This is a genomic window from Pinisolibacter sp. DMC100 (genome assembly GCF_056313705.1).
This window is the reverse complement of record NZ_JBQUZT010000002.1, coordinates 279,445-334,309: the sequence shown is the minus strand read 5'-3', so window position 1 is coordinate 334,309 and position 54,865 is coordinate 279,445. Positions and strand designations below refer to the sequence as shown.

Genomic DNA, 54,865 nt, shown 5'->3' with positions numbered 1-54,865 from the left:
CGCGTTGGCGACCGGAACCAGAGAATCGGCGGCGATCCGGTAGGAGATCGCGGCGAAGTCTGCCGCCTCCTGCGGGTCGGCACCGAACAGGATGGTGTAGCCCGCCGGCAGCAGGGCATAGACGTCGTCGTGGCCGGCCATGACGTTGAGCGAATGCTTGGTGACGACGCGCGCCGCCACGTGCAGCACGAAGCCGCCGACCTTCTTGCCGACCGTCACGTAGTGCGACTCGAGGGCGTAGAGGATGCCCTGCGAGGACGAGGCGTTGGAGATGTACTTGCCGCCGGTCAGCGCCGCCGCCAGCGCGCCGCTCTGGGCCGAATGCTCGCCTTCCGGCTCATAGAAGAACGGATGCCGGCCCCAGACGTTGACGCCGCCCGCCGCCCGGAAGCGCTCGTAGTTCTCGGAGATCTCGGTAGAAGGCGTGATCGGATAGCCGATGACGCCACCACAGACGTGGCTCGCCACGTAGGCTACCGCGCCGTTGCCGTTGATGACGGTCGGCACACCGGGGAATTCACGAGCCATGGTTCCATCTCCGCTGATCGGACGCACGTCGACAAGGGCAGCCTGCGCGGAAACGACGGCGCGGGATCGTGTTTGTCACGTACGTGATAGGTCGAATACGTAGACGTTGTTTGTCTTATGCTTGCGCATTAGACTAACGTATGGCTCGCCGCTGTCGAGGGACATTACTGCTGAACTTGTGACAATCCTGTCGGCTACCCGACATTTCAATCGACGCAGATCCGACGGAGTGATTTCAGGACCGTCCCGCGCATTCTTGATCGATGTCTAATATTTCAATTCATACAATGTGTTGATGCGGTATCTCGAAGCCGATTTCGGATAGCGTTCGCGGCGGCGTGCGACGAAACAACGCAAGCAATCGATTAGTATTCGTGCTTGTACGCATGGATCATGCGCGCGTGCCCCGTGCCGCGATGGCATCGACGGCCGCCGAAAGGTCGTCGCCGAGCCGGTCGACGTCGGCCGAAGTCGCGGCCCGGCCGTCGCCGCGCGCCGCCCTTTCGATGTCCGCCGCCCGCTCCGCGACACGCCGCGCACCGACGTTGAAGCTCATCGACTTCAGCGCGTGCGCCGCCGCCCCGAGCCGGTCGAGATCGCCGCCGCGCGCCGCCTCGTGCAGCTCGCGCAACTTTTCCACCGCCTGGGTCTGGTAGAGCCGGACGACCCGGTCGACGACCGCCGTCGCCCCGCCGGCCATCGCCGCGAGATCGTCGAGCACGCTGTCGTCGAGCACCGGCGCCTCGTCCGAGGCATTCGCCGCGGCCGGGATCGATTCGACCTCGACCGTCGGCGCCTCTGCCGGTCCTTCGATCAGATTGATCGCATGGGCGCGGATCGTCGCCTCGAGGGCAGCGAGGGTGAAGGGCTTGTGCAGCACGCCGTCCATGCCCGCCGCGCGCCAGGCGTCCGCCGCGGTGCCGACCACATGGGCGGTGAGTGCGACGATCGGCGTGCGTCCCCGCCCCTCCCGCGCCTCGAAGGCGCGGATCTCGCGCGCCGCGTCGAAACCGTCGAGCACCGGCATGGAGCCGTCCATCAGCACGAGGTCGAAGGTCTCGCGCATCACCGCATCGACCGCCTGCCGTCCGTCGACGACGAAGACCGGCGCGATGCCGAGGCGACCCAGCGCCGCGCCGGCGACCTCGCGATTGACCTCGACGTCGTCGGCGACCAGCACGCGCAGACCGGGGAAGCGCGCGTGCTCGACCACGCGATGCGCCGCTCGCTCCTCGAGGGTCGCGAGCGGCCGTCCGGCGGCGAGACAGGCGACGACGGCGTCGATCTCCTCGCGCGTCGCCGGCCAGGCGACGGATGCGTCGGCGAGACCCTGCGCGAGCAGGGCCGAGACGTCGTCGCCGGCCTCCGCCAGCACGACCACCCCGCCCTCTTCCCCGAGCGCCGGTCGGCCGTCGGCGCGCAGCCGCGCGGCATCGACGATCGCCAGCCGCGCGCCCTCCGCCGCGATCGGTCCGTCGCCGGCCGCGATCGCCCGGAAGCCGGCATCGCCGAGATGACCGGTGAGCGCCGCCGCCGTCTGCCGCCCGCCGACGGCGACGATCGCCACCGACGGCAGCCCATCGTCGAGTCGTGCCCAGGGGGCGACGTCGGTCGCCGGCCCGGTCACCGGCAGTGTGAAGAAGAAGCAGGTGCCGCGTCCCTCGACGCTGGTCGCCTCCAGCGTCCCGCCCATCGCCGCGACCAGTCGCCGGGCGATGGCGAGGCCGAGACCGGTGCCGCCGAAGCGTCGGGTCGTCGTCTGGTCGGCCTGCGAGAAGGCCTCGAAGATGGTGGCGAGCTTGTCCTCGGGAATGCCGATGCCGGTATCGACGACGGCGAAGAGGACGCGGTCGGCGCCGAAGGCCTCGACCTCGATGGTCACGCCGCCGGCTTGCGTGAACTTCAGCGCGTTGTTGACGAGATTGGCCAGAACCTGACCGAGCCGCGTCGGATCGGCGTCGAGCCGCGCGGCGCGCGGCAGCGCCACCCGGGCGGCGAGATCGAGCCCCTTGGTGCGCGCCCGATCGGCGAAGAGCTTGGTCACCGTGTCGACCGCCTCGTGCGGATCGACCGCGACATGCTCGACCTCGAGCTTGCCGGCCTCGATCTTCGAGAGGTCGAGAATGTCGTTGATGATGGCGAGCAGGCTCGCGCCCGAGCGCGCCACCACCTCGGCCTGCCGCCGCGACCGGTTGGGCAGGTCGGAGGCGGCGAGGAGCTCGGCCATCACCAGGATGCCGTTCATCGGCGTGCGGATCTCGTGGCTCATGGTCGCGAGGAAGTCCGACTTGGCGCGGTTCGCCTCCTCCGCCTCGCGGGCGGCACGGGCGAAGTCGGCGGTGCGGTCGGCGACGTCCTGTTCCAGGCGTTCGCGGTGCCGGGCCAGCCGGTCATCACGTTCCCTGATGTCGCCGATCATGCCGTTGAACCCGTCGATCAGCGTGCCGATCTCGTCGCGCCCGCCGGGCTCGAGCGCCACCGAATAGTCGTGCGCGCCGCGCACCCGCGCCATGGCGCCCGACAGCGCCACGATCGGCCCGACGATGCGCCGCTGCAGGCGGAAGGCGACGACGAAGGCGACCGCCAACGCCAGCGCCGCCCCGCTCGCCGCCGCCCGGGCCGAGGCCCAGAGGCGGGGCGCCAGATCCTGCGTGTCGGCGAGGATCCTCAGCACGCCGACCGTCCGCCCCTCGTCGACGATGTCGACGCGGACCTCGACGGTGCGGCTGGCGATCCACCGGCCGATCGACACGTCGGCGTCCGGATCGGTCAGGACGAGATCGCTCGCCAGTTGCTCGGTCGCCCCGACGTCGCCGAGCGGCGTGCCGTCGGCCGCGTCGATGCCGGCGAAGACCAGCCCCTCGATGCGGCCCATCGAGCGGATCGCCCGGTGCACGCCGGAGCGGTCGCCCTCGGCGGTGGCGCGTGCGGCGGCCGCCGCGATCACCTGCGCCGTCGAGAACAGGCCGTCGCGCTTGGCGACGCCCCAACGCAGCGTCTCCTGGCGGAGGGTCAGCGCCAGCATCACCGCGGTGGCGAGCACCACGGCGGCGGCGACGAGCAACAGGAGGCGGGTTCGGATCGACGGCACCGGGAGTTTCATGCCCGGATACTGCCGCGCCATGGTTAAGGCGGCGCAAACGGATACCCGACGATACGCCGGCTCATCGAACGTATCTTTAGGAACTCTCTGTTAGAAACCTTCCAAGGCTTGCGCCGAGACGCGAACGAAGAGCCCGAAACGCCACGTCGAATCCGTTCGAAACGCCGATGACCAACTCAGCCGCGACCACCCGATTCGAGTATGTGCTGACCGAGGACATGGACATCCTCGCCGTCGACGACGACCCGATTCAGCGCGAGTTCTGTTCGGTCTATCTCTCCACCCCGACCGTCCGGGTCGAAACCGCCGACTGCGCCGAGGCCGGTCTCGCGGCCCTGCCGACGCGGCCGTGGGCGGCGCTCCTGGTCGACGTCGACATGCCCGGCATGGACGGCATCGAGATGGTGCGCGTGCTGCGCGCCGATCCGCGCTTCGACCGTCTGCCGGTCATGGTCATCACCGGCCGCGAAGACATGGTGTCGATCGATCGCGCCTACGAGGCCGGTGCCACCGCCTTCATGTGCAAGCCGGTCAACTGGCGCCTGCTCGCCCATCAGATCAAGTTCATGGTGCGCGCCCATCGCGCGCTCGTCGCCGGATCGGAGGGCTCGCCGTGATCACGCCCCTGTTCCGACGTCTCGCCCGCTTCCTGCGCGATCGCCGCGGCAACGTCGGTCTCGCCTTCGCGCTCTCCGCCGGCGCGCTGGTCGTCGTCGGCGGCGGTGCCGTCGACTTCGCCGACCTCTCCGCCCGCCGCGCCCGCATGCAGGCGATCGCCGACGGCGCCGCACTCGCCGGCGCCAAGGAATTCCGCCTCGGCAACTCCGCCGTCGACGTGGTCGGCGGCGTCGCCGCCAATTTCGCGCGCAAGTCGCTCGGCGCCGACGCGACCACGACCGACGTCACGCCCAGCGTCGACAATGTCGCCAAGACGGTGACGGTGACGCTCACGGCCAATGTCCAGACCTGGGTGCTGAGCGCCGTCACCTCGACCCGCGTCCAGGTCGCCGCCACTGCCCGCGTCGTCGGCGGCGCGCCGATCTGCGTCATCGGCCTCAATGCATCCGCACCCTCGACGGTGCTGCTCGAAAAGTCGTCTCGCCTCGAGGCGCCGGGCTGCTCGATCTATTCGAACTCGACCAAGTCGACCGGCCTGATGGCCAAGAACAGCGCGGTGATCAAGGCGGCCTTCATCTGCTCGAGCGGCGGCAAGTCGTCGCCGGGGCCGGGGTCCTTCACCCCCGACCCGCAGACCGACTGTCCGGTGCTCTCCGACCCGCTCGCCGCCCGGCCGCAGCCGACGGCACCGGGATGCACCCAGACCGGGCTGGTGATCTCCGGCGGTTCGGCCATCCTCAATCCGGGCACCTATTGCGGCGGCATCACCATCGACGGCGGCGCCTCGGTGACGATGAACCCCGGCATCTACGCCTTCAAGAACGGCCCGCTGGTCGTCACCGGCGGTGCCTCGCTCTCGGGCAACAACGTCGGCCTCTTCATGACCGGCACCGGTGCGGTGGTCGACTTCGAGGCCGCCTCGACCGTGTCGCTGACCGCGCCGAAGACCGGCGACATGGCCGGCATGCTGGTCTTCGAGGACCGCGCCGCCCCGACCGGTCAGGTCCACACGATCTATTCCGACAATGCCCGCATGCTGCTCGGCACCATCTATCTGCCGCGCAACCGACTGCACGTCGCCGCCAACAGGCCGGTCGCCGACCAGTCGGCCTATACGATCGTCGTCGCCGACCAGTTCACCCTGTCGGAAGGCCCGACCATGGTGCTGAACACCAACTACAGCTCGACCAACATCCCGGTCCCCGCCGGCATCGGCCCGAACGCCAACCAGACCGCGCTCTCCAAGTGAGGCGCGGTCGCGACGGCGACCCGGTCTGGAATGGAAGGGAGACGCCCGGCGCGCGGCCGGGCGCGCGCTCACGCCGCGTCGCGGCGCGGCACGGTGCCGGAGGCGAGCATGGCGTCGAGCGCGTCGGCCGACACCGCCTTGGAGAAGAACCAGCCCTGAATGTAGTGGCAGCCGGCGGCGCGCAGGAAGCGCCACTGGTCCTCGCTCTCGACACCCTCGGCCGTGATCTTCATCCCCAGCGCCCGGGCGAGCGCGACGACCGCATGGACGATCGCCGCCGACTGGACGAGACCGACGCCGTCGACGAAGGACTTGTCGATCTTCACCTTGTCGACGGGAAGCTTCAGGAGATAGGTCAGCGACGAGAAGCCGGTGCCGAAGTCGTCGAGCGCGATCTTGACGCCGGCGGCGCGCAGCACCGTGATGTTGGCGACCGCCCGTTCGAAGTCGCCGATGTAGGCGCCCTCGACGATCTCCACCTCGATCCGCTTCGGATCGACGCCGATCTCGGCCAGCACCTCGAGCGCGCGGCGGGCGAAGCTCGGGTCGCGGAAGCGATCGGCCGTCATGTTGATCGACACGGTGATCGACGGCCAGCGCAGCGCGTCGGTCGCGGCGCGGCGGAACACCCACCAGTCGAGCGCCTCGGCCTCGTCGGGCGCCTCGTACCAGGCGAGCACGTCGGCCGGGGTCGTCAGACGCGGTGTCGGCTTGAGGATGCGCAGCAGCGCCTCCACCGCGACGATGCGCGATCCGTCGGCGGCCACCTGCGGCTGATAGTGGAGCGTCAGGTCGTCGAACGAGACGCCGCGCTCGGAAAGGTCCGTCATGTCGCCCTCGACTCGCAGTTCGGGTTTCGACAATGACAGACCTTGGTTTCGCAATGATTGATGGCGGTCGCGGCGTTTTGCCCTCAGACCACCGGCGCGCCCATGCCGAAGGAATAGGGCACCGGGCCGGAGAAGGCGACGACGTCGCCGTCGTCGAGCACCGCCTCGCGGTTGACCATCCCGCCACCGTAGAGGCCGGGCGACACGTCGCGGCCGTTGCGCAGCACGAGGAAGATGTCGCCGACCGGCAGACGCAGTCGATCGACCACGTCGCCGACGGTCGCTCCTGCCGTCAGTTCCAGCCGCTGCACCGGCCCGAGCCCGCCGCCGTGGCGGGTGAGGCTGTTGAAGAGCCGCACCTCGACGGTGATCGGCATCCCACTGGCGTTGTGGCCGATCATTCCCGTCTCGATCGTCGTGTTCGCGTCTTCCATGGCTTCCTTCCCTCGAGGACCCGTCCGACCGCGACGGTCGCGCACACGGGCCGGCCGCTTCTTGATAGCCGTCAAGATCGTCCTCCTTCCTTGGTATGGGTTCCGGTCCCGGCGGGGGCCTCGCTCTCGCCGGGTGATGGAAAGCCGGCGCGCTCTGTGCCAAGGTCGGCCCCGGGGACGGACCACGGAGCGCGAAGAGCGTGAAACTCGGCAAGAGGACTCGATCACGACCGGCCGCGGCCGACGCCCCCCTCGGCACCACCCTCGCCTCGCTCGACGCGTTCCGCCGGTCGGCCGTCGCCACGCCCGCCCCGGTCGCGCCCTGCCGCCTGCCGCCGCGCACGGCGATCGGCGCCGTGCTGGCCGAAGATCTCGTCTTCGCCTACGACCGCCCCCTGATGCCGCTCGCCCTGCGGGCCGGCTGGGCGGTCGCGTCCACCGACACGATCGGCGCCTCGCCCTATGCCCCGGTGACGCCCGCCGCTCTCGTCGCGGTCGAACCGGGCGAGGCGGTTCTGCCCCCCTTCGACGCCGTCGCGGCGCGTGCGAGCGTTCCGCAGGTCGCCGGCGAACCGCGCTTCCACAAGGTCGTGGCGCCGGGAACCGACCTCCTGCCGCGCGGCTGGTGCGCCCGCGCCGGCAGCACGCTCGCCGTGGCCGGCACGATCGTCGGCGAACGCCTCGCCTTCGTCGCCGAGAGCGCCGGCATCGCCGCCCTCCCCGTCCGCCGGCCGCGCGTCGTCGTCCTCCACGACGGCTCGGATGCGGCGGACGAAGCCGCCCACGCGCTGGCGGTCCTCCTCGGCCGCGGCCCGGCTCTCGTCGAGACCGCCGCCTTCGCCGCGTTCGATCCGGCCGAGGCCGATCTCCTCCTCCTCCTCGGCCGTGGCGACTTCGATGCCGTCGATCCGTCGCGGAACTGGTTCGAGACCGCCGGCACGATCACAGGCGGCGGCCTGGCGCTCGCCGCCTGCGAGGCGACCGCCTGGGGCACGATCGCCGGCCGGCCTGCGCTGCTCCTCTCCGGTCGCCCCGAAGATCTCTTCGTCGCGACCCTCGCGATCCTCGAGCCGACGATCGCCGCGCTCGCCGGATGGACGCCGCCGATCGTCGAGACGACCGGCCGCCTCGCCCGCAAGCTGGTCTCGCAGATCGGCCTCGCCGAGATCGCCCTTCTGGCGCTCGGTCCGGACGGCACCCTGGAGCCGCTCTCGACCGGCCGTCCGCCCTGGACCGCCATCGCCCACGCCGACGCCTGGGTCGAACTCGGCCCCGAATGCGAAGGCTTCGCCGACGGCACGACCCTCGCCGTCCGTGCGCTCGCCCCCACTCTCTGACGACAATCCGGAGCATACCGCCGTGAAACAGGACCAGTTTCTCACCGTTCTCGGGCGCGACGAGGCGCTCGCGCGATTCGAGACGGCGCTCGCCGCCGCGCCGGTCGGGGTCGAGACGGTGCCGCTCGGCGAGAGCCTCGGCCGCATCGTCGCCCGCAGCCTGTCGCCGGCGATCGAGGTGCCGCCCTTCGACCGCTCGACCATGGACGGTTTCGCCGTCCGGGCGAGCGACGTCGCCACGGCCTCCGAGGAGAACCCGATCGCCCTGACGCCGACCGGCGAGCAGATCGCCTGCGGCCGTCTGCCCAAGATCGCGATCGAACCGGGCGCCACCTCGGTCATCGCCACCGGCGGCCCGATCCCGCGCGGCGCCGACGCCGTCGTGCCGGTCGAATGGACCGAACCGGCCGTCGACGGCACCGTCCTCGTCCGCCGCGCCGTGGCGGGCGGACAGAACGTCGCCTTCGCCGGCTCCGACCTCGGCCGCGGCGAGGTCTTCATCCGCCGCGGCACGCCGATCGGCTCGCGCGAGATCGGCATGATGGCCGCCTCCGGCATCGGCGAGGTGCCGGTGTGGCGCCGGCCGAAGGTCGCCGTCGTCTCGACCGGCGACGAGCTGGTCGCCCCCGGCGAGCCGCTGCCGCCCGCCGGCATCTACGACACCAACGGCCCGATCGTCGCGGCGACCGTCGCCGAGAACGGCGGCGAGCCGGTGATCTTCGGCCGCGTCCGCGACGACGAGGCGGCGCTGCGCGAAACCCTCGCCCGGGCGCTCGAGAGCTGCGACATGGTCGTGCTCTCCGGCGGCACATCCAAGGGCGCCGGCGACTACACCTCGCGGCTGGTGGCCGAACTCGGCGAACCCGGCATCGTCGTCCACGGCGTCGCGCTGAAGCCGGGCAAGCCGCTCTGCCTCGCCGTCTGCCGCGGCAAGGCGGTGATCGTGCTGCCGGGCTTCCCGGCCTCGGCGATGTTCACCTTCCACGAGTTCGTCGTGCCGTCGCTGCGCCGTCTCGCCGGCCTCAAGCCGCGCGCCGACGAGAGCGTCGAGGCGACCGTGCCGGTACGCGTGCCCTCGGCCCGCGGCCGCACCGAATACGTCATGGTCTCGCTCGCCGAGGGCGACGAGGGCGAGGTGGTCGCCCATCCGGTGTTCAAGGGCTCGGGCTCGATCTCGGCCTTCGCCCAGGCCGACGGATTCGTCGCCGTCGATGCGCTCGCCGACCATCTGCCGGCGGGCTCGGACCGCGAGGTGACGCTGTTCGACCCCGACATCCGCCTGCCCGATCTGGTGATCGCCGGATCGCACTGCATCGGCCTCGAGCCGATCGTCGACACGCTCTCCGACCGCGGCTTCGACGTCCGCATCCTGGCGCTGGGCTCGACCGGCGGTCTCGAGGCGGCGCGGCGCGGCGAATGCGACGTCGCCCCGATGCATCTGATGGACCCGGCGACCGGCGGCTGGAACCAGCCCTTCCTCGACGACGGCCTCGAACTGCACGAGGGCTGGCGCCGCATGCAGGGCTTCGTCCATCGCCCCGACGACGCGCGATTCGCGGGATTCGCGACGGTCGCCGAGGCGGTCGCTGCGGCCCTAGCCGATCCGTCCGTCGTCATGGTCAACCGCAACCAGGGCGCCGGCACGCGAATCCTCATCGACCGGCTGCTCGCCGGCCGCCGCCCGCCGGGCTGGCAGAATCAGCCGCGCTCGCACGGCGCCGTCGTCGTCGCGGTCGCCCGCGGCGCCGCCGACTGGGGCATGACGATCGAGCCCGCGGCCCGCGCCGAGGGTCTCGCCTTCCTGCCCTATGGGGAAGAGCACTACGACTTCGCGATCCCGCGCTCGCGGTCGGAGCGCCCGGCGGTCCGCGCCTTCCTCGACCTCCTCGCCGATCCCGAGATGCGCGCCCGCCTCGCCGAGGCCGGCTTCCGCCCGGCGTGACGTCGGCTCGGCGACGGCTCAGCAGCCGTCGTCGACCCCGTCCTGCGCGTCGGCGGTCTTCATCAGATCGTCGAGGATCGCGACATGCGGCGCGGCGGCGGCTTCGGTCGCCGCCAGGATCGCGCGATAGCGCACCACCACCTCGCGCCCGAGCTCGGTCAGCCGCGCTCCGCCGCCGCCGGCGCCGCCGGTCTGGCCGGTGACGAGCGGGCGGCCGAAGGCCTTGTTGAGGTGGTCGACCAGTTCCCAGGCCCGACGATAGGTCATCCCCAGCGCCCGACCGGCGCCGGAGATCGAACCCGTCTCCTCGATCGCTTCGAGCAGGGCGACCTTGCCGTGACCGATTCGCGTGTCTGAATCGAGCTTGAGGAACAAACGAACGGCGATCATCGGCGGCTCCCGAACCCGAGGTGACCGGCGACACGACGCGGCGTCGCCCACGCATGAGCAAACTGCCTTTCGTCGACGGAAGCAAGTCGCCGCCACCTCGCGCCGACGTGAAATCGAGTGCTCCAAAATTGCCTTTTGGAACAATTGCAAATCCGAGCGGCCCGATCGATGATCCGCCCAAGCAAAAATACTGACGGCTCAGCGAAATGCTTTGCTGATCATAACGAAAACCGGGGAGTGAAACAAGGCGGTCTCGCCGTTTTGTTTTACCAAACACAACGAAAACTGGACCGTCGCCTCTCCTCGTGGCGTGCGAACGGTTCGTCGACCGCAAGGGAGGAAGAGGCCCATGATGAATTCACTGCACATCGACGCATCGAAGTGCACCGGGTGCCTGCAATGTGAAATGGCGTGCTCCTTCGAGAACCACGGCGTCTTCGCCACCTCGAAGTCGCGCATCAAGGTCTTCGACTTCCATACGACCGGCCGCAAGGTCCCCTACACCTGCACGCAGTGCTCGGAAGCATGGTGCATGCATGCCTGCCCGGTCGGCGCCATCCACGAGGACAAGGTTCTCGGCGCCAAGGTGGTCAACGAGACCACCTGCGTCGGCTGCAAGGTCTGCACGATCGCCTGCCCCTTCGGCACGATCAACTACGTGGCCGACACCGGCAAGGTCCAGAAGTGCGACCTCTGTGCGGGCGCTCCGGCCTGTGCCGACGCCTGCCCGACCGGCGCCATCACCTTCGTCGACGCGAACTGGACCGGCCTCGATCGCATGAGGAACTGGGCCGAGAAGCTCGACACCGCCACGAAGACCGCCTGAGGAAGACGAGGAGAATCCCATGTCCTGGCAACGCAAGATTCTGCGCGTCGATCTGACCGCCGGCACCGTTTCCAACGAGCCGCTCAACATGGAATGGGCGATGGAATACCTCGGCTCCCGCGGCCTCGGCACGAAGTATTTCGTCGACGAGGTCGGCCCGGGCGTCGATCCCCTGTCGCCCGCCAACAAGCTGATCTTCGCCACCGGCCCGCTGACCGGCACCATGGCCTCGACCGGCGGCCGCTACACCGTCATCACCAAGGGCGCGCTGACCGGCGCCATCGCCTGCTCCAACTCGGGCGGCTACTGGGGCGCCGAGCTGAAGCAGGCCGGCTGGGACATGATCATCTTCGAGGGCAAGTCCCCGAAGCCGGTCTACCTGCTGGTGCGTGACGACGAGGTCACCCTCGAGGACGCCGCCGACCTGTGGGGCCACACCGTGTGGCACACCGAGGAAAACCTGAAGGCACGCCATCAGGACCCGCTGATGCGCGTCTCCTCGATCGGCCGTTCGGCCGAGCAGGGCTGCCTCTACGCCGCGGTCGTCAACGACCTCCACCGCGCCGCCGGCCGCTCCGGCGTCGGCACCGTGATGGCGTCGAAGAACCTCAAGGCGATCGCCGTGCGCGGCACCAAGGGCGTCGGCACCGTGCGTGACCCGAAGGCCTTCATGACCGCCACCAAGGCCGCCAAGAAGGTGCTCGCCGACAACGCCGTCACCGGCCAGGGCCTGCCGACCTACGGCACCCAGGTGCTGATGAACGTCATCAACGAGATCGGCGCTCTGCCGACGCGCAACCACAAGGACGTCCAGTTCGAGGGCGCGCGCGACATCTCGGCCGAGGCCATGCGCGAGAAGCGCCCGACCGACGGCAAGGCGAACCTCGTCACCAACCAGGCCTGCTTCGGCTGCACCATCGCCTGCGGCCGCATCTCCCAGCTCGACAACGGCCACTACACGGTCGAGAACCGCCCGCAGTACTGGGGCGCGTCGGGTGGTCTGGAATACGAGGCGGCCTGGGCGCTCGGTGCCGCCAACGGCGTCGACGACCTCGAGGCGCTCACCTACGCCAACTTCCTCTGCAACGAGGACGGCTTCGACCCGATCTCCTTCGGTGCGACCGTCGGCGCGGTGATGGAACTCTACGAGATGGGCGTCCTCACCAAGGAGCAGATCGGCATCGAGGCGCCGTTCGGTTCCGCCCGGGCGCTGACCTTCCTCGCCGAGAAGACCGCCACCGGCGAGGGCTTCGGCAAGGAGATGGGTCTCGGCTCCAAGCGGCTCTGCGAGAAGTACGGCCATCCGGAGCTCTCGATGTCGGTCAAGGGTCAGGAATTCCCGGCCTACGACAGCCGCGGCATCCAGGGCATGGGCCTGACCTACGCCACCTCCAACCGCGGCGCCTGCCATCTGCGCAGCTACACCGTGGCCTCGGAAGTGCTGGGCATCCCGATCAAGACCGATCCGCTGGCGACCGAAGGCAAGGCGGGTCTCGTCAAGGCGTTCCAGGACGCGACCGCGGTGTTCGACTCGGCCGGCGTCTGCCTCTTCACCTCCTTCGCATGGAGCCTCGTGGACGTCGCGCCGCAGCTCCAGGCGGCCTGTGAGGGCGACTGGAGCCTGGAGAACCTGAACGTCGTCGGCGAGCGCATCTGGAACATGGAGCGCATGTTCAACAACGCCGCCGGCTTCACCGCCAAGGACGACTGCCTGCCCAAGCGCCTGACGACGGAACCGGCCAAGACCGGCCCCGCCAAGGGCCTGGTCAACGGCCTCGAGAAGATGTTGCCCGAGTACTACGCCGAACGCGGCTGGACCTCCGACGGCATCCCGACGTCCGAGACGCGCGCCCGCCTCGGCCTGTGATCCGAACCCGGACGGCCGCTCGCGCGGCCGTCCCCTCTCCCGCATCGCCCGCTCGCCTCCGATCCCGCCCGCGCGATCGGCGGCGGGCGCGTGCGGGCCCCGAATTGCCGCGAGGGTTCCCATGAGACACGTCATTCTCGGCAACGGTCCGACCGGTGTGGTCGCCGCCGAAGCCATCCGCAAGGCCCGCCCGCACGACGAGATCGTCGTGGTCGGCGACGAGCACGAGCGCCCCTATTCCCGCATGGCGATCCCCTATCTGCTCGAGGGCAAGATCGCCGAGTCGGGCACCCTGCTGCGGCACGACCGCAATCACTGGATCAATCACCGCATCGAGCTGGCCGAGGCCCGCGCCTCGTCGATCGACACCGACGCCAAGACGGTGACGCTGTCGAACGGCGAGACCATGCCCTACGACAAGCTCCTGCTCGCCACCGGCTCCCGCCCGGTGCGCCCGCCGATCCCCGGCATGAACCTGCCCGACGTCGTGTCGTGCTGGACGCTTCAGGATGCCCGCGCCATCCTCGACCGGCTGCGGCCGGGCGCCAAGGTGCTGCAGATGGGCGCCGGCTTCATCGGCTGCATCATCATGGAGGCGATCGCCAACACCGTCGGCAAGACCGGCGGCTCGCTGACCGTCGTCGAGATGGGCGACCGCATGGTCCCGCGCATGATGACGCCCAAGGCTTCGGCGCTGATCCGCTCGTGGAGCGAGAAGTCGGGCGTCGAGGTGCTGACCTCGACCAAGGTCGCGGCGATCGAGGCGAACGTCCCCCAGGGCGGCCTGCTGTCGCTGGTCTTCAAGGCCAAGAACACCCGCGAGAAGGTCAAGGTGAGCTTCGGCGACGGCACGACGCGCCTGTTCGACTTCGTCATCTGCGCCACCGGCGTCGCCCCGGCGATCGACTATCTGCGCGGCTCCGGCGTCGAGATCGGCAGCCTCGGCGGCATCGTCGTCGACGACCGCATGCAGACGACCGCCCCCGACGTCTACGCCGCCGGCGACTGCACGGAGTCGGTCGACTTCTCGACCGGCGAGCACATGGTCAACGCCATCCAGCCCAACGCCGCCGACCAGGCGCTGGTCGCCGGCGCCAACATGGCCGGCGGCGACGCCCGCACCCTCGGCGGCCTGCGCATGAACGTGCTCGAGACCTTCGGTCTGGTCTCGACCTCCTACGGTCAGTGGTGGGGTGCCGAGGGCGGCGATCACGTCGAGGTGGTCGACGAGGCCGCCCATCACTACATTCGTCTGGAGTTCAAGGGCGACCGCGTCATCGGCGCGACCGTCGTCGGACGCACGCACCACATCGGCGCGCTGCGCGGCCTGATCCAGACCGGCGCGCCGCTCGGAGACGACTGGAAGGCCAAGCTCAAGGCCGACCCGAACAAGTTCATGGACGCCTATCTGGCGCGCGCGCTGTCGCTCGCCTGAGGCGGGCGGAACGAGCGAGAGGAGATCCGCATGATCCACGTGATCGCCCCCAAGGGCACGCCCGCCGGGACCGAGACGATCGAGATCACGCTCAAGCTCTTCGCCATGCTGGAGCGTTGGCTGCCGGAGGGAACCCGGCGCAACGAGGCGCGCGTCGCCGTGCCGGTCGGCACCACGCCGGCCGACATCGTCGCGACTCTCGACCTGCCGGCGGCGCTCTGCGCCATCGTGCTGGTCGACGGCCGCTTCGTCGACCACGAGACGCGTGCGACGCGACCGCTCGCCCCCGGCGAGGTCCTGTCGATCTGGCCGCCGATCGCCGGTGGCTGAGATGGACGGCTCCGCCGCCGCGTCGCCGGCGCGCGTCCACGACTTCGAGATGGCGATCGATGCGGCCGAACTCGCCCGCATGGCCGCCCATCTCGATCCCGCGCAGACGATCCGCGTCTCGGGCACGACGATCGAGGGCCGCTTCGAGACGGCGGCATTTCGCCTCGCCCTCACCGCCCCGCGCGAACGCCGCATCGGGCTCGTCCGCTTTCCGATCGCCGACGTCCGGGTCGAGATCGACGGCGCCGACGATGATCTCGCTCGCCGCTTCCTCGCCCGCTTCCACGCCGTCTTCCGCAAGGGCGGCGGCTGAGGCGCGGCCGAGGAGACGATGGACAAGACCGCGATCCCGGGCCTACCCTCGCCGCGACCCTCCCCGCAGCCGAGCCGAGTATTCCCATGTCGTCCGCCTCCGAAGTCCTGCCTCTCGCCGTCGTCGTCTACGAATCGGGCTTCGACATCGCCCCGACGCTGGCCGAGGTCCGCGCCCGTCTTACCGCCCGCGGCGACCTCTCGCTCGGCGGCGTGCTGCCCGAATGGGGCGGCCTGCATTCCAACGGCCGCCACGAGATGCTGCTGCGCGACCTCGCCTCCGACGGCGTCACCCAGATCTCGCAGGAACTCGGCGCCGAGGCCGACAGCTGCATCCTCGATCCCGACGGTTTCGCCCGCGCCCGCCTGTCGATCTCCCGGGCGATCGAGGCCGGCTGCGACATCGTCTTCGTCGGCAAGTTCGCCAAGCAGGAAGCCGCCGGCCAGGGCGTCCGCTCCGAGATCGGCGACGCCATGGCCGCCGGCATCCCGACGCTCGTCGTGATGCGCGAGGCCCAGCGCGAGGCCTTCGAGGCCTTTGCCGGCGACGACTGGACGAAACTCGCCCCCGACGTCGACGCCATCGTCGGCTGGGCCCTCGCCGCGACCGGCCGCGCCGCCTGACGGTCTTCTACCAAAGGAGGAGGCGGGCCGGACATAACGGTGCTAACATCCTGACTGGTCGTGATGTTTTTAAGAACATAACGCCCTTGCGAGACCGGGAACATCCGGCGGGAATGCGCAGGAGCAGCGAATGGTGATCGTCGACGTTCTCGGCGAATTGGCGCAGGCCTTCGGCGTCGACACGCCCGGATTCTGGCCGATCGTCGGGCTCAGCCTCGGAGTCACGCTGACCGCCGTGTCGCTCGCCGCCCTGATCGGCCTTCCGCTCGGCTCGCTCATCGCGGTCTCGCGCTTTCCCGGCCGGACCGCCGTCGTCGTCACCGTCAACACGCTGATGGGCCTGCCGCCGGTGGTCGCCGGTCTGGCGATCTACCTCCTGCTGTCGCGCTCCGGCCCGCTCGGCGGCCTCGGTTGGCTGTTCACGCCCAAGGCGATGGTCATGGCCCAGGCCGTGCTCGTCCTGCCGATCGTCGTCGCGCTGACGCGCCAGACCATCGAGGACCTGTGGCGCGAATATGCCGAGCATCTCGCCTCGCTCGACCTCGTCGGCCGGCGCGCCGTGCCCACCCTGCTGTGGGACGCCCGCTTCTCGCTGATCACCACCCTTCTCGCCGGCTTCGGCCGCGCCTCGGCCGAGGTCGGCGCCGTGCTGATCGTCGGCGGCAACATCGTCGGCCACACACGCACCATGACCACCACGATCGCCCTCGAGACCTCCAAGGGCGACCTGCCGCTGGCCCTCGGCCTCGGCGCGGCACTGCTCATGCTCACCCTCGTGCTCAACGCGACCGCCTTCGGCATCGGCCGTATCGGCGCCCGGAACGCGGGGTGAACCGATGCGCGACACCGCCTCCATCATGCCGTTGAAGCTCGAAGGTCTGACCTTCGCCATCGACGGCCAGCCGCTCGTCGCCGGCGTCGACCTGACGCTCGAGCCCGGCGGCGTCACCGTGCTGATCGGTCCCAACGGCGCCGGCAAGTCGCTGCTGCTGCGGCTCTGCCACGGCCTCGTCGCCCCGACCGCCGGCACCCTGAACTGGCACGTCGCCGAAGGCCGCCGGGCCGGGGTCAAGGCCCATTCCATGGTGTTCCAGAAGCCGGTGATGCTGCGTCGCTCGGCCCGTGCCAACCTCATCCACGCGCTCGCCGCCGTCGGCCGCGGCCGAGCCGAGCGCAACGCGCGCGCCGACGAGGCGCTGAAGCGCTTCCGGCTCGACCATCTCGCCGACCGTCCCGCCCGCGTGCTCTCGGGCGGTGAGCAACAGCGCCTCGCCATCGCGCGGGCCTGGGCGCTCGACGTCGAGACCCTGTTTCTCGACGAGCCGACCTCGGCGCTCGACCCCGCCGCGACGCGGGCGATCGAGGAGACCATCGCGATGATGGAGACCGAGGGCCGTACCATCGTCATGGCGACCCACGACCTCGGACAGGCCCGCCGTCTCGCCGATCGCGTGCTCTTCGTCATGAGCGGTCGCATCCACGAGGATGCGCCCGCCGAGCAGTTCTTCAAGGAACCCGCGACGCCGGAAGCGAGAGCCTTTCTCGCCGGCGATCTCGTGATCTGATCGCAGAGGAGGAATTCCGATGAACGCCATCACTCGCCGCATCGCTCTCGCCGGTCTCGCGCTCGCCGCCGTGCCGGCGCTCGCCACGGCCCAGACGGCCGCACCGACCGCCTCGATCGTCGTCGCCTCGACCACCTCGACCCAGGATTCCGGCCTCTTCGAGCATCTGCTGCCGCTCTTCACCGCCAAGACCGGCATCGCCGTCAAGGTGGTCGCCCAGGGCACCGGCCAGGCGCTCGACACCGGCCGTCGCGGCGACGCCGACGTGGTCTTCGTCCACGCCCGCGCGGCCGAGGAGAAGTTCCTCTCCGAAGGTTTCGCCAAGGCGCGCAAGCCCGTGATGTACAACGATTTCGTCCTCGTCGGCCCGAAGTCCGACCCGGCCGGCGTCGGCGGCACCAGGGACATCGCCGCCGCCCTGACGACGATCCAGGCCAAGAAGGCGCCCTTCGTGTCGCGCGGCGACAAGTCGGGCACCCACATGGCCGAACTCGCCCTGTGGAAGACCGCCGGCATCGACCTCGCGACCGCGCGCGGCGACTGGTATCGCGAGATCGGCCAGGGCATGGGCGCCACCCTCAACACCGCCTCGGCGATGAACGGCTACGCGCTGGCGGATCGCGGCACCTGGCTCGGCTTCAAGAATCGCGGCGATCTCGTCGTCTCGGTCGAGGGTGACAAGCGTCTGTTCAACCAGTATGGCGTGATGGCGGTGAACCCGGAGAAGTTCCCGCACGTCAAGGCCAAGGAGGCGCAGGTCTTCGTCGACTGGCTGACGAGCGCGGAAGGCCAGAAGGCGATCGCCGACTACAAGATCGGCGGCCAGCAGCTGTTCTTCCCCAACGCCGACCAGCCCGGCGCCTGATCGGCCGGAGCGTTCACGATCACGACAGGGACGACGCATGGCACAGCTCTCGGACGACGCCTTCGCCTTCGGCGGTGATCTCATGCGCATCGAGGAGGCGCTGGCCCGCGTCGCCGCGCGCGTGCCCGCGATCGCCGAGACCGAGACGGTGCCGCTCGAGGCGGTCGACGGCCGGGTTCTGGCCGCCGACCTCGTCGCCCCGATCGACCTGCCGCCCTTCGACAATTCCGCCGTGGACGGCTACGCCGTCGCCCACGGCGCACTCGCGGTCGGCGGGCCGAGCGTGCTGCCGGTCTCCGGCCGCATCGCCGCCGGCCACGGCGCCGGCCACGACGCGGCCGCGGGCACCGCCGTCCGCATCTTCACCGGCGCGCCGATGCCCGAGGGCTGCGACACCGTCTTCATGCAGGAGGACGTCGTCGTCCTCGACGACGGCTCCGTTCGTCTGCCCGAAGGGCTGAAGCGCGGCGCCAACACCCGCCCGCGCGGCGAGGACGTGGCGCGCGGCACGATCGTGCTCGAGGCCGGCCGGCGCTGCGACGCCCGCGACGTGGCGCTGCTCGCCGCCCTCGGCGTCGCCGAGATCGAGGTCCGCCGCCGCCCGCGCGTCGCGGTCTTCTCGACCGGCGACGAGATCCGCAACCCCGGCACCGCGCTCGGCCCGGCGTCGCTCTACGATTCCAACCGTTTCTCGCTGATGGCGCTGCTGAAGCGCGCCGGCTGCGACGTCACCGACCTCGGCATCCTGCCCGACAATCTCGCCGCCACCGCGGAGCGGCTCGGGAATGCCGCCGCCGGCCACGATCTGATCGTCACCTCGGGCGGCGTCTCGACCGGCGAGGAAGACCACGTCAAGGCCGCCGTCGGGGCCCGCGGCGCGCTGCATTTCTGGCGGCTGGCGATCAAGCCCGGCCGCCCGGTGGCGATCGGCACCATCGCCGGTGCCGCCTTCGTCGGCCTGCCCGGAAACCCGGTCGCGGTCTTCGTCACCTACGCCCATGTGCTCAGGCCGATCGTGGCGGCGCTCTCCGGCGCCCGCGTCGTGGCCGTGCCGCGCCAGACGATCGTCGCCGACTTCGCCTATTCGAAGAAGGCCGGTCGGCGCGAATATGTCCGCGTCTCTCTCGCCACCCGCGACGGCCACACCGTCGCCGAGAAATACCCGGTCGACGGCGCCGGTGTGCTGACCTCGCTCACCCGCACCGACGGTCTCGTCGAACTCGCCGAGGAGACCACCAAGATCGCGCCCGGCGACGAGGTGCCCTATCTCGACTACCGGCTGATCTTCTGAGCCGCGCCGGGCAGGAGCGCATCGCACCCCGCCCGGCCGCCGCCGAAGGTGACCAGCACCAATGCCATCGCCGCCCAGGGCAGATGGAAGTTCGCCCAGCCGTCCGGCACGGTGAGCTGGACCACGGCCGTCATCGCCAGCAGGCCGAGCGCCGCCCAGCGGGTGGCGAGACCGGCGACCAGCAGGATCGGCAGCACGATCTCCGCCGTCCCCGCCGCGAAGGCCATGGCCGCCGGGAACGGATAGGCGATCTCGGCGCCGAAGAGATGCAGGCGGAACTCCTCGCGGAAGAGGTAGAGCGCCCCCGCCGACAGCCGGCCGACGCCGTCCCACTTGGTGAGACCCGAGGCGAAGAACGGCACCGCCAGCGCCAGCCGCGTCGTCAGCAACGCCACGTCGCGCGCGAACCCGCCGGTGCGCGCCACCAGCGCCTCGGGCAGTGCGAGCAGACGGACGAGCAGGTTGGGGCGGGCGGACGTCGCGTCCAAATCGATTTCGGTCATGGCATGTCCTCCTCTCGGACCTCTGCACAACTCGGTGGAACCGAGTTCGATGCCGTGCGCGATGCTTCGAGACGGCGTTCTTCGAACGCCTCCTCAGCATGAGGCGCTTGTTGCTGCAGGTAAAATTTCAGAACCTCATCCTGAGGAGCGCCGCAGGCGCGTCTCGAAGGATCGCGCACGGACGTCGATCCGCCCCCCTATGGAACCAAGCGAGGGTCCTCCTGCGGACGATCGCATCGGATGGCGGCGACGGCACCGAGCCGCACCAGGGCGACGAGCCGGGCACCGACGTCGAAGGCTTCGTCGATCGCCAGTGCCGCCTCGGCCGCCGCGGCGATCGTCGCCCCGCCCGCCAACGCCGCGGCGAAGGCATGGCCGGCGCGGTCGACCGGATGGACCGCGACCTCGGCGTCCGGCCGCAGGACGAGAATGAACTCCGCCCCCGGCACGATCGTCTCCGCCTCGCCGTTCGCAGCCCAGAGCGCTGCCACCGGCCATGCCGTCTCGACGAACCGCAGGCTCGGATGGACCGCGATCCGCGCGGCGGCGAGCGCCTCCGGATCGAACGCCCCGAGATCGGCGATCGTCGCCGGCACCGCCTCGGCGGCGTGATGGGCCTCGTTCCACGCCACCTCGAGCCGCGCCACGTCGGCGAGCCACGGCCAGTCGGCGAGGTCCGGGTGGGCGGCGACGAAGTCCGGCAGACCGCCGCCCCAGTCGATGAGCAGCGCCGTCGGCGGCCGGTCGGTGGCGACGAAGGCGCGGGCGAGATCGGCGAAGGTCTCGGCGCCGAGCATGCGCTCGAGCACCGGGTGTCGCGTCGCCAGCGCCGAGACGAGACCGAGCGTCGCGGTGGCACGATGGACGGCGAAGCGCCGGCCGATCGGCCCGCCGCCGGGTGCCAGAAGCCCCTCGGGCGGGGCGAGCGCGCGATCGAGCAGCGCCGCGGCGATCGCCGCCTGCCGATCGGCGTGGGAGGAAACCGGTTCAGGCCGCATCGCGCCGCCCTCCCCGCGCCCGCTCGAGGATCGCCCCGGCCCGGCCGGCTTCCGCCACCAGCTCGGCCCAGGACGGGATCGCCTCGTCGCGCTCGATCAGGGTCGGAACGGGCCCGAGCCGCGCGATCGTCTCGGCGAAGAGCGTCCACACCGGATCGGCGACCGGGCTGTCGTGGGCATCGACGAAGAACGGCAGTCCGGCATCGTCGACCGTCTCGAAGCGGCCGGCGAGGTGGATCTCGCCGACCCGCTCGACCGGGAAGGCCGCCAGATAGTCGCGCGGATCGAAGCCGTGGTTGGTCGCCGAGACGTCGACGTTGGCGACGTCGAGCAGCAGGCCGCAGCCGCTCGCCCGCGCCACCTCGGCGAGGAATTCGGTCTCGGGAATGGTGCTCTCGGCGAAGCGGAAATAGGTCGAGGGGTTCTCGAGCAGGATCGTCCGGCCGAGCGCCGCCTGCGCCTCGTCGACATGGGCGATCACCCGCGCCAGCGTCTCCTCGGTCAGCGGCAGCGGCAGCAGGTCGGGAAAGCCGAAGCCGCCGTGGCTCGACCAGGCGAGATGTTCCGACACCGCCTCCGGCTGGTAGCGCGCCACGAGCGCGGCGAGACGGTCGAGATGGTCGCGATCGAGCCGCCCGGCCCCGCCGATCGACAGGCCGACGCCGTGGATCGACAACGGATGACGCTCGCACAGAGCGGTCAGCTGACGATGCGGCGGGCCGCCGGCGCCGAAATAGTTCTCGGCATGGACCTCGAAGAAGCCGACCCCGCGCGGATCGGCGAGGATCTCGGCGAAGTGCCGCGGCTTGAAGCCGACGCCGCAGGTGGCCGGCAGCGATCCCGGCGCGGAAGGCGAAGAACGATCCGACATGGCGGTCTCCCGAAACGTTTCGGAAGGGCCGCCGCCGGCACGGACAGCGGCCCTTCGAAGATCGACGATCAGCCCTTCGGCACGTCGCGCGTGAGGGCGGTCAGCGACCCCATGCGGTCGCCCGGCAGCTTCATGGTGGCGCAGGTCCCCTTGGGCACGAGCTTCCAGGCATTGCCCTGGTAATCGACCCGGGACGTGCCGGCGCAGGTGGTGCCGGCGCCGGCGGCGCAGTCGTTCTGGCCCTTCAGGGCGACGCCGAAGCACTTCTCCTGCGGCGCATCCTCGGCGCGCGCGGCGGCGGCAGAGAGGGTGGCGCCGAGCGCGGCGGCGAGCGACAGGGCGATGGCGGTACGGTTCATGGGCGTCGTCTCCTCGTCGTGCCGATCACATCTTGCCCGGCTCGAGCATGCCCATGCCCTTCGGCGTCTTCATCATGGTGCAGGTGCCCTTGGGCACGAGCTTGAACGACGCCGGGTCGTAGTCGACCTTCGAATGGCCCTTGCAGTCGTGGCTGCCGGCGGCGCAGTCGTTCTGGCCCTTCATCGAGACGCCGTAGCACTTCTCCTGCTCGGCGGCGGCGGCCGGCCCGGCGAGAACGGCGCCACCGAGGGCGGCGGCGAGGGAACCGAGGACGGCGAGGTTGACGGTGCGACGATTCATGGGACGATCTCCTTGGCTTGGTCTCGAACCGGTTCGTCCGGCTCGTATCGGTCTTCGGACGTCGCCCGGCCTTCGTTACGCCGCTCGCGCATCCGTGACCGGGGCGCGCCGTGCGATCACGGTCGCGTAATCGAGCGACCCGAGCCGTAACGAATGCGCCTTCACGCGCGTAAGCCGGACGAGACCAACAGGGGCGCCATGATCGGTCGAGCCGCGACGGAAGACACCTGGAGCGACTGGATGCGCGCCGCCCTCGCCGGCGACGCGGCCGCCTATCGCCGCCTGCTCGAGGCGCTGACACCGGTGCTGCGTTCCGCCGCCGCGCGCGGGCTGACACGCGCCGGTGCCGGCCTCGCCGACGTCGAGGACATCGTGCAGGAGACGCTGCTGGCGCTGCATCTGAAGCGCCACACCTGGGATCGGACCCAGCCGCTGATGCCCTGGGTCGTCACCATCGCCCGCCACAAGCTGATCGACGGCCTGCGCCGTCGCGGCCGGCGGACGGAAGTGCCGGTCGACGACTTCGAGGCGGTGCTCGCCGCCCCCGAGGCGCGCGACCCGACCGAGGCCGGCGACGTCGAACGTCTGCTGGGGCGACTGGCACCGCGCCAGCGCGACATCGTCCGATCGATCACCGTCGAGGAGTGCTCGATCGCCTCGACCGCCGATCGGCTCGGCATGACCGAGGGCGCCGTCCGCGTCGCCCTCCACCGCGGTTTGAAGGCGCTCGCGGCGCTTTCCGGGAGCATGACATGAAGACCGAAGACCTGATCGGCGCCCTGGCGCTCGACGCCGAAACCCCGACCGCACCGCTCGCCCGCGGCTTCGCGCTCGCCGGCCTCGTCGGCGCCGTGCTCTCCGCCGCGCTGTTCTTCGCCACGATCGGGCCGCGCCCGGACTTCGCCGTCGCCGTGACGACGCCGCGCTTCGTGCTGAAATTCGTCGAATGCGCCGCGCTCGCCGCCGCCGCCGGCCATCTGGCGCTCGCCCTGCTGCGCCCGGCCGGCGATCCGGCGGTCGGCCGGCGGGCGGTGATCGCCGTCGTCGCCGCAGTCGCCCTCGCCGTGGCGATCGAGGCGATGCTGGTGCCGTCGGCCGAATGGGGCGCCCGGGTCGTCGGGAAGAACTGGTTCCACTGCCTGGTGCTGGTGCCGACGCTGGCGATGCCGGCGATCGCCGTGCTGCTGGCGGCGGCCCGTCGCGGCGCCCCGAGCGAACCGGCCCGGGCCGGCGCCGCGGTCGGCCTTCTCGCCGGCGCGATCGGCGCCTTCTTCTATGCCGCCAACTGCACCGACGACAGTCCGCTGTTCGTCGCCGTCTGGTACACGCTCGCCATCGCCGCCACCGCCGCGATCGGCGCCGCGATCGGTCGCCGCCTGCTGGCGTGGTGAGGCGGGCGGCCGTGGCGCATCAGCGGATGCGCTCGGCCTCTGCGACATGGACGGGCCGGCCGGCGACGAAGGTCGCCACCACCCGCGGCTTGCCGTCCGGCCCTTCGGGGTCGATCGCCACCACGTCGGCGCGCAGCCCGGCGTCGAGCCGTCCGCGATCGGAAAGCCCCATCGCCGCCGCCGGATTGGTCGAGACCAGCGCCCAGGCCCGCTCGAACGTCGCCGCCCCTTCCTTCGCCAGCCGGAACGGCGCCAGCGCCAGCGCCGGATAGTAGTAGTCGGAGGCGAGGATCGAGCAGAGCCCCTGGCGCACCATCTCGGCCGCCGAGGGGCAGCCGGTGTGGCTGCCGCCGCGCACCACGTTGGGCGCGCCGAAGACCGTCGCCTCGCCCGCCGTCACCGCCTCGGTGGCGGTCGAGACGTCGAGCGGGAACTCGGCGACCGCCACGCCCAGCTCGCGGAACCAGCGCCGCGTCTCGGGGTCGCGATCGTCGTGCGACAGCATGGCGATGCCGGCCGCCCGCGCCGCCGCCGCCAGCCGCTCGATCGACGGGGCGACCTCGTCGCGACGGCCGTCGACGACCTCGACGAGATGCATGAAGTCTGCACGTTCCAACCCCGAACGCTCGATCATCTTGCCGATCTTCTCCGGCTTGGCCCGGTCCCTGAGCGTCGACGCCATGTGGTCGTTGAAGGCGAGGCAGCCGATCCGCCCGGCGGCGATCCATTCGAGGATCTCCGCCTCGCCGTCGAGATTGAAGGTCTCGTGGCGCAGGTGATAGCGCGTGTCCGCCGCGAGCCGACCGGCGAGCCGCTCGATCGCCGAGAGGAGCTCGCGGGCGTTCTCGGCGCCGCGGAGGCCCGGCTCCCACGAGCGGGTGACGCCGTGGAACGCCGTGGTGATGCCGTTGGCGACGAGCTGGCGGTCGCTGTCCATCAGCGCCGTGACGAGGTCGAAGGAGACGCCCGGCCGCGGCATCACCTGCCGCTCGAAGGCATCGCCGTGGACGTCGACGATGCCCGGCAGCACGAGGAGCCCGCGCGCGTCGAAGACCCGGGCGCCCGGCGCCTCGCCCGCGACGATCCGACCGTCGACGAAGGCGAGATCGCCCGCCGCGAGCCGACCGCCGGCGAGCACCCGGCCGCCCTGCAGACGCCAGCCGGCGCGATGTGCACTGTCGTTCATGGCGGTCTCCCGATCCTCGGCGAAGCCTGTCCCACGGCCCCCGCGTCGCGCGCCGTCTCTCCCGCACCGGCTAGTCCCCGACGATGACGTTTGGACGACGGCTCCGGCAAGGCCTCTCCGTCGCATCGTCACGGACTCTTCATCGGGGCGTCGCGGAAGCGTTGCGAACGTCATCTAGAGCGATCTCCCGAAGCCGCGCGATCGCCTTTCGGGCACCGCGTGGCGATCGGCTTTGCCACGGGAGACGGACATGCTGGCGATCGAGGGACTGACGCGACGCTTCGGCGAATTCGTCGCGGTCGACGGCGTCGATCTGGAGATCCCGGCGGGGCAGATGGTCGGCGTCATCGGTCGCTCCGGCGCCGGCAAGTCGACGCTGCTGCGCATGATCGACCGCCTGGTCGAACCCTCCTCCGGACGCATCGTCTGGGAGGGCCGCGAGGTCACCGCGCTGAAGGGTGCCTCGCTGCGCCACTGGCGGCGCGACTGCGCCATGGTCTTCCAGCAGTTCGCCCTCGTCGACCGTCTCGACGTGCTGACCAACGTGATGATGGGCCGCCTCGACCACATGGCCGAGTGGCGCTCGTTCCTGAAGCTGTGGACCGCCGAGGACAAGGCGATCGCCCTCTCCGCGCTCGAACTCTTCGACATCGCGGGTCTCGCCGCCAATCGCGCCGGCGCGCTCTCCGGCGGCCAGCAGCAGCGCGTGGCGATCGCCCGGGCGCTGGTGCAGGAACCGCGCGTCATCCTCGCCGACGAGCCGATCGCCTCGCTCGACCCGCGCAACACCAAGGTGGTGATGGACGCGCTCCTCAGGGTGAACCGCGACTTCGGCATCACCGTGCTGACCAATCTCCATTCGATCGATCTGGCCAGGCGCTACTGCGACCGCCTGATCGGCATGAAGGCGGGCCGCGTCGTCTTCGACGGCACGCCCCGCGAGCTGACCGACGAGGTGGTGCGCGATCTCTACGGCCTCGAGGCCGTCGAAGTGGTCGACATCCCGAACGCGAACGACCCGACGCCGGACGACATCCGCGCCGCCTGGGACGCCGCCCACGCGCTCGACCCGGTCTGACGCCCTTTCCCATCCCCATCCCGCGGCGGTGAAAGACAGGACCGTCGCGATCCAGAGGAGACCTCCCATGATCGACCGTCGCAGCGTCCTCGGCCTCGCCGTCGCCGCCGTCGCCTTCTCCGCCACCGGCGCCCGGGCCGAGGACTGGAAGGCGAAGTATCCCGAGATCGTCTTCGGCAAGATCCCGGACGAGAACGCCTCGGGCACCGTCGACCGCTATCAGCCCTTCATGGACTACCTGTCGAAGGCCATCGGCACCAAGGTGACGCTGCGCGTCGCCCAGGACTACGCCGCGGTGATCGAGGGTCAGCGCGCCGGCCAGATCCACATCGGCTACTACGGCCCCGCCTCCTACGCCCGCGCCACCATGGTCGGCGCCAAGATCGAGCCGGTCGCCATCGAGGTGAACTCGGACGGCACCAAGGGCTACTACTCCGTCTTCTACGTGAAGAAGGACAGCCCCTATCAGAAGATCGAGGACCTGAAGGGCAAGAACCTCGGCCTCGTCGACCCGAACTCGACCTCGGGCAACAACGTGCCGCGCTTCTCGCTGTCCAAGATGGGCATCGACCCCGAAACGTACTTCTCGAAGGTGGTCTACACCGGCAGCCACGAGAACGCCGTCATCGCGCTCGGCCAGGGCACCGTCGACGTCGCCGCCAACTGGTGGAACGACGAGAACGAGTCGATGCTGAAGCGCATGGAGCGCAAGGGTCTGGCGAAGTACGACGACTACCGGATCATCTTCAAGTCCGAGCAGATCGTGAACTCGCCGATCGCCATTCTCTCCGACCTGCCCGACGACCTGAAGAAGGCGCTCTCCGCCGCCATCCTCTCCTTCCCCGAGAAGGAGCCGGAAGCCTTCAAGAAGATGACCGACGGCAAGCAGCTGCCCTGGGTCGCCGTCACCCACGACGCCTACAAGCCGATCGTCGAGCTCAACAAGTTCGTCGACGACCTGCGCAAGAAGAAGGGTTCGTGATCGAACCGCCCGACGCCCCGCCGGTGACCCCGGCGGGGCTTCCCGCGTCCGATCTTCCCCTCCCTCGTCACACGCGAGTGCGCCTTGCCGACCACCCTGCCCCGCCTGCCGGCCGACCGCCTCGCCGAGCTCGCCCGCGCCCATGCCGAGGCGACCCGCGCCCGCCGCAACACGACGCTCATGGCCTTCGCCGCGCTCGTCGTCGTGGTGGTGGCCTCCGGCGTCTTCGCCGGGGTCGATCCGGCGCGGATGTTCGCGCGCATCGGCTCGATCGGCGACTACTTCGGCCGCATCTTCGTCTTCGACAACGGCCCCTACGTCGGCCGCCCGGTCTTCGTGGCGCCGGACGAATGGATGTGGGGCATCGTGCGTTGGACCCGGCTCATCGGCGACACGCTGCTGATCGCCTATGCCGGCACGCTGATGGGGGCGATCGCCGCCTTCTTCCTGTCCTTCATGGCGGCGAAGAACCTCGGCCGCCACGCCGCCGTGCGCCTCTCGGTCAAGCGCCTGCTCGAGTTCTGCCGCACCGTGCCGGAACTGGTCTTCGCGCTGATCTTCGTCATCGCCTTCGGTCTCGGCCCGATGCCCGGCGTGCTGGCCCTCGCCATCCACACCACCGGTGCGCTCGGCAAGATGTTCTCGGAGGTGGTCGAGAACATCGACATGCGCCCGGTCGAGGGCACGCTCGCCGCCGGCGGCACCTGGTGGCAGACCGTCCGCTTCGCCGCCCTGCCGCAGGTCGCGGCCAACTTCGCCAGCTACGCGCTGCTGCGCTTCGAGATCAACGTGCGCGGCGCCGCCGTCATGGGCTTCGTCGGTGCCGGCGGCATCGGCCAGGACCTGATCGAGGCGATCCGCAAGTTCTATTACGCCGACGTCTCGGCGATCCTCGTCGTGATCATCGCCACGGTGATGCTGATCGACCTCGTCACCGAGCGGATCCGCCATCGTCTCGTCGCCGGGGAGGCTCGGGCATGAGCGTCGTCGTCAAGTCTCCGAGCGATCTCGACGGCGTGCTGTCGCAGACCCGCCGCATCCGCGCCGCCCTCGGCCCGGCGGCCCGCGCCAACCGCGCCGACCTCGAGAAGCGCCACCCGCAGGTCTTCCGCGGCGACCCGGCCGCCCGCGCGATCGGCGTCGGCATCGTCGTCGGCCTCGCCGCCCTCCTCGTCTTCGCGCTGTGGCGGTTCGAATTCTCCTTCGCCCGGATCGGCTCGGGGCTCTCGCAGCTCGGCCACTTCCTGACGCTGATGGTGCCGCCCTCCGCCGGCAGCTGGGCGCGCTTCGGCCTCTTCGTCAACGGGCTGGCCGAGACGGTGGCGATCGCGCTCCTCGGCACGCTGGCCGCGGCGATCCTCGCCTTTCCCTTCGGCTTCATGGCGGCGCGCAACGTCATGGGCTTCCGCCTGCCGCATTTCCTGACGCGTCGCTTCCTCGACACGATCCGCGGCGTCGACACGCTGATCTGGGCGCTGATCTGGATCAACGTCGTCGGCCTCGGCCCCTTCGCCGGCATCCTCGCCATCATGTCCTCGGACTTCGGCGCCTTCGGCAAGCTCTTCTCCGAGGCGATCGAGGCAGTCGACACCAAGCCGGTCGAGGGCATCGCGGCCTCCGGCGGCTCGCGGATGGCGCAGATCCGCTTCGGCATCCTGCCGCAGATCCTGCCGGTGATCGCCGGTCAGGTGCTCTACTACTTCGAGAGCAACACCCGTTCGGCGACGATCATCGGCATCGTCGGCGCCGGCGGCATCGGCCTGTGGCTGTCGGAAGCGATCCGCACGCTGGAATGGGCGCAGGTGTCGCTGCTGGTGCTGATGGTGCTCGCGACCGTCGCGGCGATCGACCAGATCTCCGCCCGCATACGCTTCGCCATCATCGGCGAACGCCGCATCGAGACGTGATCAGCCTCCGAGAGGTCTCCGTCTTCCTCTGTTCGGCTTCATGTTGAGGTGCGAGCGAAGCGAGCCTCGAAACACGAAGCCGTCGACAGGCGGTGCCTCTCGGCCCTTCGCCCTTCGAGGCTCGGCTTCGCCGAGCACCTCAGGGTGAAGGACCTCTGCGAGAGGCCGGCGGGGTACTCACACCCCGCATCCACCGTTCACCCGACCGTCACCCGCACCCGGTCGCCGGCGAAGCGCGCCCGCGCCCACTGGATCGGGTGGCCCTCGAGGTCGGAATTGATGCAGTCGATCTCGATCACCGGACGGCCGACCGCGATCTCCAGCCGTCGCGCGTCGAGATCGTCGGCGATGCGCGCGCCGATCCGCGTCTCCGCCCGCCAATAGTCCTCGACCCCGCCGGCCTTGAAGGCGGCGGTGAAGGAGGCGGTGCGCGCGTAGATCTCGGCGACATCGGGAAAGCGCGCCGCCGGCACCGCCGTCAGCGCCCAGGAGATCGGCACGCCGTCGGCACGACGGACCGTCTCGAGCCGCACGATCTCCTCGCCCGGTGAAAGCCTCAGCGCCGCGGCGATCGGCGCGGTCGGGAGTTCGCGCGTGGCGGAGAGCAACTCGCCCGAAGGCTCGCGCGCCTGCGCCACCACGATGTCGGAAAAGCGCGTGCGCGGCCCGATCGGATAGGCGAGCGGCGCCCGCTCCACATAGGTCCCCGAGCCCTGGACGGCGCGCACCATGCCGCGTTCGGCGAGGTCGCGCAGCGCCTGACGCACCGTGTGGCGGTTGACGCCGTAGCGCAGCGCCAGCTCGGCCTCGGTCGGCAGCCGCGTGCCGGCCGCCCACTCGCCGTCGGCGATCTTCGCCTCGAGCAGTTCCGTCACCTGCCGCCACACCGCGATGCCGCGCCCACGGGCGAGCCCCGCGCTCTTGGTTTCCGCCGTCACGTCCTCGTCTCCCACGCGTCGTTCCATCGGATCGACGAAAAGGGCTTTACCACGGTTCCGTCACAAAAGTATAAACATCTAGATCTATAGACAACTCGACACGGACCACCGACGAGGCAACCCATGGCCACCCAGGACCAGCCCACCGCCGAGACCGATCGCGGGCGCGACATCGCCCCCGCCGACGCCGCCCGCCGCGCCGTCATGGCGCTCGCCGCCCGCGCCGAGGCCGAAGACCTCGCCCCCGTCCGCGCGCTGGCACCGGAAGGAATCGTCGACCTCCGCGCCCCGGAGATCGGCCTCGTCATGCTGCGCGGCCGCATGGGCGGCACCGGCGCCGCCTTCAACCTCGGCGAGGCGACCGTCGCCCGCGCCGCGGTGCGCCTGCCGTCGGGCACCGTCGGCTTCGCCCACCGCCTCGGCCGCGACGGTCGGGCGGCGCGCGACGCCGCCATCCTCGATGCGCTGTGGCAGGAGGGCGGCGACACCCGCGCCACGCTCGATGCCCGCGTGCTCGCCCCGCTCGCCGCCCGGCTCGAGGCCGAAGACACCGCCCGCGCGGCGGCGGTCGCCGGCACCCGGGTCGACTTCTTCACCATGGTCCGCGGAGAAGACCGATGAACGCGCCCGCCCCCCGCACCACGGCAGCCCAGCTCGCCCCCGGCTTCGCCGATCCGGTTCGCAATGCCCGCGACGTCTTCCGCGCCGTCCTCGACGCCATGGCCGAACCCGGCCGGGTGATCCCCGTCGCCGGCATCACCGAAGCCCCCGCGCCGCTCTCGCCGGTCGCCGCCGCCGTGGTGGCGACGCTCGCCGACTTCGAGACGACGGTCTGGCGCGACGCGGCGCTCTCGACCGAGGCCACCGCCGCCTGGATCGCCTTCCACACCGGCGCGCCGCTCTCCGAAGACGCCGGTTCCGCCGACTTCGCGGTGATCGGCGACGCGAGCGCCGCGCCCGGTTGGGAGACCTTCGCCGTCGGCACCGACGTCGACCCGTCGCACTCGACCACCGCGATCCTCCAGGTCGCGGGCTTCGACGCGGCGCTGCCCGGCGCCCGCCGCTGGCGCCTCTCCGGCCCCGGCATCGAGACGGTGCGGGAGGTGACGATCGCCGGCGCCCCCGCCGACCTCGCCGCCCGCGCCGCCGCCAATCGCGCGCTCTTCCCGCGCGGCATCGACCTCGTGCTGGCCGGCCCGACCGCGGTCATGGCCCTGCCCCGCACCACCCGGATCGAGGAGATCGGCTGATGTATGTTTCGGTCAAGGGCGGCGCCGCCGCCATCCGCCGCGCCCACGCGCTGCTCGCCGATCGCCGTCGCGGCCCCCGCGACGTCGCCGAGATCGCCCCCGCCCAGATCGACGACCAGCTGGCGCTCGCCGTCGACCGGGTGATGAACGAGGGCTCGCTCTTCGACCGCCGCCTCGCGGCGCTGGCCATCAAGCAGGCGCGCGGCGATCTGGTCGAGGCCGCCTTCCTGGTGCGCGCCTATCGCACCACGCTGCCGCGTTTCGGCGCCTCGCGACCGATCGACACCGCCGCCATGGCGATCGAACGGCGCATCTCGGCGACCTACAAGGACCTGCCCGGCGGCCAGATCCTCGGGCCGACCTTCGACTACACCCATCGCCTGATCGACTTCGGTCTCGAAGCCGGAGAAGCCGAAGCGATCGACGACTCGGTCGAATGGGCCGAACCGGCGCCGTCCGAAACGTTTTCGGAAGCCGAGATCGGCGCCGTTCCGCGCGTCACCGAGCTTCTCGCGCTCGAAGGCCTCGTCGAGGACGAGACGGCGGGTGCCGACGACGCCCCGGTCGGCGACCTCACCCGCGCGCCGCTGCGGGTGCCCGCCGCCCGCGACGTGCGCCTGCAACAGCTCGCCCGTGGCGACGAGGGCTTCCTGCTGGCGCTCGGTTATTCGACCCAGCGCGGCTACGGATCGACCCATCCCTTCGCCGGCGAAATAAGATTCGGAGCCGTCGAGGTCGAGATCGACGTGCCGGAGCTCGGCTTCCCCGTGCCGCTCGGCCGCATCGCCGTCACCGAGTGCCAGATGATCAACCAGTTCGCCGGATCGGCCTCGGTCGCCCCGACCTTCACCCGCGGCTACGGCCTGGTCTTCGGCCAGTCGGAGCGCAAGGCGCTGGCGATGGCGCTGGTCGACCGGGCGCTGCGCACCGAAGAGCTCGGCGGCGAGGTCGTCGCCCCGGCGCAGGATCAGGAATTCGTCCTCTCCCACGCCGACAACATCCAGGCGACCGGCTTCGTCGAGCATCTGAAGCTGCCGCACTACGTCGACTTCCAGGCCGAACTGGCGCTGGTCCGCCAGATGCGGGCCGAACACGAAGCACGCGCCGCGGCCCACGCGGCGGACGATGAGATCGCACTCGCGGAGGCCGCCCAATGAATGCGCCGAGCCGTACCGTCCAGGGCTACAACTTCGCCTACCTCGACGAGCAGACCAAGCGGATGATCCGCCGGGCGCTCTTGAAGGCGGTGGCGATCCCCGGCCATCAGGTCCCCTTCGCCTCGCGCGACATGCCGATGCCCTACGGCTGGGGCACCGGCGGTATCCAGGTGACCGCCGCCATCCTCGGCCCCGACGATGTCCTGAAGGTCATCGACCAGGGCGCCGACGACACCACCAATGCGGTGTCGATCCGCGCCTTCTTCGAGAAGACCGCCGGCGTCGCGACGACGACCAGGACCGCCGAGGCGACGGTGATCCAGACCCGTCACCGCATCCCGGAAAAGCCGCTCGTCGCCGGTCAGACCCTCGTCTTCCAGGTGCCGATCCCGGAACCCCTGCGCTTCCTCGAGCCGCGCGAGACCGAGACGCGGGTGATGCATGCGCTCGCCGACTACGGGCTGATGCAGGTGAAACTCTACGAGGACATCGCCACCCACGGCCACATCGCCAAGACCTATGCCTATCCGGTCAAGGTCGAGGGCCGCTACGTGATGGATCCCTCGCCGATCCCGAAGTTCGACAACCCGAAGCTCCACATGAGCCCGGCCCTGCAGCTCTTCGGCGCCGGCCGTGAGAAGCGCGTCTATGCGCTGCCGCCCTTCACCCGGGTCGAGAGCCTCGACTTCGACGACCATCCCTTCGAACGCACCAAGTTCGACGCCCCCTGCGCGCTCTGCGGCGCGACCGACAGCTTCCTCGACGAGGTGGTGATCGACGACCGCGGCGGGCGGATGTTCGTCTGCTCCGACACCGACCACTGCGAGGACCGCCGCGCCGCCGGCCATGTCGGCGAAATGCTCGCCGTCGAAACCCCGGAGGATCGCCCGTGACCGCTCCCTTCCTGCTCGAGGCCCGCGGCCTCACCCGTTGGTACGGCGACCGGCTCGGATGCCGCGACGTCTCCTTCGACATCCGCGAGGGCGAGGTCCTGGCGATCGTCGGCGAGAGCGGCTCCGGCAAGTCGACGCTGCTGTCGCTGCTCTCCGGCCGGCTCACGCCGTCGTCGGGCGAGGTCCACTATCGCATGCGCGACGGCGAGACCCGCGATCTCGGTGCCCTCACCGAGGCCGAACGCCGCCACCTCTTCCGCACCGACTGGGGCTTCGTCCATCAGGACGCGACGCAGGGGCTGCGCATGGGCGTCTCGGCCGGCGGCAACGTCGGCGAGCGGCTGATGGCGGTCGGCGCCCGCCACTACGGCGACATCCGCGCCAAGGCCGAGGACTGGCTCGACCGCGTCGAGATCGACCCGACCCGCATCGACGAGAAGCCGACCGCCTATTCAGGCGGCATGCGCCAGCGCCTGCAGATCGCCCGCAACCTCGTCACCGCCCCCCGCCTCGTCTTCATGGACGAGCCGACCGGCGGCCTCGACGTCTCGGTGCAGGCCCGTCTGCTCGATCTCGTCCGCCGCCTCGTCGCCGACATGGGGCTCGCGGTGATCGTCGTCACCCACGACCTCGCCGTCGCCCGCCTCCTCTCCGACCGCATCATGGTGATGCGCGCCGGCCGGGTGATCGAGGAAGGGCTGACCGACCGGGTCCTCGACGATCCGCAGGCGCCCTACACCCAGCTCCTCGTCTCCTCGATCCTGCAACCGTGAGGCCGACCATGACTGAGACCGATCCGATCCTCGCGGTCCGCGACGTCGCCAAGCACTTCACCATGCATCTGCGCGGCGGCCTGACGATTCCGGTCGTCGACGACGTCGCCTTCGACGTCCATGCCGGCGAATGCGTCGTGCTCGGCGGCCCCTCGGGCGCCGGCAAGTCGTCGATCCTGAAGATGGTCTGGGGCAACTACGGCGTCGACCGCGGCTCGATCCGCGTCGCGACCGTCGACGGCACGATCGACGTCCCCACCGCCGCGCCGCGCGACGTCATCGCGCTGCGCCGCTCGACCATGTCCTGGGTCAGCCAGTTCCTCCGCGTCGTCCCGCGCGTCGCCACCATCGACGTGGTGATGGAACCGGCCCTCGTCCGCGGTCACTCGGCCGAGGAGGCGCGCGAGCGGGCGGAAAGCTTACTTCGCCGGCTCAATGTTCCCGAGCGCCTGTGGCTGCTGCCGCCGGCGACCTTCTCGGGCGGCGAGCAGCAGCGCGTCAACATCGCCCGCGGCCTCGTCGCCGATGCGGGGCTTCTCCTCCTCGACGAGCCGACCGCCTCGCTCGACGCCGAGAACCGCGCCGCCGTGGTCGAGCTGATCGAGGCGCGCAAGGCGGCGGGAACCGCGCTTCTCGGCATCTTCCACGACGCCGACGTGCGCGATCGGGTGGCGACCCGCATCGTCGACGTCGCCGCCTTCGCCGAACGGAGGGCCGCCGCATGAACGCCCCCGTCTCCAAGGCCGCCCACGGCAAGATTCCGGAGGCCGGCCTCTTCGGCACCGACGTCCGCCTGCGCGAGACGACCGTCGGCCGCTTCGTCGAGCTCGGCGACCACGTCCACGTCGAATACGCGACGATCGGCGACTGGTCCTACGTGATGCAGCGCTCGGCGGTCGCCGATGCCGACATCGGCCGATTCACCGCGATCGCCGCCGACTGCCGCATCGGCCCGCCGAACCACCCACTCGACCGGGCGACCATCCATCGCCTGTCCTACACGCCGGAATACTATTTCCCGGCGGAGATCCGCGATCACGCCTTCTTCGCCGACCGCCGCGCCGCGCGCACCCGCATCGGCAACGACGTGTGGATCGGCCACGGCGTCACCGTTCTCGCCGGCGTCACCGTCGGCGACGGCGCGGTGATCGCCGCCGGCGCGGTGGTGGCGAAGGACGTCGCCCCCTACACCATCGTCGGCGGCGTGCCGGCCAAGGAAATCCGTCGCCGCATGGCGCCGGACCTCGCGGAGCGGATGGCTCGGCTCGCCTGGTGGGACTGGTCACACGACCGTCTCGAGCAGGCGGTATCCGACTTCCGCGACCTTTCGATCGAAGCCTTCCTGGAAAAGCACGAGACGCCATGACCATCGTCGAACCCGTGACCGCTTCCGCCGTCGCCGAGCCGGTCGGCTCGCTCGCCGTCGCCTCCCGTTCGATCGTCCTCGCCGACCGGGTCGTCCCCGGCACCGTCGTGGTCGAGAACGGCGTGATCGTCGCCATCGAGGAGGATCGCATCCTCGACGAGGCCGAGGACTGGGGCGACGACATCCTCGTCCCCGGTCTGGTCGAACTCCACACCGACCACATCGAGCCGCACTATTCGCCGCGGCCGAAGGTGTTCTGGGAGCCCTTCTCGGCGGTCTTCTCCTACGACGCCCAGATCGCCGCGGCCGGCATCACCACCGTCTTCGACAGCCTGCGCGCCGGTTCCGACGGCGACAGCTCGATGCTCGGCGCCCGCCTCTTCGAACTCGGCGATGCGATCGAGAAGGCCAAGGCGACCGGCCTGCTGCGGGTCGATCACCACACCCATCTGCGCTGCGAGATCTGCGCCGCCGATGTGCTCGATCAGGCGCGCGAGTATCTCGGCCGCTTCGACGTCCGTCTCCTGTCGCTGATGGACCACACGCCCGGCCAGCGCCAGTTCCGCGACGCCGAGAAGCTGCGCGACTACTACCGCGGCAAGAAGAAGGGCATGAGCGAGGAAGAGCTCGACGCCTTCTTCGCCGAGCGCGTCCGCCTGCACGAGCGCTACGGCGTCGTCCATCGCCGCGCCCTGGTCGACATCGGCCACGAACGCGGCGTGGCGCTGGCGAGCCACGACGACACCACGGTCGCACACGTCGAGGAATCGGTCGCCGACCGCGTCCAGGTCGCCGAGTTCCCGACCACGCTCGAGGCGGCCGCCGCCTCGCACGCCGCCGGCCTCGCCGTGCTGATGGGCGCGCCCAACGTGGTGCGCGGCGGCTCGCATTCCGGCAACGTCTCGGCGATCGCGCTGGCGGAAGCCGGCCATCTCGACATCCTGTCGTCGGACTACGTCCCCGTCAGCCTGATCGAGGGCGCCTTCGGCCTCGCCGACGTGGCGGCGATCGGCGGCCTCGCCGGTGCCATCCGCACCGTGTCGAAGAACCCGGCGGAAGCGACCGGCATGACCGACCGCGGCGAAATCGCCTGCGGAAAACGCGGCGATCTCGTCCGCGTCCGTCTCCTCGACGGCCATCCCGTGGTACGGGAGGTCTTCCGTCTCGGCCGCAGGGTGTCGTGATGCAGGAACCGTCGACCCATCGCCGCGATCGGCCCGCCGAGACCACCACCGAGGTGCTGCCCGGCCGGCTGGTGCTGGTGGTCGGCCCGTCGGGGGCAGGCAAGGACACGCTGATCGCCGCCGCCCGCGAGCGGCTCGGCGACGATCCCCGCTACGCCTTCCCGCGCCGGGTCGTCACCCGGCCGGCGAGCGCGGCGGAGGACAACATCGCCGCCGGCGCTTCGGAGTTCGCCGCGATCGCCGATCTCGGCGGCTTCGCCCTCGCCTGGGAGGCGCACGGCCACCGCTACGGCATCCCGGCCCGCATCGTCTCCGACCTCGCCGAGGGGCGTACCGTGGTGGTCAACGTCTCGCGGACCGTCATCCGCGAGGCCCGCGACCGCTGGCCCGACGTCACCGTGGTCGAGGTCTCGGCCCCGGCCGAGGTGCTCGCCGGCCGCATCGCCGCGCGCGGTCGCGGCAGCGACGCGGCGAGCGGCGACCGTCTCGCCCGCCGCTTCGAGGTCGAGGATCTGCCGCCGCCCGACGTCGCCATCGACAACGGCGGCGATCTGCGCTCGGCGGTCGATGCCTTCCTGCGCACCATCGCGCTCGCCTGACGCCGGAGAACTCCCCGTGACGAAGCCGCGCCATGCCGTCTATTTCGCCCCGGCGGCCGACACCGCCCTGTGGCAGCTCGCCTCCGCCGTGATCGGCCGCGACGCGGTGACGGGGAAGACCCTGCCCTTCCCCGACGCGCCGCCCTGCGACGCCGCCGACTGGGAGGCGCTGACCGCCGAACCGCGCCGCTACGGCTTCCACGCCACGCTCAAGGCGCCGTTCGAACTCGCCGACGGCACCACCGAGGCGGGTCTCGTCGACGCCGCCCGCAGCTTCGCCGCGACCAGCCGGCCCTTCGACGTGCCCGGCCTCGAGGTCGCGACGGTGAAGGCCTTCACCGCCATCGTGCCGAGCGCCCGCTCGACCGCGCTCGACCGGCTGGCGGGCGACTGCGTCGTGCTGTTCGAGCCCTTCCGCGCGCGCCTCTCGGAGGCTGAACGCACCCGCCGCGTCGCCGGTCTCACCGAACCGCGTCACGTCGCCTCGGTCGATCGCTGGGGCTATCCCTGGGTCTTCGAGGACTTCCGCTTCCACATGACGTTGACCGGCCCGCTGCCGGAAGAGCGCCGCGAGCCGATCCGCGCCGCACTCGCGACCCTGGTCGGCGCCGCCGCCCGGACGATCCGCGTCGATGCCGTCGCCATCTTCCGCCAGGACGACCGCACCGCCCCCTTCCGCCTCGTCGAACGCTGCCGCTTCGCCGGCGCCTGAGGCGGCCCATCCGATATTTTTCACGCTCCCGTCCCCCTCGGGCGATCCGCGCGCGCGTTCCGTGCGTAGACCTTCCGAAGGCGCCGCGTCTCCGCCGCGCCGTGGGAGACCCGCGCGATGACCGAAACCACCCGCCACCGCCGCCGCATCGCCGTGATCGGCACCGGGATTTCCGGCCTCTCGGCCGCCTGGCTGCTCTCCCGCGCCCACGACGTCGAGGTCTTCGAGGCGGATTCTCGCATCGGCGGTCATTCCAACACCGTCGAGGTCGAGATCGCCGGCCGCCGCGTCGCCGTCGACACCGGCTTCATCGTCTACAACGAGCCCTGCTACCCGAACCTCACCGCCCTCTTCGACCACCTCGGCGTCGAGACCACGGCGACCGACATGAGCTTCGCCGTGTCGCTCGATCGGGGTCGGTTGGAATATGCCGGCACCGACCTCGCCGGCCTCCTCGCCCAGCCGTCGAACATCGCGCGACCGCGTTTCTGGTCGATGATGCGCGATCTCCTGCGCTTCTATCGCGAGGCCCCGGCGGCGCTCGCGACCATGGGCGAGGAGAGCCTCGACGACTGGCTGGACGCCCGCGGCTACGGCGCCGCCTTCCGCGAGGATCACCTCTACCCGATGGCCGCCGCCATCTGGTCGACCCCGGCGATGGAGGTCGGCCACTATCCGGTCGCCGCCTTCGTCCGCTTCTGCGAGAACCACGGCCTCCTGAGGGTCACCGGCCGCCCGGTCTGGCGCACCGTCGTCGGCGGCAGCCGCAACTACGTCGCCCGCCTCGCCGCCCCCTTCGCCGACAGGATCCGCGTCGCGAGCCCGGTCGTCTCGATCCGCCGGGACCCGGCCGGCGTCGAGATCGTCGATGCCTCGGGCACCGCGCGGCGCTACGACCGCGTGGTGATCGCCACCCACGCCGACCGCGCGCTGGCGCTGCTCGCCGACCCGTCGGCCGAGGAACGGCGCATCCTCTCGGCCTTCCGCTACTCGCGCAACACCGCGGTGCTGCACGGCGACACCGACCTGATGCCGCGCCGCCGCCGCGCCTGGGCGAGCTGGAACTATCTCTCCGACGGCCGCGGCCACGACCGCCGCCTGTCGGTGACCTACTGGATGAACCGCCTCCAGCCGCTCGGAGACGAGACGCCCGATCTCTTCGTGACGCTGAACCCGCTGCGCGAACCGCGCCGCGACACCGTCCATGCCGAGATCGCCTACGATCATCCGCTGTTCGACGTCGGAACCTTCCGGGCGCAGAAGGAGATCTGGTCGTTGCAGGGGCAGCGCGACACCTGGTTCTGCGGCGCCCATTTCGGCGCCGGCTTCCACGAGGACGGCCTTCAGGCGGGCCTCGCCGCGGCGGAGGAGGCGGGAGACGTCATCCGCCCCTGGCGCGTCGCCGACGCCGACGGCCGCATCCATCGCCTGCCCCGCCCGGCGCCTCACCCGCATGCGGAGGCGGCGGAATGACCGCGCTCGCCTCCGGCCTCTATCGCGGCCACGTCACCCACCACCGCACGCGTCCGCGCGAGCATCGCCTCGCCTCGCGCATCTGGTCGATGCTGATCGATCTCGACGAACTCGACGCGCTCGATCGCCGCTTCCGCTTCTTCTCGGCCGGCCGGGCGAACCTCGTGTCGTTTCGTCCGACCGACCGCGGCGACGGCTCGGGGCACTTGCGCGAGACGATCGAGGCGGAGATGCACGCCGCCGGGATCGAACCGGACGGCGGGCCGATCCGCCTCTTCACCATGCCGCGCATCCTCGGCCGTGCCTTCAATCCGCTGTCGGTCTTCTTCTGCCACCGCCGCGACGGAACGATCGCGGCGATCCTGTGGGAGGTCGACAACACCTTCGGCGAGCGCCACGGCTACCTGATCCCGGTCGAGGCGGGCACCGACGGCGAGATCCGCCAGTCCTGCGACAAAGGCTTCTACGTCTCGCCCTTCATGGACATGGATCTCGCCTACCGCTTCCGCGTGAGCCCGCCCGGCGAGACCTTTGCGCTGGTGATCGAGGTCTCCGACGCCGAAGGCCCGATGTTCTCCGCCCGCCATCTCGCCCGCCGCGTCGAGGCGAGCGACGCCGCCTTCCTGCGCATCGCTCTGACCACGCCGTTCCAGGCGCTGGGCGTCGTCGGCGCCATCCATTGGGAGGCGTTGAAACTCTGGCTGAAGGGCCTGCGCCTCCGCCCCCGCCCGCCGGTGCCGGAGCAGGCGGTGACGGCCGTGTCGCCCGAGCCGCGGATCAAGCCGGCCGAGTGAGGCCGACGAAGAGGACGACATGAAGAAGGGGGCCGATCGGCCCCCTTTTCTCGTCCGCCTCGCCCTGCCTCACAGCCCCACGAAGGGCTGCAGCAGGCGGCCGATGCCGTGGATGCGCAGGCGGCCCTCGACGGCGGCGATGCAGATGCATTCACCGTCGGCGTCGACCTGCGGCCGGTGGTCGATGTGCTCGTCGGCCTCCACCAGATCGCCCGGCCCGTAGGCGTCGCGACCGTCGGAGAAGCCGCCGACCAGCACCTGCGTGAACTCGCGGCCGGTGTGGCCGTGGCGCGGCGCGCCGCCGGCGGCGGGGATGCGCAGCAGGATGACGTTGGCGTCGGCGTCGCCGTCGATCTCGACCCGCGCGAAGGCGAGCGCCGAGCCGATCCGCCGCCAGCGGCCGACCCGATGGGCGGCGAGCCGCGCCGGCAGGACGATGCCGTCCGGCGTCGCCGGGGCGACGGGTTCCGGCGGCGTCTCGACCGAGGCGACGGCGACGCCCGCGGCGTCCTCGGCATTGATCCGGGCGAAGAGCGCGTCGAGCGCGCCCGCCGCCATCGGCGCCGGCTCGATCGCCTCGAGCAGGGCGCCGCCGACCGCCTCGAAGGCGCGGACCGCCGCGCGGCAGTGCGGGCAGGCGTCGAGATGGATGTCGACGACCAGCCGCGGTCCGGCCGCCAGCGTTCCCGCGGCATGGGCCATCAGCGTGGCGTCGAAAGGGTGATGGCGGGGGCTCATCGATCGGCCTCCAGCAGGGCGCGCAGGCGGTTCGCCGCCAGACGCAGCCGCGATTTCACGGTACCGAGCGGAATGCCGAGATCGCGGGCGATCTCGACCTGCGGCTTGTCGGTGAAATAGGTCATGCGCACCACGTCCGCCTGATCGGGGGGCAGCGCCGCCAGCGCCGCACGAACGCGGGCCTCGCGCTCGCCGGCCAGCACCACAGCTTCCCCGTCGGGGCTGTCGTCGATCTCGTCGTGGTCGGCGACGTCGACGAAGGTCGCCCGACCGGCCCGCCGCAGCGCGTCGATGCGCTGGTTGCGGGCGATGGAGAAGATCCAGGTCGCGGCACTCGCCTGGGTCGGATCGAAGAGCTCGGCCTTGCGCCAGACGGCGAGCATCGTCTCCTGGACGACCGCCTCGGCATCGATGATGCCGCCGCGCGACAGGAAGGCGAGGAGCCGGGGCGCGAACTGGGCGTGGAGCCGCGCGAAGGCCGCGCGATCCCGATGCGCCGCGACCGCGAGGATCGAGGCTTCGGGGCCGTCCGGATCGATGTCCGCGAGGCGGGTTCCCGGAGACATGTCGCTCGAGTGCCCTCCCCGCCGCAGAGCCGTGATGATCGCCATCCTTCCCTACCGCTTCTTCGTGTTCCGAAACAAGATACGAAGGGGGATGCGGGACGGATCACCCGGGCGGCGAAGATCGTCGCGAAGATCGATCCTCTTCGAAGAGGTGTGGATCGAGGCCCGGCGCGATCCTTCGAGACGCGCCTGCGGCGCTCCTCGGGACGAGGCTCTGAAGGACTTCCCCGCGAAAACAAACGCCTCATGCCGAGGAGGCGCCCGGAGGGCGCCGTCTCGAAGCATCGCGCACGGCGTCGACCACGGCTCCACCGAACTGCACGGAGGTCTTCTCGCGGAAGAAGGGACGCGCCGATCTCACACACGGTCTCGAGCGACCCAGGCGGGTACGGTCTCCCAATCGCCACCGCGCCGGTCAGCTTAGCCGATCGCGGTGAGGGGAAGTTACAAGGCGGCGGCGGGTGATCTCCACCTCAACCCTCCGAACCCTTCCCCCCACTCCCCCTGCCCGCTCCCCCATCCGTCCTTCCCCTCGCTTGCCGCGCTTCCCGCCCCATGTTAGTTAGTACGCAATAACTAACCAAGGGAAGCGACCGATGCGGAAATCGTCGGATGTCCGGCGCGCCGAGATCGTCGAGGCGGTGTTGCGGCTGTCGATCGAGGTCGGGCCGGATCGCCTCACCATCCAGGCGGTGGCCGACGCGGTCGGCATCACCCAGCCGGCGGTCTTTCGCCATTTCGCCAATCGCGACGCGCTGTGGATCGGCGTCGCCGAGGTCGTCGCCGCCCGCATGCGCTGGGCCTGGGACGCGGCGGAGGCCACCGCCGAGGGACCCGCCGACCGCATCCGCCGGCTGATCGCCGCCCAGGCCGACGTCGTCGCCGCCGAACCGTCGATCCTGGCGATCGTCTTCTCGCACGAACTCCGGGTCGGCAACCCCGCCCTCGCCGCCGCCTTCCGCGGCCTGATGGCGGATCTGGCCAAGCGCCTCGCCGCCGCCTTCGCCGCCGCGGGCCCTGGCGCCCGCGTCGCCCCGGCCGACGGCGCGCTGCTGGTTCTCGGGCTGGTCCAGAGCTCGGCCCTGCGCTGGTCGCTCGCCGGCCGCGCCTTCGACCTCGTCGGCGAGACCACACGCCTCCTCGACATCCAACTCGCCGGCCTCCTCGACCGCGAAGGCAACGCGCCATGAAGAAGATCCCGAAATCCCTCCGCATCGCCGCCGTCGTCGTCGCCGTGGCGATCGCCGCCCGCGTCTACGTCGTGATGCGCCCGGTCGAGGTCACCGTCGCCCGGGTCGAGACCGACGTCGCGGTGCGCGTCTTCGGCCTCGGCAGCCAGGAGGCCCGCATCGCCACCCGGCTCGGCTTCGAGACCGCCGGTCAGCTCGTCGCGCTCGGCGCCGACCACGGCGACCGGGTCAAGGCCGGTGCGCTCCTCGCCCGCATCGAGGACGGCGAGGCCCGCGCCCGGCTGGAGAAGTCGCGCGCCGGGGTCGCCGCGGCGGAAGCCGCGCTCGCCAAGGCCGAGGCGCTCGCCCAGCGCAGCCGCGTCGTCGCCCTACAGAAGCGCCGCGTCGACGAGCGCCGCAGGTCGCTGGTCGAACGCCAGACCGTCTCGGTCGAAGCCGCCGAGACCGCCGAACTCGACGCCCGCATCGCCGAGGCCGACGGCGGCGTCGCCCTGCGCGACGTCGACGTCGCCCGCGTCAATCTCACCGCCGCCCGCGCCCAGGAGACGCTCGACGGCGTGCTGCTCGAACGGCTGCGCCTCGTCGCCCCCTTCGACGGCGTGGTGACCACCCGCCTGCGCGAACTCGGCTCGGTGATGAACCCGGGCGAGGCGCTGTTCAGTCTGGTCGATCCTTCGTCCGTCTGGATCCAGGCCTTCGTCGACGAGGCCCGCGCCGGCGATCTGGTCGAGGGCCAGCCGGCCGACGTGCGCCTGCGCTCGCGCCCCGGCGAGACCTTCCGCGGCCGCGTCGCCCGCGTCGGCCTCGAGAACGACCGCGTCGGCGAGGAACGCCGCGTCTTCGTCGCCTGCGAGACCTGCCCGGCCGACTTCCACCTCGGCGAGCAGGCCGAGGTCGAGGTGACGACCCGCCGCCTCGCCAACGCCCTCCTCGTGCCGCAGACCGCGCTGCGCATGGTCGGCCCGGCCGAAGCGATCGGCTGGACCGTCGCCGACGGCCGCCTCGCCGAGACCCGCATGACGATCGGCGCACGCCTCCTCGACGGCCGCGTCGAGATCGTCGGCGGGCTCGCCGACGGCGCGCTTCCCGTCGTCTCCGGCGATGCGACCGCCTTCCGCGCCGGCCGCCGCGCCACCGTCGCCGAGCCGACGGAGAAGCGGCCATGAACCTCGCCGTCCGCGACATCCGCCATCACCTCGGCCGCTTCCTGGTGACGGCCCTCGGCCTCGGCCTGCTGCTCGGCGTGGTTCTGTCGATGATCGGCATCTATCGCGGACTGGTCGCCGACGCGCTGGCGCTGGTGCGCGCGCCCGGCGCCGACGTCTGGGTGGTGGAGACCGGCACCCGCGGCCCCTTCGCCGAGGGCTCGCGCATCCCCGGCGACACCCGCGAGAGCATCGCCCGCCTCGCCGGCGTCACCGAGACCGGCGCCCTCTCCTTCCAGGCGCTCGAGGCGACCCACGGCGCGCGCAAGCTCCGCCTGCAGGTCGTCGGCTACGAGCTCGGCCGCCTCGGCGGCCCGCCCGAAATCGTTTCGGGTCGCGACATCGCCCGCAGCCGCTTCGAACTCGTCGCCGACGCCAAGACCGGGCTCGTCCTCGGCGAACGCATCGTGCTCGGCAACGACACCTTCACGGTCGTCGGCACGACGCGCGGCGCCGTCGCCTCGGGCGGCGACCCGGTGGTGTGGATGACGCTGCGCGATTCCCAGGAGCTGCAGTTCCGCCTCGCGCCCGCGCCCGCCCGTCGCGAGGCCGCCCGCGGCACCACCGCGACCGGCACGCCCGACACGATCAACGCCGTCGTCGCCCGGATCTCGGCGAACGTTCCGGCCGAGAGCGTCGTCGATGCCGCCAAACGCTGGAAGCACCTCGCGGCGATGACGCAGGCCGAGCAGGAGACCATCCTGACCCGCTCGGTGGTCGAGAAGGCGCGTCAGCAGATCGGCCTCTTCACCACCGTGCTGCTCACCGTCTCCACCGTGATCATCGCCCTGATCATCTACACCATGACCATGGACAAGATCCGCGAGATCGCCACGCTGAAGCTGATCGGAGCCCCCGATCGCCGCATCGTCGGGCTGATCGTGCAGCAGGCCCTGGCGCTCGGCACCATCGGCTTCACCCTCGGCGCGACGCTGATCGTCTCGGTCAAGGACAACTTCCCCCGCCGCGTCGTGATGCAGCCGGAGGACGTCGCGGCATTGGCGCTGGTGGTCGTGGTGGTCTGTCTGCTGGCGAGCGGCCTCGGCGTCCGCCTCGCCCTCCGGGTCGATCCCGCCAAGGCGCTGGGAGGCTGACATGACCGACGACACCCGCCGTCCCTCGATCGAACTCGTCGGCCTCGCCAAGCACTACGGCGAGGGCGAGACCCGCGTCGACGCGCTGAGGGCGGTCGATCTCGCGCTCTTTCCCGGCGAGGTGGTCGGCCTCATCGGCCCCTCGGGCTCGGGCAAGACGACGCTGCTCAACCTCGTCGGCTGCATCGTCGAGCCCTCGGCAGGCACCATGCGGCTCGACGGCGAGACCGTCTGGGACGGCCGTTGGCTCCGCCCCGACCTGCGCTCGCTCAGGCTCGAGAAGATCGGCTTCATCTTCCAGTTCCACAACCTGCTGCCGTTCCTCGACGTGACCGAGAACGTCGCCCTCGTCCTCGACATGGCGGGCGTCGCGCCCGACGCCGCCTTCGCGCGGGCGCACGAGCTGCTCGACTATCTCGAGGTCGGCCATCGCAAGACGGCGACGCCGTCGTCGCTGTCGGGCGGCGAGGCGCAACGCGTCGCCATCGCCCGGGCGCTCGCCAACCGGCCGCGCATCATCCTCGCCGACGAGCCGACCGCCGCGCTCGACGGCGAGCGCGCCGGCATCGTCATGGATCTCCTGCGGAAAGTGGCGACCGAACAGTCGGCGACCGTCATCGTCGTCACCCACGACGAGAAGATCTGGGATCGCTTCGACCGCATCTTCGCGCTGCGCGACGGGCGGATCGTCACCACCGAGACGCCGCGGGCGGAAGCGAGCTGACGAGAGGTATCGGGCCGGAGGCAGAGGCCCTTCATCCTGAGGTGCGAGCGCAAGCGAGCCTCGAAGGGCGAAGGGCCGAGAGGCACGGCGCGTCGTGGCTTCGCCCTTCGAGGCCCGGCCTTCAGCCGGGCACCTCAGGGTGAAGCCGAACGGGAGGGAGACGGTCGCGAAATCGGAAGTCCCGTATCACTCGGCGGCGCGGAGCTTCTCGGCCGGATCGGTCGCGGCGAGACGGTCGAGGATGAAGGCGGCGATCGCCTCGGGACGATCGAGATCGAGGCAGGGCACGCCGACGCCCGTCAGCGGCTCGTCGGAGGCGACCGCCACGATCGACGATCCCGGCGTCCACATCAGCGCATGGCCCTCGCTCGGGCGATGGACCTCGATCGACGGCAGACCGTGCGAATGGAACCCCTCGACCAGCACGACGTCGACCGGCGCGAGGCGGGAGAGCAGATCTTCGAGCACCGGCTCGGCCTCGTCGCGCACCTCGTGCAGCAGCGCCCAGCGACCGCCCGAGATCAGCAGCACCTCCTCCGCCCCCGCCTCGCGGTGACGCCAGGAGTCCTTGCCGGGCTTGTCGATGTCGAAGCCGTGGTGGGCGTGTTTGACGGTCGAGACCGTCAGCCCATGGGCGCGGACATGCGGCAGGAGACGTTCCATCAGCGTGGTCTTGCCCGAACCGCTGCGTCCGACGAGCGCGAAGATCTTCATGACCGGTCTCCGGGAGAAGGACCGGAGGGGACGGATCCCCTCCGGCGAGATGGCGGCCGGGGTGATTGGCGGCACCCCGGCCGCGGCAGGCGGCATGACGTCGGACGTCGAAGACGACCGGCGGCATTCCGGACGCGAATTTCTCATGCCACCGACGCAGATGAGAAATTCGCGTTTCTTCAAAGGCCGGGTGCGTGAGCACCTCCGGCCTTCGGCATCAGGCGGCACCCTTCGGGGCAGCGAAGGCGCCGACCGTGACGGCGGGACCGGCGTATTTCTCGACGTCGCCGACGGCGGTGTGACCGCAGTTGCCCTGCGCCAGCTTGGAGGTCCCCATGTCGACGGTGAGGACGTTGGCATCGCCGTACTTCGACAGCGTGCCGACCTTGCCGCCTTCCTGCGGATCGTACCAGCCGCCCTCGTTGACCCGGATCACGCCCGGACGGATGTGATCGGTCACCTTGGCACCGGCGAGGATCTGGCCGCGGTCGTTGAACACGCGGACGACGTCGCCGTCCTTGATGCCGCGGGCTTCCGCGTCCTTCGGGTGGATCAGGCAGGGCTCGTGGCCCGAGATCGTGTAGGTCTCGCGCAGCTTGGTCCCGCAGAGCTGCGAATGCAGGCGGCTCTTGGGATGGCTGGTGGCGATGTGCAGCTTGTACTTGGTCGTCGGACCGCCGAGGCGCTCCACCGGCTCGTACCACATCGGATGCGGACCGCAGTCGTCGTAGCCCATCTTCTCGATGTTCTTCGAGTAGATCTCGATCCGGCCCGACGGCGTGCCGAGCGGATTGAGCAGCGGATCCTCACGGAACTTGCCGTAGCGGACGAAGGTCTTGCCCTCGGTGATCGGGAATTCGACCACGCCGGCACCGTTCCAGAAGGTGTCGAAGTCGGGCATGGCGATCTTCTTCGCCTTGGCCTGGGTCAGAGCCGCGTCGTAGAACGACTTGATCCACTCCATCTCCGACTTTCCTTCCGTGAACTCCTTGCCCTTGCCGAGCTTCTCGGAGATCAGCGCGAAGATCTCGTAGTCGGACTTCGACTCGTAGACCGGGTCGATCACCTTCTTCATCGCCAGGATGGCCGAGCCGGCGTAGTCGCCGACCGACTCGATGTCGTTGCGCTCGTAGGACGTCGTCGCCGGCAGCACGATGTCGGCGTGACGCGCAGTCGGTGTCCACTGGAAGTCCTGTACCACGAAGGTCTCGAGCCTCTGGAAGGCCTTGACCTGACGATTGCGGTCCTGATGGTGGACGAACGGATTGCCGCCGACCCAGTAGGCCATCTTGACGTCCGGATACTTCGCGCGCTTGCCGTTGAAGTCGAAGTCCTTGCCCGGATTCATCAGCATGTCGACGATGCGGGCGCAGGGGATGGTCGCCGCGCCGGCTTCCGTCATCCAGGCCGCACCCTCCTTGGCCTTGCCGCCGTCGGTGATGCCGGTCAGCACCGGAGCATCGGCCGCCGGGGCGCCGCCGTTGGCGTAGTGGTAGGAGAAGCCGAAGCCGCCGCCCGGCAGGCCGATCTGGCCGAGCATGGAGGCGAGCGTCACCAGCATCCAGTGGCGCTGTTCGCCGTAGTGCTGCCGCTGCAGCGAGAAGCCGCCGGCGAGCATGGTGCGGTTCTTGGCGAAGAGACGCGCCAGTTCCTTGATCTTGTCGGCCGGGATCTCGCAGATCTGGGAAGCCCATTCGGCGGATTTCGGCGTCTTGTCGGTCTCACCCATCAGATAGGGCAGGAACTTGTCGAAGCCGGTGGTGTAGTCCTTGAGGAACTTCTCGTCGTGGAGCTTTTCGACGACCAGCGTGTGGGCGATGCCCAGCATCATGGCGACGTCGGTCTGCGGCCGCGGCGCGATCCATTCGGCGCCGAAGTAGTCGCAGGTCTCGGTCTTCACCGGATCGATGCAGATGACCTTGGTGCCCTTGGCCTTGAGCGCCTTCATGCCCTCGTAGCCGCCGTGATCGCCGATCGTCCAGCTGATCTGGTTGGTGACGATCGGATCGGCACCCCAGAACACCATCAGCTGGGTGTTGTCGACGACGACCGGCCACACCGTCTGCTGCTCGTACATCTCGAGCGTGCCGACGACGTGCGGCATGATGACCTGCGCCGCACCGGACGAATAGTCGCCCGAGGCGTTCACGAAGTTGCCCTTCAGATTCATCATCCGGCGCAGCAGGCTCTGGCAGTTGTGCAGACGGCCGGGGCTCTTCCAGCCGTAGGAGCCGGCGAAGGTGCCGGTCGGGCCCCAGGTCTTCTCGACGCGGACCAGTTCCTTGGCGATGAGATCGATCGCCTGGTCCCAGGTGACGCGGACGAAGTCGTCGGTGCCGCGGGTCTCCGGGCTCGCGCCCGGGCCCTTCTCCAGCCAGGCGCAGCGCACCATCGGATACTTGATGCGGGTCGGCGAGTAGATGCTGTCGAGCACGCCGGCGAGCTGATGGCTCGGCGCCGGGTCCTTCTCCCACGGCTTGACCGAGACGATGCGGCCGCCTTCGACCTTGGCGCGGAAGGCGCCCCAGTGGCTGCCGGTCAGCACTTCACCGTCGGCGCCGGCGGCGCGGGCGCCCTGCGACAGCAGCGACGGGCCGAAGAAGCCGGCGGCGCCCAGCGCGATACCGCTGCGCAGCAGGCTGCGGCGGGACAGTTCGGCACGGAATTCCTTGTCGGAGACGATGGTCATTGTCTTCTCCTGTTGCCTTCGTGGGTCTTCTCGTCTCAGGCGAGGGGGAGGCCGGATGCTTCGCGTTCGACGAGCGTCGCGAGGAGGCGCGCCGCGGCGGCATGGAAACCGCAGCGATCGTGCACCGCGCAGGCGTCGGCGAACCGGGGAACCCAGCCGGCGAGCCGCGCGGCGAGAACCGCGCGGTCGGGATGGTCGGAGGCGGCCAGCCGGGCCATCAGGGCGAGTTCGATCGCCAGATGATCGGCCGGTTCGTGGGCCTCGCCGCCGACCGAGAGGTCGTGGGCGGCGAGCAGCCGTTCCATGTCGGTGACCGCCGGCCCGAACAGCCGTCCGTCGCCGACATGGGCGGATTCGTAGGGCGGCACCGTCTCCGGGCCGCCGAGGCCGTCGAAGAGCCGGCCGTGGGCGATGGCGATGCGGCGGGCGGCCGCCTCGTCGTCGTCCGCGATCACCGCCCCGAGCTCGACGATCGACGGGGCGAGGGCCGGGTCGGTGGCGAGTTCGGCGAGGAGTGCGGCGAGCGGCCCGACGCGGTGGGCGGCGAGCGCCGCGGCGCTCGGCGGCCGGGCGAACAGGGCCGAGAGCCAGCCCCAGGTCATCGCCGCGAAGGCCGCGGCGTCGGGGTCGCGACGGCCTTGGCCGTCGGACGGAAGCGCGGGGGCGACGTCGAGGTCGCGGGCCGGGGCGGTGGCGGGGGTCAATGTCTGCCCCCCGTGTCCTGGGCCCGGAGCTGCACCCACTTCTGGACGAAGCGGAAGTGCTCGTCGTCGAGCGAGACGAAGCGCTTCATGGCGTTGAGGACGCCGATCCACTGATTGGCGAGGTAGTGCCCGGTCTGCGGCGCGGCATGGCACAGACCGCAGGAGGCGTTGAACATCTCGGAGCCGTAGGCATCGACCTTGGCCGCGTCCTTGACCATCAGGTCGGCCTTGACCCACGCCGTCAGCGTCGCCTCGGTCCACTTCTGGTCGGTGTCGGGATCGGTCACGGTCTGGCCGCGGGCGACCTTGTCGACGGCGTCGCCGCCGAGCGCCGCGACGAAGATGCGCTTGCCCTGCTGGGCATAGAGCAGCCGCTCCGCGCCTTCCTGCTGCCAGCCGCCGACCTTGACCTGGACATAGCCGCCGTCGGTCGCCGTCACCTCGACCGGGGTCGGGGCGAGGATGCGGCCGTCGACCGTCGCCGTGTCGGAGGCGGGCTTGGCCAGCCAGAAGCCCTTGGTGGCGAGCGTCGTCGGCTTGTCGCCGGTCTTCGGGGCATCCGAGGCCGCCAGCGCGGCGAGCTCGTCGTAGAGCGCCTTGTAGCCGGTGGTCATGTCGGGCAGCTTGTGGGCGATGCCCTTGTGGCAGTCGATGCAGGTGCCGCCTTCCTTCCAGGCCTTCTGCATCTGGTCGGAGGCCTCCTTCTTCTTCTGATGGGCGAAGTCCATCGCCTCGAAGGAGTGGCAGTTGCGGCATTCGCGGCTGTCGGACGCCTTCATCCGCGCCCATTCGTGCTTGGCGAGCTCGAGACGCTTGGCCTCGAACTTCTCGGGCGTGTCGATCGAGCCGGTCAGCTTGCCCCACACCTCACCCGAGGCCTGGATCTTGCGGACGATCTTGTGGGTCCAGTCCTTCGGCACGTGGCAGTCCGAGCAGATCGCGCGCACGCCGGCCGGGTTCGAATAGTGGATGGTCTTCTTGTATTCCTCGAAGACCGTGTTCCGCATCTCGTGGCACGAGGTGCAGAACTCGAGGCTGTTGGTCGCCTCCATGACGGTGTTGAAGCCACCCCAGCCGATCACGCCGACGGCGATGCCGACGGTGCCGGCGAGCCCCAGTGCCACGGGGCGTTTCAGGAGCGAGATTGCCTTGTTCCACACGGGACCGTTCCCCTCGTCGGATTCTTTGTCGAGAGGGACGATGGACCGGTGCGGTGAACGGGTTTCGCGCAGCCGGTGAACGCGGTGTAGAGAATTGTGAACCGGTGTGAACGCCGCCTCGCGCCGTCTTGACGCCGGACCGGAGACCATCGTTCATGATGTTCCATGAGCAGGGTCCAACACGTTCTCGTCGTCGAAGACGATCCGGTCAGTCGCCAGACGCTCGCCGCCTATCTGCGCAAGGACAACCACCGGGTTTCCGAGGCGGAGAACGGCGAGGCGATGCGCCGCGTCTTCGCCGGCGGCGACGTCGCCGTCGTTCTGCTCGACATCAACCTGCCCGACGAGGACGGCCTGTCGCTCCTGCGGGAGTTGCGGCGTCAGTCCGAGGTCGGCGTCATCATGGTGACCGGCCGCGACGATCAGGTCGACCGCATCGTCGCGCTGGAACTCGGCGCCGACGACTACGTCACCAAGCCCTACGACATGCGCGAACTCCTGCCGCGGGTGAAGAACCTCGCCCGCCGCGTCGCCGCCGCCCGGTTGGTGCGCGAGGACGAATCGACGAAGTTCTTCGCCGGCTATCGAATGGACATCCCGCACTGGAGCCTGACCGACGCCGAGGGCCGCGAGGTGCGGCTGACGCGAGCGGAATTCGAGCTGCTGGCGACACTGGTCTCCCACCGCGGCCGCATCTTCACCCGCGACGCGCTGATCGATCAGGTCAGCCGCCGCGACCGCGACCCGCTCGACCGCACCATCGACGTGCTGATCGGCCGCCTCCGGCGCAAGATCGAGATCGATCCCACCCATCCGCGGCTGATCATCACCGTTCACGGCATCGGTTACGTCTTCGCCGGCTGAGGCTGCGCCAGTTCCGCCCAGGCGGTGTCGAGCGCCGGACGCGAGGCGACGAGCGCGGCGGCGAGGTCGCGCACCGGCCCTTCGAAGGCGGCCCCGGCGTCGCGCGCCAGCCGTTCGACCACGGCGGCGCGGTCCGACAGGCCGATGAGCCCGACGTGGCGCGACGAACTCTTCAGCCGATGGGCGATCTCCACCACCTCGCCGCGCGCGCCGCTCCGGAGCGCCCGCGTCAGGGCGTCCGGCGTCGCCGCCGTCGACCGCCGCCAGGTCTCGACGATGCTCTCGGCCCCGGCGAGGCCGAGCGCCGCGACGTGTTCGTCGAGCACCCGCCGATCGACCGCCACGCCATCTCCCGCCTTCGCCCTGGCCGGCGCCGCCGGCTTGACCGGCCCCGGCGAGACCACGCCGAGCTGGCGGCGGAACACCGCGTCGAGCCGTTCGGCGCGGAACGGCTTGCCGAGGAAGTCGTTCATGCCGGCGGCGAGGCAGGCCTCGATGTCGTCGCGCAGCACCTGCGCCGAGAGCGCGACGATCGGCACGTTCGCCCGGCGCGGATCGGCGAGCGCGCGGATCCGTCGCGTCGCCTCGAGCCCGTCGAAGTCGGGCAGGCGGACGTCCATCAGCACGATGTCGAAGGTGCCGTTCGCCGCCGCCGCGACCGCCGTCTCGCCGGTCGGTGCGATCACCGGGCGATGGCCGGCGCGCTCCAGCAGGCCGCGGGCGACCAGCGCGTTGACCTCGTTGTCCTCGACCACCAGCACGTCGAGCGCCCGCGCCGGCACGGCGCCGGGATCGCCCTCGCCCACCGCCGCCGCGGGCCGGCTGCCGCGGTCGAAGGGCACGGTGAAGGAGAAGCGGCTGCCGACGCCCTCGATCGACTGCAGCGCCATCGACCCGCCGACGAGATCGACCAGCCGGCGACAGATGGCGAGCCCCAGCCCGGTGCCGCCGTGGCGCCGTGCCACCGACCCGTCCGACTGGGTGAAGGGCTCGAAGATCGCCTCGCGCCGGTCGGCGGGAATGCCGATGCCGGTGTCGGCGACGACGAATTCCAGCGCCCAGGCCTCGCCCGGCCCGCGAACTTCCTCGACCGAGACGGAAATCGTGCCGGTTTGCGTGAACTTGACCGCGTTGCCGACCAGATTGAGCAGGATCTGCCGCAGCTTGCCGGAATCGCCGACCACCGTCGGCAGGTCGGGGACTTCCGCCGCGATGTCGAGATCGGGCTTGCGCCGGGCGATCGGCCGCATCAGCCCGACGACGTCCTCGACCACGGCACCGACCGAGAACTCGACGTGTTCGAGGTCGAGCACGCCCGCCTCGATCTTGGAATAGTCGAGGATGTCGGCGACCACCGAGGACAGGATCTCCGCCGAGCGCGACACCGCCTCGACCCGCTTCAGCGTCGCCTCGTCGAGCGGGCTCGCCTGAAGGAGCTCGGCGACGCCGAGGATGCCGTGGATCGGCGTGCGGATCTCGTGGCTCATGGTGGCGAGGAAGGTCGACTTCGCCCGGTTGGCCGCCTCCGCCTCCTCCTTGGCCTTGCGATGCTCGGTGACGTCGACCAGGATGACGACGGTGCCGATGTACTTCTCCGAGACGTCGAGCATCCGCTGCTTGCGGATGTCGAACCAGCGCCGGCCGAGCCGCGTGTCGAGTTCGCGTTCGCACACCGGCTCGCGGCAGGTCTCCGGGTCGAAGCCGAGAAGCTCGGCGAGATCGACCGCCTCGCCGCCGTAGTAGCCGGCCCCCGGCGCCTGGCGGACCGCGAAGAGCCGCGCCGCGGCGTGGTTCATGTTCTCCACCCGGCCCTTCTCGCCGACCAGGAAGACCGGGTCGTCGAGGCTCTCGAAGATCGTCAGATAGCGGTTCTTCTCGTTGGTGACGTGCCGGTTCTGCACCCGGAGCTGCTCGGCGTCCTCGTCCGGCGATCGGTTCGCCCACTCGTCGCAGAAGCCGACCTCCATCCGATCGAAGAAGTTGTCGACGACGTCGGCCCAGGCCCGCCGCTCGGCCTCGTCGGCCGCCTCGTCGTCGACGAGATCGAGATAGGTCCGCCGATAGCTCTTCATCAGCCCGAGGAAGAGCCCGAGCGTGATGCCGCGGGTGCGATGCCGCCGGGCCGCCTCGATGCCGTAGAAGGCGATCGGATCGCGGCCGTATTCGACCTCCGCCACGACCGCGGTGCACGACCGGCCTTCCGCCAGCGCGGCGAGCAGCGGTGCCGACAGCCCGTGGATCGAGGCCCGCCACGCCTGTTCGAGCGTCGAGGTGAAGGGCGTGTAGCCGCGCGCCTTGGCGTATTCGATGATCCCCGCCGTGAGGCGATCCTCGTTGTCGGCAATGACGTCGTGGAGACGCCTCGTCGCGTTCATGTCGTCCAGCCCTCGGCTTCCCGGCTCGGAGCGGCGATCATAATCGATCTCGCGGCTCGCGCCGTCCGGATCGTTCCCGACCCCGACATGCCACGGCGTTCGCCGCCACTCCGGCGTGCCGGCGGCCGATCCGGGCGGCGGCGTGGCGCCCGGTCATGACGACGAGCAGGCCCCCGAGCGCCGCCACGCCCTCGCCGGCGTGCGGCGCGAGCCCCTGCCGGTCTTCGTGGCGCCGGTCGCGATCGCCGAGATCGGCCGCGACGTCGTCCTCGCCGCCGCCCTCCTCGGGCTCGGCCGACGCCTCCGGCCGGTCCGGCGACGCTGCTCGCGTCGAAAGTCTCAGCCCTTGGTGCTGAACATACGTATAAATGCTCATTGTCGGAACCCTACCCCGCTCACGACATTTGTTCTCAGGACTTGGAGCGCTCGGCCGACCCGATGTCGGGATGGGCGGCGTTCCCCGGGCTATGACATCGGATCGGCCCGGCGATCCGGAGGAGGTACGTCATGCACGTCTTCGGTCGTATCGCCGCCGTCGCGCTCACGCTCGTCGTCGGCGCCCTGCCCTCGATCGCCGAGGC

Annotated in this window: 58 protein-coding genes (2 of these 58 running past the window's edge); 38 read left to right on the top strand and 20 right to left on the bottom strand. The window is 70.6% G+C overall.

All coding sequences use genetic code 11. From position 1 onward, the window contains the following. On the bottom strand, positions 1 to 528 hold the beginning of the coding sequence (locus ACT541_RS10470) for a 2-oxoacid:acceptor oxidoreductase family protein (protein ID WP_476136598.1). It extends 4,140 nt beyond the left edge of the window; the window shows 528 of its 4,668 coding nt (coding positions 1-528); its start codon is at positions 526 to 528; the stop codon falls past the left edge of the window. A gap of 391 nt (positions 529 to 919) precedes the next feature. Next, complete coding sequence (locus ACT541_RS10465) at positions 920 to 3,631, bottom strand: ATP-binding protein (protein WP_476136596.1); 2,712 nt, start codon at positions 3,629 to 3,631, stop codon at positions 920 to 922. Positions 3,632 to 3,798: 167 nt separating this feature from the next. Here ACT541_RS10465 and ACT541_RS10460 point away from each other — a divergent pair, with 167 nt between their 5' ends. Continuing rightward, positions 3,799 to 4,248, top strand: coding sequence for a response regulator (locus ACT541_RS10460; RefSeq protein ID WP_476136595.1), 450 nt, complete (start codon positions 3,799 to 3,801; stop codon positions 4,246 to 4,248). Then, complete coding sequence (locus ACT541_RS10455; RefSeq protein WP_476136593.1) at positions 4,245 to 5,498, top strand: pilus assembly protein TadG-related protein; 1,254 nt, start codon at positions 4,245 to 4,247, stop codon at positions 5,496 to 5,498. The genes ACT541_RS10460 and ACT541_RS10455 overlap by 4 nt, the downstream gene beginning before the upstream one ends. Positions 5,499 to 5,566: 68 nt before the next feature. Here ACT541_RS10455 and ACT541_RS10450 read toward each other — a convergent pair whose 3' ends face one another. Both ACT541_RS10450 and ACT541_RS10445 read right to left on the bottom strand, forming a co-directional pair. Next, positions 5,567 to 6,328, bottom strand: a complete 762-nt coding sequence (locus ACT541_RS10450) for an EAL domain-containing protein (protein ID WP_476136591.1) — start codon at positions 6,326 to 6,328, stop codon at positions 5,567 to 5,569. An 83-nt stretch (positions 6,329 to 6,411) separates the two neighbouring features. Continuing rightward, positions 6,412 to 6,762 carry a MoaD/ThiS family protein gene (locus ACT541_RS10445; protein WP_476136589.1) on the bottom strand — a complete coding sequence of 117 codons (351 nt, stop codon included), beginning with the start codon at positions 6,760 to 6,762 and terminating at the stop codon, positions 6,412 to 6,414. Between the two features lie 200 nt (positions 6,763 to 6,962). Between ACT541_RS10445 and ACT541_RS10440 the strand changes: the two genes are divergently transcribed. Beyond that, on the top strand, positions 6,963 to 8,099 hold the full coding sequence (locus ACT541_RS10440) for a MoeA family protein (RefSeq protein ID WP_476136587.1): 1,137 nt from the start codon (positions 6,963 to 6,965) through the stop codon (positions 8,097 to 8,099). A gap of 22 nt (positions 8,100 to 8,121) precedes the next feature. Further along, on the top strand, positions 8,122 to 10,041 hold the full coding sequence (locus ACT541_RS10435) for a molybdopterin biosynthesis protein (RefSeq protein WP_476136585.1): 1,920 nt from the start codon (positions 8,122 to 8,124) through the stop codon (positions 10,039 to 10,041). A gap of 18 nt (positions 10,042 to 10,059) precedes the next feature. Here ACT541_RS10435 and ACT541_RS10430 read toward each other — a convergent pair whose 3' ends face one another. Then, entirely contained in the window at positions 10,060 to 10,431 is a 372-nt protein-coding gene (locus ACT541_RS10430) for a winged helix-turn-helix domain-containing protein (RefSeq protein ID WP_476136583.1), read from the bottom strand. 349 nt (positions 10,432 to 10,780) lie between these two features. Here ACT541_RS10430 and ACT541_RS10425 point away from each other — a divergent pair, with 349 nt between their 5' ends. The 10 genes from ACT541_RS10425 (at position 10,781) to ACT541_RS10380 (ending at position 19,546) form a co-directional block, all read left to right on the top strand. Beyond that, positions 10,781 to 11,257: a 4Fe-4S dicluster domain-containing protein gene (locus ACT541_RS10425; protein ID WP_476136581.1), complete on the top strand. Its 477-nt coding sequence runs from the start codon at positions 10,781 to 10,783 to the stop codon at positions 11,255 to 11,257. A 19-nt stretch (positions 11,258 to 11,276) separates the two neighbouring features. Next, positions 11,277 to 13,124 (top strand): aldehyde ferredoxin oxidoreductase family protein, encoded by a 1,848-nt coding sequence (locus tag ACT541_RS10420; RefSeq protein WP_476136579.1) that lies wholly within the window; start codon positions 11,277 to 11,279, stop codon positions 13,122 to 13,124. A gap of 121 nt (positions 13,125 to 13,245) precedes the next feature. After that, entirely contained in the window at positions 13,246 to 14,559 is a 1,314-nt protein-coding gene (locus tag ACT541_RS10415) for an NAD(P)/FAD-dependent oxidoreductase (protein WP_476136578.1), read from the top strand. Positions 14,560 to 14,589: 30 nt separating this feature from the next. Next, on the top strand, positions 14,590 to 14,889 hold the full coding sequence (locus ACT541_RS10410; protein WP_476136576.1) for a MoaD/ThiS family protein: 300 nt from the start codon (positions 14,590 to 14,592) through the stop codon (positions 14,887 to 14,889). 1 nt (position 14,890) lies between these two features. Beyond that, on the top strand, positions 14,891 to 15,202 hold the full coding sequence (locus tag ACT541_RS10405) for a hypothetical protein (protein ID WP_476136574.1): 312 nt from the start codon (positions 14,891 to 14,893) through the stop codon (positions 15,200 to 15,202). An 86-nt stretch (positions 15,203 to 15,288) separates the two neighbouring features. Next, positions 15,289 to 15,825 (top strand): DUF2478 domain-containing protein, encoded by a 537-nt coding sequence (locus ACT541_RS10400; protein ID WP_476136572.1) that lies wholly within the window; start codon positions 15,289 to 15,291, stop codon positions 15,823 to 15,825. A gap of 136 nt (positions 15,826 to 15,961) precedes the next feature. Next, positions 15,962 to 16,657 (top strand): ABC transporter permease, encoded by a 696-nt coding sequence (locus tag ACT541_RS10395; protein WP_476137519.1) that lies wholly within the window; start codon positions 15,962 to 15,964, stop codon positions 16,655 to 16,657. Positions 16,658 to 16,661: 4 nt separating this feature from the next. Beyond that, positions 16,662 to 17,390 carry an ATP-binding cassette domain-containing protein gene (locus tag ACT541_RS10390; protein WP_476136570.1) on the top strand — a complete coding sequence of 243 codons (729 nt, stop codon included), beginning with the start codon at positions 16,662 to 16,664 and terminating at the stop codon, positions 17,388 to 17,390. Positions 17,391 to 17,409: 19 nt separating this feature from the next. Further along, positions 17,410 to 18,255, top strand: coding sequence for an ABC transporter substrate-binding protein (locus tag ACT541_RS10385; RefSeq protein WP_476136568.1), 846 nt, complete (start codon positions 17,410 to 17,412; stop codon positions 18,253 to 18,255). Positions 18,256 to 18,292: 37 nt separating this feature from the next. Then, a complete protein-coding gene (locus ACT541_RS10380) occupies positions 18,293 to 19,546 on the top strand; it encodes a molybdopterin molybdotransferase MoeA (protein WP_476136566.1) in 1,254 nt (417 codons plus the stop codon). Here the strand turns inward: ACT541_RS10380 and ACT541_RS10375 are convergent. The 5 genes from ACT541_RS10375 to ACT541_RS10355 all read right to left on the bottom strand — a co-directional run bounded on the left by ACT541_RS10375 (position 19,528) and on the right by ACT541_RS10355 (position 22,578). Further along, positions 19,528 to 20,049 carry a DoxX family protein gene (locus ACT541_RS10375; RefSeq protein ID WP_476136565.1) on the bottom strand — a complete coding sequence of 174 codons (522 nt, stop codon included), beginning with the start codon at positions 20,047 to 20,049 and terminating at the stop codon, positions 19,528 to 19,530. The two genes, ACT541_RS10380 and ACT541_RS10375, sit on opposite strands and share 19 nt — an antisense overlap. Before the next feature lie 197 nt (positions 20,050 to 20,246). Further along, positions 20,247 to 21,047, bottom strand: a complete 801-nt coding sequence (locus ACT541_RS10370; protein ID WP_476136563.1) for an HvfC/BufC family peptide modification chaperone — start codon at positions 21,045 to 21,047, stop codon at positions 20,247 to 20,249. After that, positions 21,037 to 21,918, bottom strand: a complete 882-nt coding sequence (bufB, locus tag ACT541_RS10365) for an MNIO family bufferin maturase (RefSeq protein WP_476136561.1) — start codon at positions 21,916 to 21,918, stop codon at positions 21,037 to 21,039. Before bufB ends, ACT541_RS10370 begins: the two co-directional genes overlap by 11 nt. 68 nt (positions 21,919 to 21,986) lie before the next feature. Continuing rightward, entirely contained in the window at positions 21,987 to 22,277 is a 291-nt protein-coding gene (locus ACT541_RS10360; protein ID WP_476136559.1) for a BufA1 family periplasmic bufferin-type metallophore, read from the bottom strand. A 25-nt stretch (positions 22,278 to 22,302) separates the two neighbouring features. Then, the gene (locus ACT541_RS10355) at positions 22,303 to 22,578 is read right to left on the bottom strand and encodes a BufA1 family periplasmic bufferin-type metallophore (protein WP_476136557.1); all 276 of its coding nucleotides are present in this window, start codon (positions 22,576 to 22,578) and stop codon (positions 22,303 to 22,305) included. A 198-nt stretch (positions 22,579 to 22,776) separates the two neighbouring features. Here ACT541_RS10355 and ACT541_RS10350 point away from each other — a divergent pair, with 198 nt between their 5' ends. Together ACT541_RS10350 and ACT541_RS10345 are read left to right on the top strand one after the other, a co-directional pair. Then, on the top strand, positions 22,777 to 23,334 hold the full coding sequence (locus ACT541_RS10350) for a sigma-70 family RNA polymerase sigma factor (protein ID WP_476136555.1): 558 nt from the start codon (positions 22,777 to 22,779) through the stop codon (positions 23,332 to 23,334). After that, positions 23,331 to 23,969, top strand: coding sequence for an NrsF family protein (locus ACT541_RS10345; protein ID WP_476136553.1), 639 nt, complete (start codon positions 23,331 to 23,333; stop codon positions 23,967 to 23,969). The genes ACT541_RS10350 and ACT541_RS10345 overlap by 4 nt, the downstream gene beginning before the upstream one ends. A 19-nt stretch (positions 23,970 to 23,988) precedes the next feature. Here ACT541_RS10345 and ACT541_RS10340 read toward each other — a convergent pair whose 3' ends face one another. Beyond that, the gene (locus ACT541_RS10340) at positions 23,989 to 25,155 is read right to left on the bottom strand and encodes an alpha-D-ribose 1-methylphosphonate 5-triphosphate diphosphatase (RefSeq protein WP_476136551.1); all 1,167 of its coding nucleotides are present in this window, start codon (positions 25,153 to 25,155) and stop codon (positions 23,989 to 23,991) included. A 250-nt stretch (positions 25,156 to 25,405) separates the two neighbouring features. Between ACT541_RS10340 and phnC the strand changes: the two genes are divergently transcribed. From phnC to phnE (ACT541_RS10320), 4 genes are all read left to right on the top strand, one after another. Next, on the top strand, positions 25,406 to 26,233 hold the full coding sequence (gene phnC / locus ACT541_RS10335; protein WP_476136548.1) for a phosphonate ABC transporter ATP-binding protein: 828 nt from the start codon (positions 25,406 to 25,408) through the stop codon (positions 26,231 to 26,233). A gap of 67 nt (positions 26,234 to 26,300) precedes the next feature. Continuing rightward, positions 26,301 to 27,215: a phosphonate ABC transporter substrate-binding protein gene (phnD, locus tag ACT541_RS10330; protein WP_476136544.1), complete on the top strand. Its 915-nt coding sequence runs from the start codon at positions 26,301 to 26,303 to the stop codon at positions 27,213 to 27,215. A gap of 84 nt (positions 27,216 to 27,299) precedes the next feature. Then, positions 27,300 to 28,196 carry a phosphonate ABC transporter, permease protein PhnE gene (phnE, locus tag ACT541_RS10325; protein WP_476136542.1) on the top strand — a complete coding sequence of 299 codons (897 nt, stop codon included), beginning with the start codon at positions 27,300 to 27,302 and terminating at the stop codon, positions 28,194 to 28,196. Then, on the top strand, positions 28,193 to 29,122 hold the full coding sequence (gene phnE / locus ACT541_RS10320) for a phosphonate ABC transporter, permease protein PhnE (protein WP_476136540.1): 930 nt from the start codon (positions 28,193 to 28,195) through the stop codon (positions 29,120 to 29,122). The genes phnE (ACT541_RS10325) and phnE (ACT541_RS10320) overlap by 4 nt, the downstream gene beginning before the upstream one ends. 197 nt (positions 29,123 to 29,319) lie before the next feature. Here phnE (ACT541_RS10320) and phnF read toward each other — a convergent pair whose 3' ends face one another. After that, positions 29,320 to 30,060 (bottom strand): phosphonate metabolism transcriptional regulator PhnF, encoded by a 741-nt coding sequence (gene phnF / locus ACT541_RS10315; protein WP_476136538.1) that lies wholly within the window; start codon positions 30,058 to 30,060, stop codon positions 29,320 to 29,322. Between the two features lie 123 nt (positions 30,061 to 30,183). On the opposite strand from phnF, the gene phnG reads away from it, so the two are divergent. From phnG to ACT541_RS10255, 12 genes are all read left to right on the top strand, one after another. After that, positions 30,184 to 30,681 (top strand): phosphonate C-P lyase system protein PhnG, encoded by a 498-nt coding sequence (phnG, locus tag ACT541_RS10310; protein WP_476136537.1) that lies wholly within the window; start codon positions 30,184 to 30,186, stop codon positions 30,679 to 30,681. Beyond that, positions 30,678 to 31,310, top strand: a complete 633-nt coding sequence (phnH, locus tag ACT541_RS10305; protein ID WP_476136535.1) for a phosphonate C-P lyase system protein PhnH — start codon at positions 30,678 to 30,680, stop codon at positions 31,308 to 31,310. Before phnG ends, phnH begins: the two co-directional genes overlap by 4 nt. After that, positions 31,310 to 32,467 (top strand): carbon-phosphorus lyase complex subunit, encoded by a 1,158-nt coding sequence (locus tag ACT541_RS10300; protein WP_476136533.1) that lies wholly within the window; start codon positions 31,310 to 31,312, stop codon positions 32,465 to 32,467. The genes phnH and ACT541_RS10300 overlap by 1 nt, the downstream gene beginning before the upstream one ends. Next, on the top strand, positions 32,464 to 33,360 hold the full coding sequence (locus ACT541_RS10295; RefSeq protein WP_476136531.1) for an alpha-D-ribose 1-methylphosphonate 5-phosphate C-P-lyase PhnJ: 897 nt from the start codon (positions 32,464 to 32,466) through the stop codon (positions 33,358 to 33,360). The genes ACT541_RS10300 and ACT541_RS10295 overlap by 4 nt, the downstream gene beginning before the upstream one ends. Beyond that, the gene (gene phnK, locus ACT541_RS10290) at positions 33,357 to 34,133 is read left to right on the top strand and encodes a phosphonate C-P lyase system protein PhnK (protein ID WP_476136529.1); all 777 of its coding nucleotides are present in this window, start codon (positions 33,357 to 33,359) and stop codon (positions 34,131 to 34,133) included. The genes ACT541_RS10295 and phnK overlap by 4 nt, the downstream gene beginning before the upstream one ends. A gap of 8 nt (positions 34,134 to 34,141) precedes the next feature. Continuing rightward, the gene (gene phnL, locus ACT541_RS10285; protein ID WP_476136527.1) at positions 34,142 to 34,858 is read left to right on the top strand and encodes a phosphonate C-P lyase system protein PhnL; all 717 of its coding nucleotides are present in this window, start codon (positions 34,142 to 34,144) and stop codon (positions 34,856 to 34,858) included. After that, on the top strand, positions 34,855 to 35,499 hold the full coding sequence (locus ACT541_RS10280) for a DapH/DapD/GlmU-related protein (RefSeq protein WP_476136525.1): 645 nt from the start codon (positions 34,855 to 34,857) through the stop codon (positions 35,497 to 35,499). The genes phnL and ACT541_RS10280 overlap by 4 nt, the downstream gene beginning before the upstream one ends. Further along, positions 35,496 to 36,683, top strand: coding sequence for an alpha-D-ribose 1-methylphosphonate 5-triphosphate diphosphatase (locus tag ACT541_RS10275; protein ID WP_476136523.1), 1,188 nt, complete (start codon positions 35,496 to 35,498; stop codon positions 36,681 to 36,683). Before ACT541_RS10280 ends, ACT541_RS10275 begins: the two co-directional genes overlap by 4 nt. Continuing rightward, positions 36,683 to 37,282, top strand: a complete 600-nt coding sequence (gene phnN / locus ACT541_RS10270) for a phosphonate metabolism protein/1,5-bisphosphokinase (PRPP-forming) PhnN (protein ID WP_476136521.1) — start codon at positions 36,683 to 36,685, stop codon at positions 37,280 to 37,282. Before ACT541_RS10275 ends, phnN begins: the two co-directional genes overlap by 1 nt. Positions 37,283 to 37,298: 16 nt before the next feature. Then, positions 37,299 to 37,994: a DUF1045 domain-containing protein gene (locus tag ACT541_RS10265; protein WP_476136519.1), complete on the top strand. Its 696-nt coding sequence runs from the start codon at positions 37,299 to 37,301 to the stop codon at positions 37,992 to 37,994. Positions 37,995 to 38,111: 117 nt separating this feature from the next. Beyond that, on the top strand, positions 38,112 to 39,467 hold the full coding sequence (locus ACT541_RS10260) for an NAD(P)/FAD-dependent oxidoreductase (protein WP_476136517.1): 1,356 nt from the start codon (positions 38,112 to 38,114) through the stop codon (positions 39,465 to 39,467). Continuing rightward, a complete protein-coding gene (locus tag ACT541_RS10255) occupies positions 39,464 to 40,261 on the top strand; it encodes a DUF1365 domain-containing protein (RefSeq protein ID WP_476136515.1) in 798 nt (265 codons plus the stop codon). Before ACT541_RS10260 ends, ACT541_RS10255 begins: the two co-directional genes overlap by 4 nt. A 69-nt stretch (positions 40,262 to 40,330) precedes the next feature. Here ACT541_RS10255 and ACT541_RS10250 read toward each other — a convergent pair whose 3' ends face one another. Both ACT541_RS10250 and ACT541_RS10245 read right to left on the bottom strand, forming a co-directional pair. Then, complete coding sequence (locus ACT541_RS10250) at positions 40,331 to 40,999, bottom strand: ChrR family anti-sigma-E factor (protein WP_476136512.1); 669 nt, start codon at positions 40,997 to 40,999, stop codon at positions 40,331 to 40,333. After that, the gene (locus ACT541_RS10245) at positions 40,996 to 41,565 is read right to left on the bottom strand and encodes a sigma-70 family RNA polymerase sigma factor (RefSeq protein WP_476136510.1); all 570 of its coding nucleotides are present in this window, start codon (positions 41,563 to 41,565) and stop codon (positions 40,996 to 40,998) included. The genes ACT541_RS10250 and ACT541_RS10245 overlap by 4 nt, the downstream gene beginning before the upstream one ends. 596 nt (positions 41,566 to 42,161) lie before the next feature. Here ACT541_RS10245 and ACT541_RS10240 point away from each other — a divergent pair. Genes ACT541_RS10240 through ACT541_RS10225 form a run of 4 tightly spaced genes read left to right on the top strand, consistent with a single transcriptional unit; the run spans position 42,162 to position 45,778 of the window. After that, positions 42,162 to 42,755, top strand: coding sequence for a TetR/AcrR family transcriptional regulator (locus tag ACT541_RS10240; RefSeq protein ID WP_476136508.1), 594 nt, complete (start codon positions 42,162 to 42,164; stop codon positions 42,753 to 42,755). Next, entirely contained in the window at positions 42,752 to 43,921 is a 1,170-nt protein-coding gene (locus ACT541_RS10235) for an efflux RND transporter periplasmic adaptor subunit (RefSeq protein WP_476136506.1), read from the top strand. Before ACT541_RS10240 ends, ACT541_RS10235 begins: the two co-directional genes overlap by 4 nt. After that, positions 43,918 to 45,054 carry an ABC transporter permease gene (locus ACT541_RS10230; protein ID WP_476136503.1) on the top strand — a complete coding sequence of 379 codons (1,137 nt, stop codon included), beginning with the start codon at positions 43,918 to 43,920 and terminating at the stop codon, positions 45,052 to 45,054. Before ACT541_RS10235 ends, ACT541_RS10230 begins: the two co-directional genes overlap by 4 nt. Position 45,055: 1 nt before the next feature. Further along, positions 45,056 to 45,778, top strand: a complete 723-nt coding sequence (locus ACT541_RS10225; RefSeq protein ID WP_476136501.1) for an ABC transporter ATP-binding protein — start codon at positions 45,056 to 45,058, stop codon at positions 45,776 to 45,778. A 186-nt stretch (positions 45,779 to 45,964) separates the two neighbouring features. Here the strand turns inward: ACT541_RS10225 and mobB are convergent, their stop codons facing one another. The 4 genes from mobB to ACT541_RS10205 all read right to left on the bottom strand — a co-directional run bounded on the left by mobB (position 45,965) and on the right by ACT541_RS10205 (position 51,045). After that, on the bottom strand, positions 45,965 to 46,492 hold the full coding sequence (gene mobB / locus ACT541_RS10220) for a molybdopterin-guanine dinucleotide biosynthesis protein B (protein WP_476136499.1): 528 nt from the start codon (positions 46,490 to 46,492) through the stop codon (positions 45,965 to 45,967). A gap of 217 nt (positions 46,493 to 46,709) precedes the next feature. Continuing rightward, entirely contained in the window at positions 46,710 to 49,181 is a 2,472-nt protein-coding gene (torA, locus tag ACT541_RS10215) for a trimethylamine-N-oxide reductase TorA (protein WP_476136497.1), read from the bottom strand. Between the two features lie 35 nt (positions 49,182 to 49,216). Continuing rightward, positions 49,217 to 49,885, bottom strand: a complete 669-nt coding sequence (locus ACT541_RS10210; protein ID WP_476136495.1) for a TorD/DmsD family molecular chaperone — start codon at positions 49,883 to 49,885, stop codon at positions 49,217 to 49,219. Further along, complete coding sequence (locus ACT541_RS10205) at positions 49,882 to 51,045, bottom strand: NapC/NirT family cytochrome c (RefSeq protein ID WP_476136493.1); 1,164 nt, start codon at positions 51,043 to 51,045, stop codon at positions 49,882 to 49,884. The genes ACT541_RS10210 and ACT541_RS10205 overlap by 4 nt, the downstream gene beginning before the upstream one ends. A gap of 165 nt (positions 51,046 to 51,210) precedes the next feature. Between ACT541_RS10205 and ACT541_RS10200 the strand changes: the two genes are divergently transcribed. Beyond that, complete coding sequence (locus ACT541_RS10200; RefSeq protein WP_476136491.1) at positions 51,211 to 51,909, top strand: response regulator; 699 nt, start codon at positions 51,211 to 51,213, stop codon at positions 51,907 to 51,909. On the opposite strand, the gene ACT541_RS10195 is transcribed toward ACT541_RS10200, so the two are convergent. After that, the gene (locus ACT541_RS10195) at positions 51,891 to 54,284 is read right to left on the bottom strand and encodes a hybrid sensor histidine kinase/response regulator (protein WP_476136489.1); all 2,394 of its coding nucleotides are present in this window, start codon (positions 54,282 to 54,284) and stop codon (positions 51,891 to 51,893) included. The genes ACT541_RS10200 and ACT541_RS10195 overlap by 19 nt on opposite strands. A 37-nt stretch (positions 54,285 to 54,321) precedes the next feature. Then, positions 54,322 to 54,660, bottom strand: coding sequence for a hypothetical protein (locus ACT541_RS10190; protein WP_476136487.1), 339 nt, complete (start codon positions 54,658 to 54,660; stop codon positions 54,322 to 54,324). A gap of 131 nt (positions 54,661 to 54,791) precedes the next feature. Between ACT541_RS10190 and ACT541_RS10185 the strand changes: the two genes are divergently transcribed. Beyond that, positions 54,792 to 54,865 carry the start of a BA14K family protein gene (locus tag ACT541_RS10185; protein ID WP_476136485.1) on the top strand. Its footprint extends 367 nt past the window's final position, so 74 of the gene's 441 nt are visible here — the first part of the coding sequence; it begins with the start codon at positions 54,792 to 54,794; its stop codon lies off the right edge, out of view.

Coding starts and splice junctions, on each gene's coding strand:
- ACT541_RS10465 (WP_476136596.1), bottom strand. CDS start 3,631: ATGAAACTCCCGGTGCCGTCGATCCGAACCCGCCTCCTGTTGCTCGTC.
- ACT541_RS10460 (WP_476136595.1), top strand. CDS start 3,799: ATGACCAACTCAGCCGCGACCACCCGATTCGAGTATGTGCTGACCGAG.
- ACT541_RS10450 (WP_476136591.1), bottom strand. CDS start 6,328: ATGACGGACCTTTCCGAGCGCGGCGTCTCGTTCGACGACCTGACGCTC.
- ACT541_RS10445 (WP_476136589.1), bottom strand. CDS start 6,762: ATGGAAGACGCGAACACGACGATCGAGACGGGAATGATCGGCCACAAC.
- ACT541_RS10430 (WP_476136583.1), bottom strand. CDS start 10,431: ATGATCGCCGTTCGTTTGTTCCTCAAGCTCGATTCAGACACGCGAATC.
- ACT541_RS10425 (WP_476136581.1), top strand. CDS start 10,781: ATGATGAATTCACTGCACATCGACGCATCGAAGTGCACCGGGTGCCTG.
- ACT541_RS10420 (WP_476136579.1), top strand. CDS start 11,277: ATGTCCTGGCAACGCAAGATTCTGCGCGTCGATCTGACCGCCGGCACC.
- ACT541_RS10415 (WP_476136578.1), top strand. CDS start 13,246: ATGAGACACGTCATTCTCGGCAACGGTCCGACCGGTGTGGTCGCCGCC.
- ACT541_RS10410 (WP_476136576.1), top strand. CDS start 14,590: ATGATCCACGTGATCGCCCCCAAGGGCACGCCCGCCGGGACCGAGACG.
- ACT541_RS10405 (WP_476136574.1), top strand. CDS start 14,891: ATGGACGGCTCCGCCGCCGCGTCGCCGGCGCGCGTCCACGACTTCGAG.
- ACT541_RS10400 (WP_476136572.1), top strand. CDS start 15,289: ATGTCGTCCGCCTCCGAAGTCCTGCCTCTCGCCGTCGTCGTCTACGAA.
- ACT541_RS10390 (WP_476136570.1), top strand. CDS start 16,662: ATGCGCGACACCGCCTCCATCATGCCGTTGAAGCTCGAAGGTCTGACC.
- ACT541_RS10385 (WP_476136568.1), top strand. CDS start 17,410: ATGAACGCCATCACTCGCCGCATCGCTCTCGCCGGTCTCGCGCTCGCC.
- ACT541_RS10380 (WP_476136566.1), top strand. CDS start 18,293: ATGGCACAGCTCTCGGACGACGCCTTCGCCTTCGGCGGTGATCTCATG.
- ACT541_RS10375 (WP_476136565.1), bottom strand. CDS start 20,049: ATGACCGAAATCGATTTGGACGCGACGTCCGCCCGCCCCAACCTGCTC.
- ACT541_RS10370 (WP_476136563.1), bottom strand. CDS start 21,047: ATGCGGCCTGAACCGGTTTCCTCCCACGCCGATCGGCAGGCGGCGATC.
- bufB (WP_476136561.1), bottom strand. CDS start 21,918: ATGTCGGATCGTTCTTCGCCTTCCGCGCCGGGATCGCTGCCGGCCACC.
- ACT541_RS10360 (WP_476136559.1), bottom strand. CDS start 22,277: ATGAACCGTACCGCCATCGCCCTGTCGCTCGCCGCCGCGCTCGGCGCC.
- ACT541_RS10355 (WP_476136557.1), bottom strand. CDS start 22,578: ATGAATCGTCGCACCGTCAACCTCGCCGTCCTCGGTTCCCTCGCCGCC.
- ACT541_RS10350 (WP_476136555.1), top strand. CDS start 22,777: ATGATCGGTCGAGCCGCGACGGAAGACACCTGGAGCGACTGGATGCGC.
- ACT541_RS10345 (WP_476136553.1), top strand. CDS start 23,331: ATGAAGACCGAAGACCTGATCGGCGCCCTGGCGCTCGACGCCGAAACC.
- ACT541_RS10340 (WP_476136551.1), bottom strand. CDS start 25,155: ATGAACGACAGTGCACATCGCGCCGGCTGGCGTCTGCAGGGCGGCCGG.
- phnC (WP_476136548.1), top strand. CDS start 25,406: ATGCTGGCGATCGAGGGACTGACGCGACGCTTCGGCGAATTCGTCGCG.
- phnD (WP_476136544.1), top strand. CDS start 26,301: ATGATCGACCGTCGCAGCGTCCTCGGCCTCGCCGTCGCCGCCGTCGCC.
- phnE (WP_476136540.1), top strand. CDS start 28,193: ATGAGCGTCGTCGTCAAGTCTCCGAGCGATCTCGACGGCGTGCTGTCG.
- phnG (WP_476136537.1), top strand. CDS start 30,184: ATGGCCACCCAGGACCAGCCCACCGCCGAGACCGATCGCGGGCGCGAC.
- phnH (WP_476136535.1), top strand. CDS start 30,678: ATGAACGCGCCCGCCCCCCGCACCACGGCAGCCCAGCTCGCCCCCGGC.
- ACT541_RS10300 (WP_476136533.1), top strand. CDS start 31,310: ATGTATGTTTCGGTCAAGGGCGGCGCCGCCGCCATCCGCCGCGCCCAC.
- ACT541_RS10295 (WP_476136531.1), top strand. CDS start 32,464: ATGAATGCGCCGAGCCGTACCGTCCAGGGCTACAACTTCGCCTACCTC.
- phnL (WP_476136527.1), top strand. CDS start 34,142: ATGACTGAGACCGATCCGATCCTCGCGGTCCGCGACGTCGCCAAGCAC.
- ACT541_RS10280 (WP_476136525.1), top strand. CDS start 34,855: ATGAACGCCCCCGTCTCCAAGGCCGCCCACGGCAAGATTCCGGAGGCC.
- ACT541_RS10275 (WP_476136523.1), top strand. CDS start 35,496: ATGACCATCGTCGAACCCGTGACCGCTTCCGCCGTCGCCGAGCCGGTC.
- phnN (WP_476136521.1), top strand. CDS start 36,683: ATGCAGGAACCGTCGACCCATCGCCGCGATCGGCCCGCCGAGACCACC.
- ACT541_RS10260 (WP_476136517.1), top strand. CDS start 38,112: ATGACCGAAACCACCCGCCACCGCCGCCGCATCGCCGTGATCGGCACC.
- ACT541_RS10255 (WP_476136515.1), top strand. CDS start 39,464: ATGACCGCGCTCGCCTCCGGCCTCTATCGCGGCCACGTCACCCACCAC.
- ACT541_RS10250 (WP_476136512.1), bottom strand. CDS start 40,999: ATGAGCCCCCGCCATCACCCTTTCGACGCCACGCTGATGGCCCATGCC.
- ACT541_RS10245 (WP_476136510.1), bottom strand. CDS start 41,565: ATGTCTCCGGGAACCCGCCTCGCGGACATCGATCCGGACGGCCCCGAA.
- ACT541_RS10240 (WP_476136508.1), top strand. CDS start 42,162: ATGCGGAAATCGTCGGATGTCCGGCGCGCCGAGATCGTCGAGGCGGTG.
- ACT541_RS10235 (WP_476136506.1), top strand. CDS start 42,752: ATGAAGAAGATCCCGAAATCCCTCCGCATCGCCGCCGTCGTCGTCGCC.
- ACT541_RS10230 (WP_476136503.1), top strand. CDS start 43,918: ATGAACCTCGCCGTCCGCGACATCCGCCATCACCTCGGCCGCTTCCTG.
- ACT541_RS10225 (WP_476136501.1), top strand. CDS start 45,056: ATGACCGACGACACCCGCCGTCCCTCGATCGAACTCGTCGGCCTCGCC.
- mobB (WP_476136499.1), bottom strand. CDS start 46,492: ATGAAGATCTTCGCGCTCGTCGGACGCAGCGGTTCGGGCAAGACCACG.
- torA (WP_476136497.1), bottom strand. CDS start 49,181: ATGACCATCGTCTCCGACAAGGAATTCCGTGCCGAACTGTCCCGCCGC.
- ACT541_RS10200 (WP_476136491.1), top strand. CDS start 51,211: ATGAGCAGGGTCCAACACGTTCTCGTCGTCGAAGACGATCCGGTCAGT.
- ACT541_RS10195 (WP_476136489.1), bottom strand. CDS start 54,284: ATGAACGCGACGAGGCGTCTCCACGACGTCATTGCCGACAACGAGGAT.
- ACT541_RS10190 (WP_476136487.1), bottom strand. CDS start 54,660: ATGAGCATTTATACGTATGTTCAGCACCAAGGGCTGAGACTTTCGACG.